Source organism: Microbacterium panaciterrae, assembly GCF_039541635.1.
Classification (GTDB): Bacteria; Actinomycetota; Actinomycetes; order Actinomycetales; family Microbacteriaceae; genus Microbacterium; species Microbacterium panaciterrae.
On the sequence record NZ_BAABGP010000008.1, the window covers coordinates 1 to 55,976 of the forward strand.

Below are 55,976 nucleotides of genomic sequence, written 5' to 3' on the forward strand. Positions count from 1 at the left end.
GCAGCCCCGATCGTCACAGGAATCCCTGTCCCGATCGTCACCGCCGACGCTGCCTTCGACACCACAGGAGCCACCGGAGCTGTGTCATCGATCGTGAAATAGCACGGCGCCGAGAAGCCGCTGGAAACGAACTGGTAGTCCGAGCCTTGTGCCCGCCACGAATACTCATGTCCGTTAGTCAGCGACGAAGTGCTGTATGACCACGAAATCACGGGTCCGGCTTGCCTCGGTGTCGTGTACTTAAGAACCTGAGTATTCGTCGTGACGTCTTGCAGGTAGAAGTCGTCCGCGACGTTGCCGCCGTCAGGATCGGTCTCGCTCACCTGAACGGTCATCGTCTGGTTGCCGTTGAACTTCACAGGAGTCGACGACGATGTCGAGCACAAGCGCGTGGGCGTCACGAACTGCGGGCTCGTAGGGGTGTTCGGTGGCGTGTCGTAATTGACGTACAGCGTGGCCGCGCGATCGAAGTGCCGACGGGTGTAGTCCGTCGGCCCGAAGAGGAGGAACTGCACCACGCTCTCCCCGATCTTGGATTGAAGTGCAGCTCCGACATCCCAACCCACGGGGACCGCGGCGCCCGGGTTGTCGCATGTGCCAGGATTCTGCGAAGCGAACGCGGGATTCCACGGGCCCGATTGCTGATTCCACGTGAAGCCCGCGGCCTGCGGACCGTACACCTCGATGGAAATCGGGTTCGTCGGGCAAGCGTCGATGGAGAGTTGCGTAGTTGCGAGCGAAGCATTGACGACTTTCTTGCCAGCAAGTGCGCTGATAGGAAACTCGAAGATCATGTACGAGTTCCACTGCGCATAGGCTCCAACTCTCAATACGTCTGAGTTCGCCGGGTCGAGATAGGACTGATCGGGGTATGCGGCATCGGTATACCAGGAAGCGGCGATTCCGGACGACCAATCCGGATCGACATAAATCGGGTACTTGACGTCGGTGTGTGCGATCGTCTGCCCGATGTCCAGGGTGAGACCGCTCGTGTCGGTCGCGTGTGTGACGGGCCTGTCCGGCTCGTTCCCGCCCGGCCCGTCCGCGGTTCCACCTTGGGTAGAGTCCCACCAGAGAGGTGAGCCTGCAGCCGCAGTCGCTCCGTCGGGGGTGGTCGCCAGCATCCGATCGGCCGTCATGGGGGCAAGGGCCACGCCCGTTTCCGAGAGGCGGAACGCTCGCAGGCGCGGGTCGGACGCCGCAGTCGCATTCTTTACCACGAGCACGGTCGACATCCCAGAGGCGGTTGCCTTCAGGCGAATGTCGATGCCCGGGAGAGCCTCCACATAGGTTGCGGTACTGCCCGACACTGTCGGCGTCGGCAGGGTCCCGAAAGGCCAGGTTTCCGTAATCCAGGCCCCGCCCCTTGTCTGGACTTCGTCGAGCACGTTCGAACCGCCCGTCGCGAAACGGACCGGTAAGGCAGCGACCTGTGGCGCGAGCATGCCACTTTCATCCACGCTCAATGTTTCGTCGAGGTCGGCCCATGCGCCGCGCTGGTTCGCCCGAACTGGGACTGTATCCACTCGAAGCTGGAGGGTCCCATCGGGATTCGCTGACACCTCCGTGGTGCTTGTGGTCTCGCTTTCCACTCGTACGGCATGTCCGGTGGCACCCGCGAGTGAAATCGCCGCCGGCTCATCCGGTGCCGATTGGGGGCTGGTCTCGGATGCGGTTGGTACGGCACTCGCGTGTGCGTCAGGTTGTGGAGCTGCAAGCCATGCGGCGAGCGCACCCACGGAAGCTGCCAGAACGAACGCTGCGAGGGCTCGTCGAGATAGGGCCATGGCCCAGAGAATAGATAGCGGACGGGTGTCAGAACATAGGACCTAGGGTCCCGACTTTGCACGACCTCTCGCGCGTTCGACCTTTGTCCCCTATTCTCGGGCCTTGGGGGGACGACGGTTGGAGCGGAGGGGCTCTCGAATGGCCGCTGAGCATGGCACACGGGCGCTGAGCGGTGATTTACGTGGACGCATTGCTCCTGTCGCACTGGCTGAACTGATCGGCACAGTCATCGCCACTTACGATCGAGAGCTCACGGAACACCGGATCCGGGCGGGTGTCGCCGACTCAGGAGTCGCCAGGCGGGATGCGCGGATCGCTGGCATCGTGACTGACATCGTTGACCGATTCCGTGTGGTGCCACCCGAAGCGGGCCGGCGTCAAGATCTCGGCGCTAGCGCGGACGCAGAAGATTCCCCCGCGGGTGCCGAGGCGGCGATGTTGCTGTTCCGGATCTTGGCCCGCGAGATTACGGCGGCGCTGAACGAGGACCCGATCGAAGTGTCGGTCGTCGTGATGGCGCGATTCATGGACGAGGTCGTGCGCTCGCTCGAAGCGGATTCTTCCGAGGCTGTTCGGATCTTGGAATACCGCGAGGAATTGGACGCAGTGGCGTTGCACGCGCACGTGACTCCGCGGGAGGCGGCCATCTTCCAGCATCTCGTCTCGGGCGCGCCTCGCCTGCAGATCGCGGCGGAGTTGCACCTCTCGCCGCGGACGGTGAAGAACTACGTCAATACGATCGGCAAGAAGCTCGGCGCGCAGGGCAGATCGGCGCTCCTCCAGCGCGCCCGGGAGCTGCAGATCCTCGTGCTGATCCCGGTTGTTGCCGTCACAACGACGATCAGCGACGTCATCGCTGCGGCCTCGACGCTGACCTGATCGCTGGCGCCCGGTACGGGCGCCAGCGGCCGAGGGTGGGTGGGACACTCCTACCCTGCCCGAGGGTAAACTCGGGCGCATGCAGGCGGTGCCCCTTCTCCTTAGCAGCCGCGGCGAGACCTCGATCTAGGCCTTTCTCGCCGCGGAGTTGCACCCTGCTCTTCAGGGGAACGGCCGCACCACTACCCGGGAGAAGCAACGCATGACCATCGACGCATCCATTCGTCCTCGCACGCTGGCGGAGAAGGTGTGGGACGACCATCTCGTCGTGAAGGGCGAGAACGGCGAGCCCGACCTCATCTACATCGACCTGCACCTCGTGCACGAGGTCACCAGCCCGCAGGCCTTCGACGGCCTGCGCGCGGAGGGCCGGCCGCTGCGCCGGCTCGACCTGACGATCGCCACCGAGGATCACAACACCCCGACCCTGGCGATCGACAAGCCGATCGCCGACCTCACCAGCCGCACCCAGATCGAGACGCTGCGTCGCAACGCCGAGGAGTTCGGCGTGCGCCTGCACTCGCTGGGCGACGCAGAGCAGGGCATCGTGCACGTGGTCGGCCCGCAACTGGGCCTGACCATGCCGGGTATCACCGTGGTCTGCGGTGACTCGCACACCTCGACGCACGGCGCGTTCGGTGCCATGGCGTTCGGCATCGGCACGAGCGAGGTCGAGCACGTGATGGCGACGCAGACGCTGCCGCTCAAGCCGTTCAAGACCATGGCGATCACCGTCGACGGCACGCTGCGCCCTGGCGTCACGGCGAAGGACATCATCCTCGCCGTGATCGCGAAGATCGGCACCGGCGGCGGCCAGGGCTACGTGCTCGAGTTCCGCGGCAGCGCGATCCGCGCCCTCTCCATGGAGGGTCGCATGACGATCTGCAACATGTCGATCGAGGCCGGCGCCCGCGCGGGCATGGTCGCCCCCGACGAGACCACGTTCGCGTACGTCAAGGACAAGCCTCACGCGCCGCAGGGACAGGACTGGGATGACGCGGTCGCCTACTGGCGCACCCTGCTGACCGACGAAGGCGCGACGTTCGACGCCGAGGTGCTCATCGACGCCGCCGCGCTCGAGCCGTTCGTCACCTGGGGCACGAACCCCGGCCAGGGCGTCTCCCTGTCCGCCGAGGTTCCGAACCCCGCCGACATCGCCGACCCGAACGAGCGCTCCGCCGCCGAGCGGGCCCTCGAGTACATGGATCTTTTGCCCGGCACCCCGCTGAAGGACGTGAAGGTCGACGCCGTGTTCATGGGATCCTGCACGAACAGCCGGATCGAAGACCTGCGGGCGTTCGCGTCCGTCATCAAGGGCAAGACCAAGGCCGAGGGCGTGCGCGTCATGGTCGTCCCCGGATCCGCCCGGGTGCGGCTGGAGGCCGAGGCCGAGGGGCTCGACAAGGTCTTCACCGACTTCGGTGCCGAGTGGCGCTTCGCGGGCTGCTCCATGTGCCTGGGCATGAATCCCGACCAGCTGGCACCGGGGGAGCGATGCGCGTCGACCTCGAACCGCAACTTCGAGGGCCGGCAGGGCAAGGGCGGACGCACGCACCTCGTCTCGCCCCTCGTCGCCGCCGCCACCGCCGTGCGCGGCACGCTGTCCAGCCCGAGCGACCTGGAGGCGGGCGTTTCGTCTCGCTCCGCTCGCTCAACGACCGAGACGACGGAGGTCTGATCATGGAGAAGTTCACCACCCACACCGGGGTCGCGGCCCCGCTGAAGCGATCCAACGTCGACACCGACCAGATCATCCCTGCGGTGTTCCTGAAGCGCGTCACCAAGACCGGCTTCGAGGACGCGCTCTTCCACGCCTGGCGGCAGGATCCCGAGTTCGTGCTCAACCAGGATCCGTTCCGGAACGCGTCGGTGCTCGTCGCCGGCCCCGACTTCGGCACCGGATCCAGCCGCGAGCACGCGGTCTGGGCGCTGCGCGACTACGGCTTCCAGGTGGTGTTGAGCTCCCGGTTTGGCGACATCTTCCGCGGCAACTCGGGCAAGCAGGGCCTGCTCGCGGCGACCGTCGACGAGGCGGACATCGAGCGGATCTGGGCCCTGATCGACGAGGATCCTGGGCGGGAGATCACGGTTGACCTCGAGGCGCGGACAGCCACCATGGGCGACTTCCAAGCCGCGATCGAGATCGACGATTACACTAGATGGCGGCTCCTCGAAGGGCTCGATGACATCGGGCTCACGCTGCGCAACGAAGACAAGATCGCGCAGTTCGAGGCCCGTCGCGAGTCGTGGCGGCCACGCACGCTTCCTGTTCGCTGAACCGGGTGCGGCCGTGGGCCTAGGGCAACCGCCCGGCGGCTCCGGCTGCACTCGTTCCACAAGAAGAGGCCCTGAATGACGACACCGCTGCACGAATCCACGATCGCTTCGAAGCTCTCCGGTGATGTCCTGGCGATCCGCGGCGGGCGGCCGTTGCACGGCCGCGTGGATGTGAAGGGTGCGAAGAACCTCGCCACCAAGGCGATGGTCGCAACTCTCCTCGGTGAGACGGCGAGCACTCTGCGCGACGTCCCCGACCTGAGCGACGTCGCCGTGGTGCGCTCGCTGCTCGAGGTGCACGGCGTGCGGGTGACCGAGGGCGATGAGCCCGGGGCCCTCGTGTTCGACCCGAGCGACGTCGAATCGGCGCACTTCGAGGAGATCGACGCGCACGCCGGTGCCTCCCGCATCCCGATCCTGTTCTGCGGTCCGCTGCTGCACCGCCTCGGTCAGGCCTTCATCCCCGACCTCGGCGGCTGCCGCATCGGCGACCGCCCGATCGACTTCCACCTCGACGCGCTGCGCAAGTTCGGCGCCGTCGTCGAGAAGCTGCCCAGCGGCATCCGCCTCTCCGCCCCGAACGGACTCAAGGGCGCGAGCATCCACCTGCCGTACCCGAGCGTCGGCGCGACCGAGCAGGTGCTGCTCACCGCCGTGCGCGCGCAGGGCCAGACCGAGCTGCGCAACGCCGCCATCGAGCCCGAGATCATGGATCTGATCGCGGTGCTGCAGAAGATGGGCGCCATCATCTCCTACGAGCCGAACCGGGTGATCCTCATCGAGGGCGTCGAGACGCTCCGCGGCTACGACCACCGCTCGATCTTCGATCGCAACGAGGCCGCCTCGTGGGCGTGCGCGGCCCTCGCGACCGACGGCGAGATCTTCGTCGGCGGCGCGAAGCAGCAGGAGATGCTGACGTTCCTCAACGTGTTCCGCAAGGCGGGCGGCTGGTTCGACGTCCGCGAAGACGGGATCCTGTTCCGCCGCGACGGCCAGCTCAAGCCCGTCATCGTCGAGACCGACGTACACCCCGGCTTCATGACCGACTGGCAGCAGCCGCTCGTGGTCGCGCTGACCCAGGCGCCGGGCCGCTCGGTCGTGCACGAGACCGTGTACGAGAACCGCATGGGCTTCACCGAGGCGCTGGTCAAGATGGGTGCGGACATCGTCGTGCACCCGCACGGCCTGCAGGACGGTCCGCGTCGCGTCGCCCGCCGCGAGCTCGAGCAGGCCGCGGTCATCACCGGCCCGACCCCGCTGCACGGTGCCGAGATCGTCGTGCCCGACCTCCGCGGCGGGTACAGCCACGTGATCGCCGCACTGACCGCCACCGGCGAGTCGACGGTGTCCGGCGTCGACATCCTCAGCCGTGGCTACGAGAAGTTCCTCGACAAGCTCACCGCGCTGGGCGCCGACTTCGACGTGATCGGCTGAGATGCGCGCGACCGCCGAGAAGAGCCGCCCGAGCCTGTTCTGGTTTCTGGCGATCTTCGTGGTCCCGTTCGTCGGCATCGTCGCGAAGATCCGGATCCGCGAGCCGCAGAAGCTGCCGCACTCTGGCGCGTTCGTGCTCGCCCCGAACCACTATTCGGAGTTCGACCCGCTGATCGTCGCGACCGCGGTCTGGCGGCTGGGCAGGGCTCCGCGCTTCATGGCGAAGGAGAGCCTGTTCCGGGTTCCCGTGCTCGGCTGGGCGCTGCGCGGGACGGGCATGATCCCGGTCGCCCGGTCGTCGTCGGCGGCCGCCGCGAAGCACACGCTGCAGCAGTCCAAGGAGCTCGTGGAGCACGGTCGCGGGGTCATCGTGTACCCGGAGGGAACCCTCACGCGCGATCCGGAGCTGTGGCCCATGCGCGGCAAGTCGGGTGCGGTGCGCCTGGCCCTCGCCGGCGAGATCCCGCTGATCCCGATGGCGCAGTGGGGCACCCAGAACATCATGGGCCGTTACCAGAAGGGACTGAGCCTGTGGCCGCCGCGCAAGCGGGTCGATGTGCTGATCGGGGATCCGGTCGACCTCTCCGACCTGTACGGTCGCGGCAGCGAGCGCGCTGCGCTCGTCGAAGCGAACGACCGGCTGATGGCCGCGGTCACCGCCCTTCTGGAAGAGCTGCGCCACGAGAAGGCGCCTGCCGAGCGCTGGAACCCGGCCGACCACGGCCAGAAGGAGACGGGACGCCTTGACTCCTAGGAACCCGCCGCGCACCGCCTCCCTCCCGCTGGGTCCTCGGGTCACCGTGATCGGTGCCGGCAGCTGGGGCACGACCTTCGGCAAGATCCTCGCCGACGGCGGCGCCCAGGTCACGATGTGGGCCCGGCGGCAGGATCTGGCACACGAGATCGATGAGGCGAAGCGCAACTCGAAGTACCTCGCCGGGATCAACCTGCCGCGCACCATGAGTGCGACGCATCATCTCTCCGAGGCCCTCGAGGGCGCGGAGCAGGTGTACCTCTCGGTTCCCAGCCAGACGCTGCGCGAGAACCTGAAGGCGCTGCGGCCGTTGCTGCAGAATTCGGATGCGCCGGTCGTCAGCCTGATGAAGGGCGTCGAGCAGCGCACCGGTCTGCGGATGAGTCAGGTCATCGAGCAGGAGCTGCGCTGCGACCCGGATCTCATCGCCGTCGCCAGCGGCCCGAACCTGGCGCTGGAGATCGCGAAGGAGCAGCCCACCGCCGCCGTGATCGCCTCGAACAGCCAGGAGACGGCGGAGATCGTGGCCCGTACGGCCCGCAACCGCTACTTCCGCAGCTTCGTGAACACCGATGTGATCGGCACGGAGTTCGGCGGCGTGCTGAAGAACCTGATCGCGGTGGCGATCGGCATCGTCGACGGGGTCGGCTACGGCGAGAACACCAAGGCGTCGATCATCACCCGAGGCCTGGTGGAGATGACCGACTTCGCGGTCGCGAACGGCGCACAGCCGGGCACGCTGCAGGGTCTCGCGGGGCTCGGAGACCTGATCGCGACCTGCCAGTCTCCGCTCAGCCGCAACAACACCGCCGGGCGCCTGCTCGGTCAGGGATACAGCTTTCAAGACGTGGTCAAGCAGATGCAGCAGACGGCCGAGGGACTCGCGTCCGTCGATCCGATCCTGCAGCTGGCCCGCGCCGCCGGCGTGGAGATGCCGATCGTCGCGCAGGTGAAGATGGTGCTGGACGGCGCCATGGATCCGCGCGACATCGCCCCGCATCTGACCACCGACGACGACACCCCGCAGGGGGAAGGGACGGGCAATGGACAAGCAGACGGTGGTGGTGCTCTTCGGAGGGCGCTCCAGCGAGCATTCGATCAGCTCCGCCACGGCGGGAGGGGTGCTCCGCGCGCTTGACCGCGTGCGCTACGACGTCATCCCCGTCGGCATCACGCGCGAAGGCGCGTTCGTGCTCGAAGAGGATGACCCGGACAAGTTCCCGCTCGACGCGGCGCACCTGCCCGAGGTCGCCGACAACGGCACCCGGGTGCAGTGGCCGGAGCCGGGCGGGACCCGCACGCTGCGCGTGACGCGCTCCGACGGCTCGGTGCACGATCTCGGCGGCATCGACGTGGTGCTTCCCCTGCTGCACGGTCCGCACGGCGAGGACGGCACGCTGCAGGGCTATTTCGACACGCTCGAGGTGCCCTACGCCGGCGGCGGCGTGCTCGACTCCGCGCTCTGCATGGACAAGCACTTCATGAAGATCGCTCTCCAGGCCGCGGGCATCACGGTCGCGCCGTGGATCACCGTGCGCGCCCGGCAGTGGGAGCAGGACGCCGAGGGCGTGCGGTCTGCGGCAGCGCGCCTCGGGCTGCCGCTATTCGTGAAGCCGGCCCGGGCCGGGTCCAGCGTCGGCGTCTCGAAGGTGACGGATCCTGCCGAGCTCGACGAGGCCCTGCGGATCGCATTCGCCGAAGATGACAAGGTGCTGGTGGAGACCGGCGTCGCCGGCCGCGAGATCGAGGTCGCGATCCTCGAGGGCGAGACGGGGCCACGCGCGTCCCTGCCGGGCGAGATCGTGCTGACCTCGCGCGGCTTCTACGACTTCGAAGGCAAGTACCTCGGCGGCGACGGTGTGGACGTCGTCTGCCCCGCCGTGCTGACCGACGCCGAGATCGCCGCCATCCAGGATGCCGGGGTGCGCGCGTTCGAGGCCGTGGACGGCCGGGGGCTGGCGCGTGTGGACATGTTCCTGACGCCGGACGGCGGGCTCGTCGTGAACGAGCTGAACACGATGCCCGGCTTCACGCCGATCTCGATGTTCCCGAAGTGCTGGATCGCCTCCGGGCTGAGCTACCGCGACCTCATCACCGAGCTCATCGAGGCGGGTCTGCGCCGCTGACCCGACGCCTTGCGCGTTCCTGTCCGGAAGAGGATCCTGGCTCTGCGAGTGGGCCTGTGCCGAGGAGGATGAGCTGGACATCATCGCGTTGACCGCCTTCCTCACGGTCGTGCGCCATCGGCACTTCGGCCATGCCGCGGCCGAGCTCGGCGTGTCGATCTCCGCGGTCACCAAGCGGGTGCAGCGGTTGGAGGCGGAGCTCGGGATCCCGCTCATCGAGCGCGATTCCGGGGGCGTCATCGGTCTCACCCCCGCCGGGCGCCGCTTCCTGCAGTTCGCGCCGCGGGTGCTGGAAGCCGCGCAGGCCGCCCAGCTCGCGGCCGTCGCGGAGCCGGCCACGCGGCTGCGGGTCGCGGTCCCCGCAGGCGTGGACGCCGTCGCCCCGCTCATGCCGGCCGCACTCGCGACGCTGGAGCTCGCCCTCTCGCACGCCTATCCCGGCGTGGGCGTGGTCCTCGCTCCCACCCTGTTCGAGCGGCTCGATCCGGATCTGGTCTCCGGCGCCGTGGATGCGGTGCTCACCTTCGGCGTCTCGGACGTCACGGGCGTGACCTCGACCCGGCTCGGGGAGCTGAGGCGCGTCGGCCTGGTCCCGACCGGGCACCCGTACACCTATCGACGCAGCGTGCCGGTGGCCGAGTTCGCCCGGCAGCCGCTGTTGTACACCCCGGAACTGCCGCCGAGCTACATGGATCCGTTCGTCCTCGCCGATGTGCGACCGCTCGCCGAAGCCGTGCTGGTGCGCCTCCCCGCCTCGCGGACCTCGGACGTCGCCGGGCAGCTGCTCACCGGACCGGGGATCACCGTGATTCCCGCCGCTCTCGCCGCGGCGCTCCCGTCCGCGCTGAAGCGGGTCGAGCTCGACGGCGTTCCGGCGTGCTGGTACTACATGCATCACCGCTCGGCGGATGCGAGGCCGGAGCTGCTCGCGATGGTCGCGCTGTTCGCCGACTTCACGGAGACCATCACCCGCGCCGCGCACTCCGAGCGTCACTGATTCCGCCTCGCCCCGTTTCCGCCGCGGAAACGATCCCGCGTGCGGAGCCCCTCGCTGATAGACCTTCTGCATGCCGCACGATGCGGCGTGCAGAAGGGAGCAGGCGTCATGAGCTCACATCGGGGGATCGGTCCGCCGATCGTCATCGGCGGTGTCGGCGGCCTCGCCTGGGCGACGTCGCTGCGCGGCATGATGGCGCAGTTCGCGGGCGTCGATTCGACGTTCCACTGGTTCGCCACGTTCGGATTCATCCTGGTGCCCGGCACGGCAATGGGTGCGCTGCTGGGGTGGGCGTTCGCGCGTCGTCGCGACGGCAGGCGTCGAGGGGCGGCGGTGCTCGCGCTCGCGCCGTTCGTGATGGCCGCGGATCCGTCGACCCTCCCGCTGCTGGCGGCGTTCATCGGCGCCGGATTCCTGTTCTCCGGTCGCAGCAGGCGGTGGGTGCGGCTGCTGGCGGGGATCTCCTCCCTCGTCTTCCTGGCCGCCGTTCCCGTCGGGGCCGCGGTGTTCTTCGCCGACATCACCACGCCGCACGGAGCGTGGCTCATCCTGCAGCTGGCATCCCTGATCGCCGTACCGGCGATCGCCGAGATCGTGCTGCAGTACGCACCGACGCACACCGGCGAGGCTGCCACGAGCGACGACGAGGCCGTTCACCCGATGGCGGATCGACCGCGCGCGGCGGGCTGAACCCCCGGGAGGATCTCTTAGCCTGCCGTGCTCGGGGCGGGCGTCGGCGTCGCCGTGTCCGCCCCCGGGCGGGCGGTGCAGGCGTGGGTGGCGGGGATCGTGGCGATCGCTGCGGCGAGGCTCTTGTTGCCGATCACGTCGTTCGCGCTCACGCCCTTGTCCGGCTCGCCGGGCTTGCTGTTGATGTACAGCTGCACGGCGGGCTTGCGGCCGTAGGTCGTGAGGGTGAGGAACGGGCTCTTGGAGTCGTCCACGAGCCAGTCGATGCCCTGCAGCGAGATGCACTGCAGCGTGCTCGTCGGCTCGGCCTCGGGAAGGCCGCAGGTGAGCAGGACCACGGCGGGATCGCCCCAGGCGGCGGTCGCCTGCGCGTCGGTCCAGCGCCGGTCGTGGCCGTCGATGCTGGGTATGTTCTGCAGTCGTACGGAGACGTCGGCGCAGCGCGGATTGTTCGCATCGTCTGCGGCATTCAGATGCACGGTCGAGCTGCAGCCGGCCAGGATCCCCGCCGCGAGCACGACGAGGCAGGCGGCAGCGAGACGGCGGGGCATCGCTCCAGGCTACCGTTGACACCATGGCCGACCTCCCAGCTTCCGGTGCCGACGACCGTGGCCCCGACGTGGCGCACACTGCGGCGCCCGCCGACGATCCGATGATCGGTGAGGTCGGTGAAGGGCGCGTCCTGCAGACGATCCTGGCCCGCACGCCGGCAGGCGCCTACGCGCTGCTCGGCCCGGGCGACGACGCCGCTGTGGTCGCCGCGCCCTCGGGGTCGGTCGTGGTCACGACCGACACGCTCGTCGAGGGCCCCGACTTCCGTGCCGCGTGGTCAGGCGGCTACGACCTCGGCTGGAAGGCGGCCGCCGTGAACCTGGCCGATGTGGCCGCGATGGGCGCGCGCCCGACCGCGCTGCTGGTGGCTCTGGCGGTGCCGAAGGATCGCCGTCTGTCCTTCATCGCCGCGCTGGCCGACGGATTCCGCGACGCGTGTGCGGGGCTCGCCCCGGGATGCGCGGTCGTCGGCGGCGACCTGACGGTCTCGGCGACCCTGACGATCGCCGTCACCGCTCTCGGGGATCTGGAGGGCCGGGCACCCGTGACCCGTTCCGGCGCGGGTGTCGGCGATGATGTCGCGATCGCCGGGGAGATGGGGGCGGCGGGGCACGGGCTGTCGGTGTTGTTCCGGCGTTTCCATCAGGACGGCGTCGCCGTGCCCGTCGACCCGGCCGCGCTGGCCGAGGGGGAGAGCGAGGCCATCGCCGCGCAGCTCAGACCCGCCCCGCCGATCGGCCTGGGGCCGGTCGCGGCGATCTCGGGCGCGACCGCGATGATGGACGTCTCCGACGGCCTCGCCCTGGACGCCGGCCGGATGGCGGAGGCGTCCGGGGTGACGATCGCCCTGGACAGTTCTGCGCTCGGGGCGCATCCGCACCGTGCCCTGGCCGGCGGCGAGGATCACGCACTTCTTGCGACGTTCCCCGCGGGGCCGCTGCCGCCGGGCTTCCGCCGGATCGGATCCGTGCAGGCCGTGGTCCCGGGTGCGCCGGTGCTGTGCGACGGGGAGCCCGTGGGGCCGCTGGGCTGGGATCCGTATCGCGACGGAGGCACGGACGCGCGCTGAGACGCGGGCGCTCAGGGGTGGGCGGGTTCCGCCCACCAGAGCATCGTGTCGCCGTAGGCGCGCTCGCGGATGAGCTGCAGGCCCGCCGCGGCGAGATCGGGCGGGGTGGACCGGCTCGCCCGCTCGATCACCACCACCGCGTCGGCGGACAGCAGCGGGGCCAGCGCCGCCAGATCCGCGGTCATGTCGGCGTCGGGCAGATCGTAGGGCGGATCGGTGAAGACGAGATCGAACGGTCCCGCCGCGCGAGCGAGGTAGGCGCGCACCGCGGCCTCCTGCACCCGCGCATCGGCGGCCCCGCCCCGGGCCTTCTGCACGGCGGCGATGTTGCGGCGGACGACCGTGGCGGCCGGGCGTCCGCGCTCGACGAGAACCGCGCTGCGGGCGCCGCGGCTGAGCGCCTCCAGCCCCAGCGCCCCGGATCCCGCATACAGATCGAGCACCCGCGCATCGGCGATCGCGTCCATGGACTCCAGCGCGGCGAACAGCGACTCGCGCACCCGGTCGCTCGTGGGCCGAGTCCCCGATCCGGGAACGTCCAGGCGCGTACCGCCGGCCGCTCCCGCGATGATTCTCGTCACCCGTTCACCCTATGCGCCGCGCGCACGCCGGAGTGGCACCCCCAAGGACGTGCCGTCCCGGCCGAAGAGGAGGATGATGGGAGAGTGCCCGAGAGCCTCGCCGAACTGACCCGCATGCCGAATCCGCAGCTCATCGAGGTCGGCGAGGGCGTGAGTCTCGCGACCTACACCTGGGGCGACCCCGAAGCCCCCGTCGTCCTGCTCGTGCACGGGTTCGCCTCCAGCACCCGCGACAACTGGGTGCTCACCGGCTGGGCGCGGATGCTCGAGCAGGAGGGGTATCGCGTGCTCTCGGTCGATCAGCGCGGGCACGGCGCCAGCGAGAAGCCGCACCAGAGCGACGATTACACGATGCGCACGCTGGCGTCCGACATCGAGCAGGTGCTCGACACCTACCTCGTCGACGACGCGCTCTACGTAGGCTATTCGCTGGGCGCACGTGTCGGCTGGGACGTGCTGCGCGACCTCGGCGACCGGATCCCGCGGGCCGTGCTCGGCGGGATCCCGGACGGGCGGCCGCTGGAACGGCTGGACGTCGCCGAGGTGCGCGGCTACATCGACCACGGGACCCCGGTGACGGACCCCGCGACGAAGGACTACATCGCCCTCACCGAGCGCGTGGCCGACAACGACCTCGAGGTGATGCTGGCGCTGGCGCTCGGCATGCGCGGCGAGTCGCGGACGATCGACCCGGACCCGGCGACCGCGCCCGGGCAGCCGATCCTGTTCGCGACCGGATCCGATGACGCGATCATCGAGGGCTCGCGGCGCCTCGCCGAGGCCTCCCCGAACGGCACGTTCTTCGAGATCCCGGGGCGGCACCACTTCAACGCCCCCGGCTCGAAGGCGTTCCGGCTGGCGGCCCTGGAGTACCTGCGCGGCTGAGCGGGTTTCTGCGCGTCGCACCGGCGGGTGCGCCGCTCCACAGGTGCGCCGGTGGTGTCGGGGGCGCGTTCTAGACTCGGATCATGCCGCTCCGCCTCGAAACGCCGCTGAGCGTCGCGGTCGGCGACGGGAACGCGAAGGCGCTGCTGAAGGCGTTCGGGATGACGACGGTCACCGATCTGCTGTCGCACTATCCGCGCCGCTACGCGAATCGCGGCGAGCTCACGCCCATCATCGAACTGCCGCCCGGCGAGACCGTCACGATCGTCGCCGAGGTCATGTCGGTGAGCGTCCGCGACATGAAGAACCGTCGCGGCGCGATGATGGAGGTGCACATCGGCGACGGCATCGGCCGCATGGTGCTCACCTTCTTCGCCAAGCACCGTGGCCAGCTGGCGTGGCGCGAGAATGAGCTGCGCGTCGGGCGTCGCGGCGTGTTCACCGGCAAGGTCGGCGAGTACCGCGGCGTCACCCAGTTCGCGCATCCGCAGTACGAGCTGTTCGATGACGAGCTGCAGGCCAGGGCGCAGGCCGACACGCTGGTGACCACGCCGCTGCCGATCTATCCCGCGACGGCTGCGCTGACGACCTGGCAGATCGAGAAGATGATCGGCACGGTGCTCGACGACCTCGGGCCCGTCCCCGAGCCGCTGCCCGACGAGGTGCGCCGCGAGGAGCGGCTGCTCGGCGCCGGGGCTGCGCTGGAGCAGGTGCACCGACCGCGCACGAAGGACGACATCGGCCCGGCGATCCGCACCCTCCGCATGCACGAGGCGCTCACGCTGCAGACGGCGCTGGTGCAGCAGCGCCACTTCGTGCGGATGCTCGATGCCACCGCGAGGCCCGCTCGGCCCGGCGGTCTGCTGGAGCGCTTCGACGCGGCCCTCCCGTTCACGCTGACCCCCGACCAGGAGAGCGTCGGTGCGACCATCGCGGCGGATCTCGTGGCGGGCGCGCCGATGAACCGGCTGGTGCAGGGCGAGGTCGGATCCGGCAAGACGCTGGTCGCCCTGCGCGCGATGCTGCAGGTCGCCGAGTCCGGGGGACAGGCGGCGCTCATCGCCCCCACCGAGGTGCTCGCGGGCCAGCATCTGCGCTCGATCACGAAGATGCTCGGCCCTGCGCTCGCGCCGCTGGTGATCCCGACGCTGCTGACCGGGCAGATGTCGGTGCCCGAACGCCGCAAGGCCGCGTTGCGGGTCGCGGCGGGCCAGGCGCTGATCGTCATCGGCACGCACGCCTTGCTGGGGGAGAAGACGACCTTCGCCGACCTGGGCCTCGTCGTCGTCGACGAGCAGCACCGCTTCGGTGTGGAGCAGCGCGAGGCGCTGCGCGCGAAGGGCACCAGCCCGCACGCCCTGGTGCTCACGGCGACCCCCATCCCGCGCACGGTCGCGATGACCGTGTTCGGCGACCTGGACACCTCGGTCATCCGCAGCATGCCGAGCGGGCGCGCCGGAATCCAGACGTTCGTCGCCCCGCTCGCCGATCATCCCGGCTGGTTCACGCGGGTCTGGGAGCGGGCCGCGGAGGAGATCGGGCAGGGACGGCAGGTGTTCGCCGTGTGCGCCGCGATCGACACGGAGAAGGACACGGCGGAGGCCGATCAGGAGCGCTTCGCCGATGAGGAGGGCGAAGAGGCGAAGGGTCCGCGCTGGGGCGTCGTGCAGCTGCTCGCCGCGCTGTCCACGCATCCGACACTCGGATCCCTGCGCATCGCCGGCCTGCACGGGCGCATGCCCGCCGACGAGAAGGACGCGATCATGCAGGCGTTCGCGCGCGGCGAGATCGATCTGCTCGTCGCCACGACCGTGATCGAGGTCGGTGTCGACGTGCCGAACGCGTCCACCATGATCGTGCTCGAAGCCGACCGGTTCGGCGTCTCGCAGCTGCACCAGCTCCGCGGACGTATCGGCCGGGGCGGCGTGCCGGGGCTCTGCCTGCTCGTCACGGAGGCGGAGCAGGGGACTCCGTCCCGAGATCGCGTCGATGCGGTGGCAGCGACCCTGGACGGCTTCGCCCTCGCCGAGGTCGACCTCGAACTGCGCGGGGAAGGCGATGTGCTCGGCGCCCGCCAGTCCGGCGTGAAGTCGTCGCTGAAGCTGCTGCGCGTCATCAAGGACGCCGATCTGATCGGACGAGCGCGCGAGATCGCCGAGGAGATCATCGAGGCCGATCCCGCGCTGGCAGAGCATGATGGTCTGCGCGAGGCGATCGCGCGCCGGCTCAGCATCGAGGACCGCGCCGCCCTCGCCAAGAACTGAGCGCGTGGCGCGTGGGCGGCTCAGCCCGCACAGGGATCCGCGCCGATAGTGTGGTGCCATGCGATGCACTGAGCGACCGAAGGAGACGAAGTGAGCGCACGGATCGCCGTCGTCCCCGGTTCCTTCGATCCGCCGACCCTCGGCCACCTGGATGTCATCCGACGAGCCGCCGCTCTGTACGACGAGCTGCACGTGCTCGTGGTGCACAACCCGGACAAGCAGGCGATGCTCCCGGTCGCGCAGCGGCTGGCGCTGCTGGACGAGTCGATCGCTGAAGCGGGTGTCTCCGGCAAGGTCATCGTCGGATCCTGGAGCATGGGCCTGCTGGTCGACTACGCGCGCGACGTGAACGCGGGGGTGCTCGTGAAGGGGCTCCGCTCCCAGGTGGATGTCGCCTACGAGTCGCCGATGGCGATCGTGAACCGCCATCTCGCCGGCATCGAGACGGTGTTCCTGCTGCCCGACCCCGCGCACGCACTCGTGTCCAGCTCGCTGGTGCGTCAGGTCGCGGCGCTCGGCGGCGATGTCACGCCGTTCGTGCCGCCGGCGGTCGCACGGTTCCTCGACACCGGCGCGCGCGGCATCTGATCCCGGCACTGGTCCCCGGTCCCTGAGCCGAGCCCCGGTCCCTGAGCCTGTCGAAGGGCCCGGCCCCCGTCCAGGTGCGCCCAGTTAGACTCGACGGGTGAAGACCCGACTCAATGGACCATTCGTGCTGTCCGCGCACGACATCGTTCGTCACCCCGGTGAGATGCGGGAGCACCAGTTGACGATCCCCCTGGCAGAGCAATGGGGTGAAGGCCTGGTCTCTGTCGAAAAGGGCGAGGAAATCGCTCTGGACGTCCGGCTGGAGTCCGTGCACGAGGGCATTCTCGTCACCGGTGAACTGGATTCCACGTACCGCGGAGAGTGCGGTCGGTGCCTGAATCCGATCGCTCAGCCTGTCGAAGTCGAGTTTCAGGAGCTTTTCGCCTATCCTGGAGAGGAAGCGAACGACTTCGAGGTTCAAGACGACCACGTGGATCTTGAAACTCTGGTCAGGGATGCGGTCGTACTCTCGCTCCCGTTTCAGCCGGTGTGTCAGCCGGATTGCCCTGGACTCGACCCCGAGACCGGTGAGCGGCTGACCGAAAGCGCCGGGAAAGAGCAAGGCGCTCCTGTCGATCCTCGATGGGCCGCGCTGCAGCAGATCACAGACCAGACAAACGCAGCCGAATAGCTGCGCGCCCAGAACACAGAAGGTAAGCAACCATGGCCGGTAACCCCCCGAAGCGCAAGGTCTCCCGTTCCAACACCCGCTCGCGTCGCGCGCAGTGGAAGGCGGAGGCGCCCGCGCTCGTCAAGACCATCGAGAACGGCAAGGTCGTCTACAGCCGCCCGCACCAGGCGAAGGTCGTCACCGACTCGCAGGGCACCGAGCTGTTCCTCGAGTACAAGGGCCGCAAGGTCGCCGACGTCTGATCGATCCGTCGATCATGGCAGAAGTCCCCACCTCGTCTTCGGACGGATCCCGGGAACGGACGCACCCTCTTTCTGAGCAGCTCGGAGTCGACATCGACCCCGAGCTGCTTCAGCTTGCGCTCACGCACCGCTCGTACGCGTACGAGAACGGCGGCATCCCGCACAACGAGCGCCTCGAGTTCCTCGGCGACTCCGTGCTCGGGCAGGCCGTCACGGTCATGCTCTACACCACGCTTCCCGACCTCGATGAGGGCGCCCTGGCGAAGCGTCGGGCGAGCGTGGTCTCCACGGTCGCTCTCGCCGAGGTCGCACGCGGCATCGGCCTCGGCGCGCACATCCTGCTCGGCCGGGGCGAGGAGCGCACCGGGGGCCGCGACAAGGACTCGATCCTCGCGGACACGATGGAGGCCGTCTTCGGCGCCACCTTCCTGTCCACCGGATTCGGAGCGGCGTCCGAGCTGGTGCTGCGCCTCATCGAGCCGCTCCTCGCCGATCCCGAGCGCTACGGTGCGGCGATGGACCCGAAGACCGCGCTGCAGGAGCTCGCCGCCCGTCGGGATCTCACCGCGCCGGTGTACGACGTCGTCTCGGCCGGCCCCGATCACGACCGGCGCTTCACCGCGACCGTGACGACCGGCGAGTTCGCGTCGACCGGCACCGGCACCAGCAAGAAGACGGCCGAGATGGCTGCCGCGCTGGCGGCGTGGCAGATCCTCAGCACCCAGGTCTGAGCAGCACCGTGCCCGAACTGCCCGAGGTCGAGGTCGTCCGCTCCGGTCTCGCGCCCGCGATGACCGGGGCGCGGATCGTGTCGGTGGCTGTGCACGACGAGCGCGCCCTCACCCGGCACGCCGCGGGCGCCGCCGACTTCGTCGCGAGGCTCGAAGGCGCGGAGGTCACGTCCGTGGCGCGCCGGGGCAAGTTCCTCTGGATGCCGCTGGCGGCAGGATCCTCCGACGGTCGCGCGGCGATCGTGGGGCATCTCGGCATGTCCGGGCAGCTGCTGCTGCGCCGTCCCGACGCCGAGCCCGAACGGCACGAGCGGATCCGGATCTTCCTCGAGCATCCGGAACACGGCGAGCTCGCCGTCGTCTTCGCGGATCAGCGCACCTTCGGCTCGCTCGCCGTCGACACGCTGGTGCCGACCGCCGACGCCCGCGCTGCCGGGTGGGGGAGCAGCGATCCGCTCATCCCCTCGCAGGTCGCGCACATCGCGCGCGACCCGATGGACGAGGCGTTCCAGGATCGGGCGTTCCGCGAGGCGCTGCGCACGCGGTCGAGCGCCATCAAGCGGGTGCTCCTGGATCAGAACCTGATCAGCGGCGTCGGCAACATCTACGCGGACGAGTCGCTCTGGGCCGCGCGGATCCATCCCGAGACCCCCGCATCAGCCCTGTCCACGACGGCCGTGAACCGGCTGCTCGCCGAGGTGCGCGCGGTGCTGGAGAAGGCCCTGGCCGAAGGCGGTACGAGCTTCGACGCCCAGTACGTCAACGTGAACGGCGAGGCCGGCTACTTCGCGCACTCCCTCAACGCCTACGGTCGCACCGGCCAGCCGTGCACGCGCTGCGGCGGTCCGATCCGTCGCGACGCGTTCATGAATCGCTCCAGTCACTTCTGCCCGAGGTGCCAGCGGCGGCGGCGCTGAGCCGGCGCGATCACCGCAGCTCTTTCTTCCAGGCGCCCTCGTACGCGATCGGCGCGAAGCCGAGCGCCTCGTTGATCGACAGCATCGGACGGTTCTCCTCGGCGTTGTAGGTGATGACGTTCGCCGACAGCGGGAAGCGCTCGTGCCAGGACAGCAGCCCCGCGGCCTTCATGAGCAGCCCGAGGCGGTGCCCGCGATGGGCCGCCAGCACGAGCGTGTCCTCCTGATGCGTGACGCTGTCCGGCGCCCCCTTGATCGAGAGCTCGTTGAAGGCGCAGAGCTCGCCCGTCGCGATGTGCTCGGCGGCGGTCACCTGCACCGCAGCGCCCAGTTCGTCCCACACGGTCGTGCACGGCCACGCGATCGGCGTCCCAGATCTCCTCGGGCGCGTCGAACGCGGCGCTGGGCGCGTCGGTCGACATCCGCGACTTCATCCACGCGTATCCGTCGACGTGAGAGCCCGGCGTGGGCAGCATCCAGCGGACGAGGCGATAGCCGGCCGCGTGCTGTTCGGCGTCGGCGACCGCTCGGTGGAGCAGCGGGGTCGACCCGGCTGCCCAGCGAAACTCGCTGACCCGGTACACCTGCTCCAGCGAGCAGCCGTTCCGCAGCAGGAACCGGGTGATCCTGTCTTCGGGGACGCCGCCGAAACCGGTCGGTGCGGACAGCATCTCCCCGCCCGTGTTCTCGTGCTGGGCCCACGTCTGCAGCTCGCGCACCCCGTCCGCACGGGCGACACGTTCCACGTGCGCTGCGACGGCGGAGCCGATGCCACGGCCCTGCACTTCTCGCCGGATCCCGATGTGGCTGTGCGCGGTCCGGCCGCCGCCGTCCTTCCCGATGTTGAGCACGGCCGTGCCGACGGTGCGGCCGTCGCGAAGCACGCGCCACTGGGAGCGGCGGGTGTAGTCGTCCGAGGTGAGCAGCGGAAGCAGCTCCCCGGGGGTGAAGTGGTCGTCGTCGCGCCCTGTCGCCTCGGTGAGACTTGTGTTGCGCGCCTCGGCGTAGGCGCGGAAAGCCAGGGACGACCCCGCATCCGCAGGTGCGGGAAGCACGAGCGGATGCAGGGTCGCACCGGCGGGGAGCGGAATCGTCACGCCGTCCATGATGTTCGGCGCTCCGGATCAGAGCATCTGACGCGGGACGTAGTGACGGAGCAGCTGCGCCACATGCTCTGCGCGGACGCGAGCGCATTCTGCGGCGCGCTGGGCCCTCTCGGCGGGGTTGGCCGCAGAGCCGGCCCGCACGATGAGACGCAGGGCGATGCGCAGCGCCACGCGCTCGACGAGCGACAGGTGACGCAGCTCCTCCTCGCGGGGGAGCCGGATGGACAGTTCGCGCTCGGGGTGAGCGCTGTGCTTCGACTCTGTGGGAGGCGAAGCGTGCAAAGCGGTGTTCACGATGGTTCGCTTTCGTTGGGTCGCGCCGAATGGCGGTTTCGCTCGACATCGCCGCGCCCGGTGGGCGCAGACGCGTGTCGCGGTGGAGAGGGATCCGGTGTCGGATCGTGCAGGTGATCGGTCGATCGACATGGGAGAGTCCCGCGGATCGGATCGTGGACGCGCGAAGCGTCAGGCCGGCATCAGGCCGGGACGGAGGGAGATGCGCCCGCCCGAAGCAGTCGTCCTCAGACGGCTAGGCGGTGCAACGCGCGCCGACGGAAGTCGCCGAAGACGCATCGATCCCACGGAATGGGGTGAATGCAATGCGGATGTTCATCATGTCGGCAACCTCCTCTCTCGGTTCGGTGTGCCACGCTAGCCCAGCTTCACAGGAAGCGTCAAGCCGACACCCAGAAATCCCTGAACCCCGGGCGTTTCCCGCTCGAGAGCGGGAGTGACCGCGATAGCGTAGGGGCCGTGATCTCCGTCGACCGTCGTGCGTGCCCATGCATCTGAAGAGCCTGACCCTCAAGGGGTTCAAGTCCTTCGCGCAGCCGACGACGTTCGCCTTCGAACCGGGCGTGACCTGCATCGTCGGCCCGAACGGATCCGGAAAGTCCAACGTCGTCGACGGACTCGCCTGGGTGATGGGGGAGCAGGGAGCCAAGACCCTCCGCGGCGGCAAGATGGAGGACGTCATCTTCGCCGGCACCTCGACACGAGGGCCGCTCGGCCGCGCCGAGGTGCAGCTCACGATCGACAACAGCGACGGCGCGCTGCCGATCGAGTACGCCGAGGTGACGATCAGCCGCACGCTGTTCCGCAACGGCTCCAGCGAGTACGCGATCAACGGCGAGGGGTGCCGCCTGCTCGATGTGCAGGAGCTGCTCAGCGACTCCGGCCTCGGCCGCGAAATGCACGTGATCGTCGGACAGGGGCGCCTCGACACCGTCCTGCAGGCGTCGCCGGAGGACCGCCGCGGGTTCATCGAGGAGGCCGCAGGGATCCTGAAGCATCGACGCCGCAAGGAGAAGACGCTCCGCAAGCTCGACGCGATGGAGACCAACCTGACCCGGCTGAGCGATCTGGCGGGGGAGATCCGCCGGCAGCTGAAGCCGCTCGGACGGCAGGCCGAGATCGCGCGCGAGGCGCAGACCATCGCCGCCGTCGTGCGCGACGCCAAGGCGCGGATCTTCGCCGACGACGTGGTGGCCATGCGCACGGCGCTCGCCGACCACACACGCAACGAACATGAGCGGCACGCCGAGCGGGTCGTGCTGAGCGAGCAGGCCGACGGGATCCGCCTCGAGATCACCCGGCTGGAAAGTGCGCAGAACTCGGCGGCGGTGGATGAGGCGCGGCGGGTGGCGTTCGGTCTCGAGCAGGTGCAGGAGCGGATGCGCGGCCTGTTCACCCTGGCCAACCAGCGCCTCGCGCTGCTGGGCTCGGACGAGGACGACGCCGCCGTCACCGCTTCGACGGTCACGCAGGCGACCATCGACGAGGCCAAGGACGAGGTCGAGGAGATCTCGTCCGGGATCGGACGAGCGCAGGATGCGGCGCAGGAGGCGACCCGCGAGGTCGGGCACGCTCGCGCAGAGCTGGACGCCCTCGACGTCGACATCGCCGAGCAGAGCGCCCTCGTGTCGGCTCACGACATGCGTCTCAGCACGCTGCGAGGTCAGGCGGAAGCAGCCGCATCGGCCCTCGCCGCGGTCCGGGGCGCCGTGCTGCGCCAGGAGAACGCGCTGGAGGCCGCGCACGAGCGCCGTCGTCAGGCCGCGGAGGCCAGGGAGCGGATCGACGAGGGCGATGCGCCGGAAGGCACCGCCGCCGAGCACGCGGAGGCGTACGAGCGTGCGCAGGCGCGCGCCGTGTCGGCGGAGGCCAAGCTGGAGGGCCTGCGGGAGCGGCTGCATGCCGCCGAGCGCGAGGCCGAGGCGCTCACCGCCACCTCCGCGGCGCTCGGCAGCGCGATCGCGGTGACGGGCGGCGCGGCCGAGATCGTGGCATCGGGACGCGCCGGAGTGCGCGGGCTCGTCGGCGACGCGGTGCAGGTCACTCCCGGCTACGAGGCGGCGATCGCGGCCGTGCTCGGTCCGCTCACCGAAGGCGTGCTCGTCGACGACGTCGACGCCGCCTTCGGCCTGGCGTCCGCAGGCATCGCCGGCGCGTACGACATCGTGATCGCGGACGGCGTCGCCGCCGCGGTGTCGGACGCGGGGATCGCCGGAGCGACTCCCGCATCGAGCGTCGTCACCGCGCCCCCCGGGCTGCTCGGGATCCTCGCACATGTCGTGATCGTGGACGACCTGAATGCGGCGCGCTCCGCGCATGCCGCCGCGTCCGCGGTGAGCACCGGGCCGCTCACGATCGTCACCCGCGCCGGCGAGGTGCTCACCGCGCACACGCTGCACACCGGTTCGGGCGGGGAGCGGTCGCGCCTGGAGCTCGTCGCCGAGCGCGATGCCGCCCTGGAGCGGCTCGCCGAGGTGCGGGTCGTGGTCGATTCGCTGCGTGAGGCCCGCGAGGACGGCGCCGAGACGCTGGAGGTGGTCCGCCGCGCGTCCCGCGACGCCCTGCGCACCCTGCGCGAGCACGACGCGGCGCTGGCCGCCCACACCGAACAGGTGAACCGGGTGACCGTGCAGCACGAATCGGCGATCGCCGAATGCGAGCGCCTCGAATCGGGTCTCGCCCAGGCGCAGCCCGCCGTCGCGGACGCCGAAGCGAAGGCCGACGCAGCCAAGGCCGCCCTCGCGACCGCCGAGGACGCACCCCGTCCGGTGCTGGACGCCTCCGCACGCGACGGGCTGCTCGAGGCGCTGGAGACGGCGCGCGAGGCCGAGATGGAAGCACGTCTGGGCGTAGAGACGCTGCGCGAGCGCGTGCGTGCGGCCGAGATGCGGGTGGGCTCGCTCGAGCGTCAACGAGAGCGCGAGCGCGAGGCCGCCGCCGAGGCCGCACGTCGCGCCGTGATCCGCCGGGCACAGCGGGCGACCGCGTCCGGTGTGACCGCCGAGCTGCCCCGCATCCTCGACTCGCTCGATCGCTCGGTCGCAGAGGCACGCGTGGCGCTGGCCGCGGCGGAGGCGGCACGCTCGGCGCAGAACGAGGAGCTCACGGCGCTGCGCCGCCAGGACGCGTCCATCAGAGAGCGGCTGGCCGGGCTCACCGAGAGCGTGCACGGGCTCGAGCTGCAGATCCACGAGAAGAAGCTGCATCTGACCAGCCTGCTGGAGCGCGTGCAGTCGGAACTGGCGCTCGACGAAGATATTCTCATTGCGGAATATGGTCCGGACCAGCTCGTTCCCCGCGATGCGGGGGAGCGGGAGACCGAGGCGCCCGACCCGCAGGAGGACGGATCCGGGAGCGGGATCCCGTTCGACCGGCGGGTGCAGCAGCGGCGTCTGCAGGAGGCGGAACGCAAGCTCGCTCAGCTCGGCCGGGTGAACCCGCTCGCGCTCGAGGAGTTCGCCGCGCTCGAGCAGCGGCACGCCTTCCTCACCGAGCAGCTCTCCGACCTCACCAAGACCCGCCAGGATCTGCTCACGATCATCACCGAGCTCGACGAGCGGATGCAGACGATCTTCGCCGCGGCCTTCGAGGACACCCGTCAGGCATTCGGCGAGGTGTTCCCGCTGCTGTTCCCGGGAGGTGCGGGCAGCATCTCGCTCACCGATCCGGACGATCTGCTGAACACCGGCATCGAGGTTGCGGTGCGGCCGGTCGGCAAGAAGATCGAGCGGCTCTCGCTGCTGTCCGGTGGCGAGCGATCGCTCGCGGCCGTCGCCCTGCTCGTGGCGATCTTCAAGGCGCGCCCCAGCCCGTTCTACATCCTGGACGAGGTCGAGGCCGCGCTCGACGACGCCAACCTGGGTCGCCTGCTCACGGTGTTCGAGCAGCTCAGGGCCAGCTCGCAGCTGCTCGTCATCACGCACCAGAAGCGCACCATGGAGATCGCCGACGCGCTCTACGGCGTCTCCATGCGCCAGGACGGGGTGTCCGCCGTCGTCGGCCAGCGCGTGGGCGATCGCGTCGCTGCCGCGGTCTGACCACCCGGCGCGCGCCGTCGGCGAACACACCGGAAGCGGCGGGACGATCCCCGTAGTCTGGACGCATGGCGGAGAAGTCCTGGTCCCTCGGTCGCGCACTGCGCGGCATGTTCGTCAAGCCCACGATCGACGAGGAGACCTGGGACGACCTCGAGACGGCACTGCTCACCGCCGACTTCGGGCCGGACATCACCGAGCGGCTCGTGGACGAGCTGCGCGAGAAGGTCGACCGCTACCGCACCACGGACCCCAAGGACCTGCAGCGGATGCTCCGCGAGACGCTCGAGGAGCATTTCGCGAAGTTCGACACGACCCTCAAGCTCACCGAGCGTCCCGCGGTCGTGCTCGTGGTGGGCGTGAACGGCGTCGGCAAGACCACGACGATCGGCAAGTTCACCAAGTTCCTGCGCGGATACCAGCGTTCGGTCGTCGTCGGCGCGGCGGACACCTTCCGCGCGGCCGCGGTGGACCAGCTCGCGACCTGGGCGCAGCGTGCGGGCGCCGCGATCGTGCGCCCGCAGCAGCACGGACAGGATCCGGCATCCGTCGCCTTCCAGACCGTCGAGTACGCGAAGAACCAGGGCACCGAGATCGTCATCATCGACACTGCGGGCCGGCTGCACACCAAGGGCGGCCTCATGGACGAGCTGACCAAGATCCGCCGGGTCGTCGAGAAGCAGGCGCCGATCAGCGAAGTGCTGCTGGTGCTCGACGCGACCACCGGCCAGAACGGCGTGATGCAGGCCGAGGCGTTCCTCGAGCACGCCGGCGTCACAGGTCTCGTGCTGACGAAGCTGGACGGCTCCGCCAAGGGCGGATTCGTCCTCGCGGTGCAGGAGCGCACGGGCATCCCGGTGAAGCTCCTTGGCCAGGGCGAAGGCATCGACGACCTCACGGGCTTCACTCCGCACGTGTTCGTGCAGGCCCTTGTCGGCGGCTGATCGCATGTCTGTGCGACAGCGTTGTGCGGCACACGCCGGACGGACTACCGTCTTGCGCGCAAGGCTGGTTCTATAGGCCTATGGCGATCGAACACGACTTCTTCGGATTGCTCTCCTCGGGACCCGACGGATCGATCTTCTGGTCCGAGACCGTGGAGTTCGGCGACCACGCCCTGACGGTGGATCTGACTGCTCCGGATCAGGAGGATGTGTCGTCCGACTCGCTCGACATCGCGGCCGCGTTCGTCTCGGGCCTTGAGGCGATCGACGCGAAGGCCCGCCGGGGTATGCTCTCCGAGGTCGATGATCGTGCGAGCGAGGTCACCGAGTACATCCTGCAGCAGCAGGAGGGCTACGGCGACGAGCTGGAGGAGCACCTGGTCGACGTGAGCGGCGACGCCGCGGTCGACATCATCCGCTCGCTGCGGCTGATGAGCATGACCCTGCTCGTCGACGAGCACGGCGGCAGTGAGCCCTTCGCGGTGCTCGAGTACGCCCTGGACGTCGAGGGCAACGAGGACGTGCTGCTGGTGAACTTCGGATCCGACGGCTCCGTGCTGTCGGTCATGAGCGCGGACTGAGGGCGGTTCCCCCTCTCGAGGAGGGGGCTCAGACGGCCTGGGCGAAGCCGAGGTCGGCGCTCTCGGCGCTCTCGGCGATGTGCGCGAGGTGCGGCGGGATCTCACGGCCCTGGGAGATCATCGACTGCGCCCACAGGCGCCCCGCGCGGTAGGAGGACCGCACCAGCGGGCCGGCCAGCACGCCGAGGAACCCGATCCGCTCGGCCTCCTCCTTGAAGCCGACGAACTCGTCCGGCTTCACCCAGCGCGACACCGGCAGATGCCGCGGGGTGGGACGCAGGTACTGCGTGATCGTGATGATGTCGCAGCCGGCGTCGTGCAGGTCCTGGAGCGCCTGGATGACCTCCTCCGGCTCCTCGCCCATGCCGAGGATGAGGTTCGACTTCGTGATCAGCCCGGCCTCGTGGCCCTGCGTGATCACGTTGAGGGAGCGCTCGTATTGGAATGCGGGCCGGATCCGCTTGAAGATCCGCGGGACCGTCTCCACGTTGTGCGCGAACACCTCGGGGCGCGCGTCGAAGATCTGGCCGAGGAAGGCCGGATCCGCGTTGTGCTCGTTCGCGAGCAGCTCGACGCCGGTGTTCGGGTTCAGCTCGTGGATCCTGCGCACGGTCTCCGCGTTCAGCCACGCTCCGGTGTCGGGGAGGTCGTCGCGCGCGACGCTCGTGACCGTGGCGTAGCGCAGGCCCATCTGCTGCACGCTCTCGGCAACGCGACGCGGCTCGTCGGTGTCGTAGGCATCGGGCTTGCCGGTGTCGATCTGGCAGAAGTCGCAGCGACGGGTGCACTGCGATCCGCCGATCAGGAACGTCGCCTCCTTGTCCTCCCAGCATTCGAAGATGTTGGGGCACCCTGCCTCCTGGCAGACGGTGTGCAGGCCCTCGTCCTTCACGAGCGCGTGCAGGGCCTGGTACTCCGGCCCCATCTTCGCCTTGGTCTTGATCCACTCCGGCTTGCGTTCGATGGGCGTCTCGGCGTTGCGGATCTCCAGACGCAGCAGCCTGCGCCCCTCGGGTGCGGCGCTCACGCGGCCACCTCGCTCGCGTACTCGGCGGTGAAGGCCTCGGCGACCCGGTCCACGATGTCTCGGGGGGAGACGTCCCGCCCGATCACCTCGCTCACCGTGGTCACACCGGCATCGGTGATCCCGCACGGGATGATGCCGCGGAACCCGGCGAGGGTGTTGTCGCAGTTGATCGCGAAACCGTGCATCGTCGCCCCCTGCTGCACCCGGACGCCGATCGCGGCGATCTTGTCCTCGCTCAGCGGCCGGCGCACCCACACGCCGCTGCGTCCCTCGACCTGGTATCCGTCGACGCCGAGCGGGCGCAGCACCTCGATCAGGAGCCGCTCCAGCCGCCGCACGTGCGCGACCACGTCCATCGGCTCGGGCAGGCGCACGATCGGGTAGCCGACGAGCTGTCCCGGACCGTGCCAGGTGATCTTGCCACCGCGGTCGACATCGACCACGGGTGTTCCGTCGTGCGGCCGCTCCTGCGGCTCGGTGCGTTTGCCGGCCGTGTAGACCGCCTCATGCTCCAGCAGCAGCAGGGTGTCGGGGCGGCTTCGGGCGACGACGTCGGCATGGATCCGGCGCTGCAGCTCCCATCCGTCGAGATAGGGGACGAAGTCAGGGGCGAGCCCCACCGTCTGGATGTCGAGCATGACCGATCCTTCTGATCGTGTTGTTGAATGCAGTACAACAATACGCCGTCAACGGGAGAAGGTGCAGCGCGATACGGTGGCGGGGTGATCAGACCAGCCCGCGGTGTCGGCCGCCCCCGGGTCTCGTCCCGCGAGACCATCGCCGAGGCGGCGTGCGAGCTCTTCCTCGAGCAGGGCTACGAGCGCACCTCGATCGCCGAGATCGCGCAGCGCGCCGGTGTGAGCCGCTCCAGCTTTTTCAACTACTTCTCCTCCAAGGGCGACGTGCTCTGGTCCGGACTGGATGAGCGCATCGCCGTCGCCGTGGGCGTGCTGGGCGAGCCGGGCGCAGGGGAGTGGCCGGAGCAGATCCAGGCCGTGCTCGCCACGATCCTGGAGGGGCTGGAGCCCGATCCTCTCGCCCTGGCGTTCGGCAATGCCGCCGCGATGGGGCTGGAGGACGAACTGCAGCGCGAGTCCGCGCTCCGGCAGGGGCGGCTCGCCACCGCACTCTCCGAGGCGGCGCGCGCCGCGGGGGTGGAGCGGATCCGGGCCGATGTGCTCGGCGCCGCCTACGCCGTCGCGGTGCTGTCGTCGCTGCGGGTGTGGGCCGAGGGCGGCGCCGGCCACGGCTCCCCGCTGGCGCAGCTGCAGCACGCCCTCCCGCGGATCACCGACCTGCACTGGGGCTGATCACGCGCCACGGGTGGCGTCCATGCTCGCGTAGAATTGCAGCACCATGGCTACTTTTGGCACGCTCTCCGATCGGCTCACCGAGACCTTCCGCAACCTGCGCGCGAAGGGCAAGCTGACCGCGTCCGACGTCGACGGGGCCGTCCGGGAGATCCGTCGCGCCCTGCTGGATGCGGACGTCGCGCTGAGCGTCGTCAAGGAGTTCACCGCGAAGGTGCGAGAACGCGCCCTCGGCGACGAGGTCAACAAGGCGCTGAACCCGGCGCAGCAGGTCGTGCAGATCGTGAACGAGGAGCTCATCGCGATCCTCGGCGGCGAGCAGCGCCGTCTCGAGTTCGCGAAGAACCCGCCGACCGTGATCATGCTCGCGGGTCTGCAGGGATCCGGAAAGACGACCTTCGCCGGCAAGCTCGCCAAGCAGCTGCAGGGCGAGGGCCACACCCCGCTGCTGGTCGCCGCCGACCTGCAGCGTCCGAACGCCGTGAACCAGCTCCAGGTCGTTGCCGAACAGGCCGGGGCGACGATCTACGCCCCCGAGCCCGGCAACGGCGTCGGCGATCCGGTGCGCGTCTCGCGCGACGGCGTCGCGCACGCCCGCCGCCAGCAGCACGACGTGGTCATCATCGACACGGCCGGCCGCCTCGGCGTCGACGCCGAGCTCATGAAGCAGGCCGCCGACATCCGCAAGGCCGTCGAGCCCGACGAGGTGCTGTTCGTCATCGACGCGATGATCGGCCAGGACGCGGTGAACACCGCCAAGGCGTTCCAGGACGGAGTCGACTTCACCGGCGTCGTGCTGTCCAAGCTCGACGGCGACGCCCGCGGCGGTGCCGCGCTGTCCGTCGCGTCGATCACGGGCCGGCCGATCATGTTCGCGTCGACGGGTGAGGGCCTCGACGACCTCGAGCCGTTCCACCCCGACCGGATGGCGAGCCGGATCCTCGACCTCGGCGACATCCTCACCCTGATCGAGCAGGCGCAGCAGGCCTTCGATGAGGACGAGGCCATGAAGATGGCCGAGAAGCTCGCGACCGAGACCTTCACGCTCGAGGACTTCCTCGACCAGATGCAGCAGCTCAAGAAGATGGGCTCGATGAAGAAGATGCTCGGGATGCTCCCGGGCATGGGCCAGATGAAGCAGCAGCTGGACGACTTCGACGAGCGCGAGATCGACCGCACCGAGGCCATCATCCGCTCGATGACGCCGGGGGAACGGCGCAACCCGAAGGTGCTGAACGGCTCGCGGCGGCTGCGCATCGCGCGCGGTTCCGGGATGACCGTGACCGACGTGAACCAGCTCGTGCAGCGCTTCGACCAGGCCGCGAAGATGATGAAGACGGTCGCCCGCGGCGGCACCCCGAACATCCCCGGCATGGGACCGGTGCCCGGCATGGGCCGCCCCGGCGCGTCCGCGAAGCGCGGCAAGAAGGGCAAGGGCGGCGGATCCCGGTCGGGCAACCCCGCCAAGCGCGCCGCAGAGAACGCGGGGCTGCCCGCCACCCAGAGCGCGACAGGATCCGGCTTCGGGCTCGGCGGCGGAACGAAGGCGCCCAGCGAGACCGACCTGGCGGAGATCCAGAAGCTGTTCGGCAAGAACTGAGCACGACGACGAAGGGCGGGCCCGGAGCATTGCTCCGGGCCCGCCCTCGTCTCGGGTCAGATCACTTCACGTCGTCGTCGACCCAGTCCATCGACTTCGTGACGGCCTTGCGCCACAGCCGCAGCTGACGGTCGCGCTCGGCGCCCTCCATGCTCGGCTCCCAGCGCTTGTCCTCCTGCCAGTTGGCGGACAGGTCGTCCAGACCGTTCCAGAAACCGACCGCGAGGCCGGCCGCGTACGCGGCGCCGAGCGCCGTCGTCTCGGCGACCACCGGACGCACCACCGGCACGCCGAGGACGTCGGCCTGGAACTGCATGAGCGCGTCGTTCGCGACCATTCCGCCGTCGACCTTGAGCTCGGTGAGGTCGACACCGGCATCGGCGTTGACCGCGTCGAGCACATCGCGGGTCTGGAAGGCCACGGCCTCCAGGGCCGCCCGCGCGATGTGGTTCTTGTTCGCGTAGCGGGTGAGGCCGACGATCGCACCGCGGGCGTCCGGACGCCAGTACGGGGCGAACAGTCCGGAGAACGCCGGCACGATGTACACGCCGCCGTTGTCGTCGACCTGACGGGCCAGCTCCTCGACCTCGGGGGCCGAGTCGATGATGCCGAGCTGGTCGCGCAGCCACTGGATCAGGGATCCGGTGACGGCGATCGAGCCCTCCAGCGCGTAGTGCGTCGGTCCGTCGCCGAGCTTGTAGCCGACGGTGGTGAGCAGCCCGTTCTTCGAGTGGACGATCTCTTCGCCCGTGTTGAAGATCAGGAAGCAGCCCGTGCCGTAGGTGTTCTTGCTCTCGCCGGTGTTGAACGCCGCCTGGCCGAACGTCGCCGCCTGCTGGTCGCCGAGGATGCCCGCGATCGGGGTCTCGCGCAGCAGCGAGGAGTCCTCCGCCGCGCCGTAGACCTCGGACGAGGAGCGGATCGACGGCATCATGGACTTCGGTACGCCGAAGGCCTCGAGGATGTCGTCGCGCCACTGCAGCGTCTCCAGGTCCATGAACATGGTCCGGGAGGCGTTCGTGACGTCGGTCGCGTGCACGCCGCCGTTGACACCGCCGGTGAGGTTCCACAGCACCCACGAGTCGGTCGTGCCGAAGAGCAGGTCTCCGGCCTCGGCCTTGGCGCGCGCGCCGTCGACGTTCTCGAGGATCCAGGCGATCTTGGTGCCGGAGAAGTAGGTCGCCAGCGGCAGGCCGACGATCTGCTTGAACCGCTCGACGCCGCCGTCGGCCGCGAGACGGTCGACGATGGGCTGAGTGCGGGTGTCCTGCCAGACGATCGCGTTGTACACCGGCGTGCCGGTGGTCTTGTCCCAGACCACCGCGGTCTCGCGCTGGTTGGTGATGCCGACCGCGGCGATGTCGTGGCGGGTGAGGTGCGCGCGGGTGAGTGCGAGGCCGATGACCTCCTGGACGTTGGCCCAGATCTCGCTCGCGTCATGCTCGACCCAGCCTGCCTGCGGCAGGATCTGCTCGTGCTCCTTCTGACCGGTCGCGATGATGCTGCCCTTGCGGTCGAAGATGATGGCGCGGCTCGAGGTCGTGCCCTGATCGATGGCGATCACGTAGTCAGCCATGTGATGTTCTCCTTTGAATCGCGGTTCGGGTTACTTTGCGAGGTGCAGCAGCACCGGCGCGAGGAGGGCGGCGATGGAGCCGCCGAGGAGCGGGCCGACGACGGGGACCCACGAGTAGGCCCAGTCGCTGGAGCCCTTGCCCTTGATCGGCAGGATCGCGTGTGCGATGCGCGGGCCGAGGTCACGGGCGGGGTTGATCGCGTACCCGGTCGGGCCACCGAGGGAGGCGCCGATCGCGACGACGATCAGGGCGACCGGAAGGGCCGTCAGCGGGCCGAGGCCCCCGGGCGTTCCGACCTTGATGTCGCCGAAGTCGGCGAACGCCAGCACCGTGAACACCAGGACGAACGTGCCGATGATCTCCGTCACGAGGTTCCACCCGTAGGAGCGGATCGCCGGACCGGTCGAGAACACGCCCAGCTTGTTGGCCGGATCGGGCTCGTCGTCGAAGTGCTGCTTGTAGGCGAGCCAGCACAGCGTGGCGCCGATGATCGCGCCGAGCAGTTCGGCCGCCGCGGCGACGAGGAACTGCACGAAGGTGATCTTGCCCGCGATGAGCAGGCCGATGCCGACGGCGGGGTTCAGGATCGCCCCCGAGTAGCTGGCGACGAGGACACCGGCGAAGACCGCCAGACCCCATCCCCAGTTGACCATCAGGAATCCGCCGTTGAAGCCCTTGTTCTTCGCGAGGGCGACGTTGGCGACGACACCGCAGCCCATGAGGAGCAGCATTGCGGTGCCGACGAGTTCGGACAGGAAGTAGAGTCCGAGATTGACCTCAGTCATGTCTCCATTGACCTTTCGCAGAGCATCGGCCCCTCTGCCGATGCGGTGTTCGAGTTGACGCCGATGAGGGCGGCGGTGAACCTGTTACCCGTGGGTGCGGGCGACGAGGGACAGTCCGTGTCGCGTGTTGAGCAGTCCTCTGGTGAGTTCGATCTCCGTGGCGGCGCGTGCGCGATCCCAGCCGAGCAGCGGCGCCAGGGCGTTCGCGAGCTCCTCCAGGATCTCCTCGGTGACCGAGCCGGTGAACGCCAGGCTGGTGCGGCGCAGCACGACATCCTCGAGGCGGACGATCATCTCGTGCTCGACCATCCAGGCCAGCTCACGGGTGGACAGCGCGCCTCCGGCGAGCGGCGCGTCCTCGCCCTGCTCGACGTACTGCCAGACCTCCGTGGCACGGGTGCCGTACCGCACCAGCAGCGCCTCGGCGCGGTCGCCGGCCCCGGCGAGATTCTGCGAGATCCACGCGGCGCGTGCGGCATCGCCCTGCGGATACCCCTTGCCACCGCCGATCGCCCGGCCGGCCGTGGAGACCACGCGGGTGCGCCCGAGGATCTCCAGGATCTTGTCCGAGAGCGTCTCGCCGAGTGCGCGGAACGTGGTCCACTTGCCGCCGACGAGGCTGAGGTGCGGCACGGCGCGGCTGGTGTCGACCTCGACGCGGTAGTCGCGGGAGACGAAGCCGGGAGCGGTGTCCTCGTGGCGCGGGAGCGGGCGGATCCCGCTGAACCGGTACACGATCTGGTCCCGGTTCACGTCGATCGTGGGGAAGACGTGGTGCACGAGGGCGAAGAAGTAGTCGATCTCCTCCTCGGTGCACAGCGGCACCTCGCGCGGGTCGGCGTCGATGTCGGTGGTGCCGACCATGACCTTGCCCTTGAGCGGGTAGATGAGCACGATCCGGCCGTCGGAGTGCTCGAAGAAGATCTCGCGCCCCTTCGTGGCCGACAGCAGCTCCGGGTTGTCCAGCACGATGTGCGAGCCCTTGGTGCCGCCCATGAAGCGGGTCAGCTCGCCCATCGCCTCGTTGGTGAGGTCGGTCCAGGGGCCGGAGGTGTTGACCACGACGTCTGCGGCGATCGAGAACTCGGTGCCGCTCTCGCGGTCGCGCACGCGCACGGCCTCGCCGTCGTGGCCGATCGCTTCGACGTAGTTCAGGGCGCGCGCTCCGGGGTGCGCCGCGCGTCCGTCCTGCAGCACGTCCAGCGCGAGACGCTCCGGGTCGTGCATGGAGGCGTCGTAGTAGGTCGCCGTGTACTTGATCTTCGGATCCATCGCCGGCAGTTCCGCGAGCGACTTCTTGCGTCCGAGGAACCGGTGCCGGGGAACGCTTCCCCCGTCGCGGGAGAACGTGTCGTAGATGGTCAGGCCGACCTTGATGAGGAACGCGCCGCGTTCCTGCGGCTTGCCCGAGCGGTGCGTGAGGAAGCGCAGCGGCGCCGACAGGATGCCGGAGAACGTCGAGTAGATCGGGATCGTGGTCTCGAGCGGCTTGACGTAGTGCGGGGCGATCCTGATCAGCCCGTTGCGCTCGGTGACGGACTCCCGCACCAGACGGAACTCGCCGTTCTCGAGGTAGCGGATACCGCCGTGGATCATGTGGCTGGAAGCGGAGGAGGCGCCCGAGGCGAAATCGCCGCGTTCGATGAGGACGACGTCGACGCCCTGCAGGGCGAGATCACGGAAGGTGGAGATGCCGTTGATCCCACCGCCGATCACGAGAACCGTGGTGCGTCCGGCTTCGCGGACCTCTGTCACCTCGGGACGTTCTGGGGCGTGGTGTGTGGTTTCGGTCATCGTCTTCTCCTTCCCGATTTCTCACAGCATTCCCTCAGCCTCCAGTATGCGCAAGCACCCTGCACGAATGTGCAAGAATCAGGCGGATCGATCCGGAGAGGCCGCGGAATGGATGAACGGAAGCGCCAGTCGAAGGTCGTGACGGCCCTCACGGCCGCGCGGCTCTATTACCTGCAGGACAAGACGATGGACGTCATCGCCCGTGAGCTGGACGTCTCGCGATCCTCGGTGTCACGGCTGCTGAGCTACGCCAGGGAGGTGGGGCTGGTCGACATCCGGATCACCTCGCCGCTCGAACATGCGGGGGAGCTGGAACAGGAGCTGCACGATCGTCTGCACGTGGTCGCGCACGTCGTCCCCATGCCGGAGAGCGTCACCGAGGTGGAGCGGCTCGAGCGGGTCGCACTCACCGCGGGGCGGCTGCTCACCCAGATCATCGAGTCGAACATGGTGGTGGGGCTGGCCTGGGGGTCGACGATCAGCGCGGTGAGTCGGGAGCTGGGCCAGAAGGAGACGCGGGGCACGACGATCGTGCAGCTGAACGGCGCGGGCAACACGCTCACCAGCGGGGTGGAGTACTCCAGCGAGATCCTGCAGCGCTTCGGCAGCGCCTTCGGCGCGCAGGTGCAGCAGTTCCCGGTGCCCGCGTTCTTCGACGACCCGCGGACCCGCGAGGCGATGTGGCGGGAGCGCAGCACCCTGCGCGTGCTGGATCTGCAGGCGAAGATGGACCTCGCCGTGTTCAGCGTGGGCTCGCCGAGCGCGGAGGTGCCCAGCCGGGTCTACGTGGGCGGCTACCTGGGCCGGGACGACTATCGCAGCCTGCGGGACGACCACGCGATCGGGGACGTCGCCACGGTCTTCTTCCGTGTGGACGGCAGCTGGAAGGACATCGCGGTGAACGCGCGCGCGACGGGGCCGGGGCTGGATCGGCTGCGACGCGTCGCTCGGCGCTTCTGCATCGTCGCCGGAGCGCAGAAGCTGCCCTCGCTGCGCGCGGCGATCGGTGCGGGCCTCGTCACCGACGTCGTGCTCGACGAGGGGCTCGCGCGCCAGCTCGCCGAGGGGTGATCCGGGATCCGCCGCATCGCAGTCCAGGGTGACGGCGGTCGGATCGTCAGGGAGCGAGCGTCTCCGGCCCGGAGCGGAACTCCCGGATCAGGTGCTGGACGACCTCGTGCAGATCGCCCTCGTGCGCGTCGGCCGCCGCGACCTGCCGTTCGTAGCTGGCGCCGTCGCGGAGGATCCTGCCCACTCCGGCGAACTCGGATCCGCAGCGCAGCTCGCGGGCGACCGGCGACAGCCGCTCGAGGGTCTCGGCGAGATGATCGCGGAGCGGGCGCTGCACGCCGTCCGCGGAGACGATCACCTCGGCGTCGAGCCCGTAGCGGGCCGCACGCCACTTGTTCTCCCGGTGGAACCAGGGCGGCAGCACCTCGAGCGGGCGCCCCTGATCGAGATCGCGGGAGAAGGACTCGACCAGCACCTGTGCCAGTGCGGCGACGGCGGCAAGCTCCGAGAGGGTCGACATACCGTCGCAGGCGCGGACCTCGATCGTGCCCCAGCGCGGGGCGGGGCGGATGTCCCAGCGCACCTCCGTGGCGTCGGTCATGACGCCCGTGCCCACCATGTCGTCGAGATAGGACTCGAACGCGGACCAGTCCCGGAGGGCCCACGGCAGGCCCGCCGTCGGAAGCTGCTGGAAGACGAGCGCCCGATTGGACGCGTACCCGGTGCGCTCCCCGGCCCAGAACGGGCTGGAGGCGGCGAGCCCCTGCAGGTGCGGCAGGTACGAGGTGAGCGCGCCGATGATCGGAAGCACCTTGTCCCTGTCCTCGACGCCGACGTGCACATGGATCCCCCAGATCATCATGTTCCGTCCCCACCACTGCGTCTTCTCGATGAGGGAGTGGTAGCGCGTCTTGTCGGTGACCTGCTGGTCGTACCACTGCGCGAACGGGTGGCTGCCCGCCGAGAGCAGCTCGATCCCGGCCGGATCGGTCGCCGCGCGCACCGAGGCGATGGCGGTCGCGATGTCGCCGACGGCGTCTGCGACGGTCGCCCCGATGCCGCTGGTGACCTCGATCGTGTTGGTGAGCAGCTCGCCGGTGACGGTGTGCCGCTCGGGCGCGCTCGCGTGCTCGAGATCCTGCAGCAGCTCGGGCGCGCGGCCGACGAGGTCGCCGCTGTGCGGGTCGGCGAGCATGAGCTCCCACTCCAGGCCCACGGTGGATCGTGGGGACGACGCGAACTCGACAGGCATGAGGCCTCGTTTCGGTGCGGGGAACCGGATGGCCAATGATCGCACGGGCACGGCTAGCATGTGCCGTATGACGCTTTACGACGGACGCATCGCATGAGCGCGGGCGAGTCCATTCTCGTTCCCGCGGAAAGTCTGCGCGAGCAGGTGGAGCGGATGATCGCCGCACGGATCGTGTCGGGGGAGACGCCCCCCGGCGACGTGCTGACCGTGCCCACCCTCGCCGGCGACTTCGGCGTGAGCGCGACCCCGGTGCGAGAGGCCATGCTGAATCTCGCGCGGCGGGGCTTCCTGCGCCCGATCCGCAATCGCGGGTTCCAGGTCACGGAGGTGTCGGCGGAGGAGCTGAACCAGCTCACCGATGTGCGGCTGCTGCTCGAGGCTCCGCCCATGCGCCGCGTCGCCGGGGCCATCGACGCCGACCTGGAGAAGGAACTCCGTGCGCTCGCCGACCGCATCGTCGTCGCCGGCACGGAGCGCCGATTCGAGGAGTACCTCGAGGCCGACACCGCCTTCCATCTGCGCATCCTCGCGGTCACGGGCAACGAGAAGCTCGTCGACACCGTGCGGGAGCTCCGGCAGCAGACGCGGCTCGTGGGTCTCGTCCGCCTCGCGGACTCCGACACGCTGGTGCCGACCTCGCTCGAGCACGCGGAGCTGGTGGATCTCCTGGTCGCCGGCGACGGCGCGGGCGCGGAAGCCCTCATGCGCCGGCACATCGGGCACGTCGGCGGCGTGTGGAGCGGACGCCAGGAGGACTGATCCGGATCGGGGGGTTACTCTCCGACGGAAGATGTGAGTAATGTGTCACATGGTATTCACCGCGAATGCAAAGACGCATCCTGGAGGTCCTCACATGCAGATCCGTACCCGTCGCGCAACGCGCATCCTCACCGCAGCCCTGGCCGCGGGTGTGCTCATCCTCACCGCCGGCTGTTCCGGCGGACTCGCCTCAGGCGGGGGAGGAGCCTCTGCCGACTCCGGTCCGATCAAGCTGGGCATGCTCGCACCGTTCTCCGGCAGCGAGTCCGCATTCGGCAACTACATGAAGTTCGGGGCGCAGCTCGCCATCGACGAGATCAACGCGAAGGGCGGGATCGACGGCCGCAAGCTCTCGCTGGAGGTGCAGGACGACGCCTGCGACGCGACCACGGCGGTCGCCGCCGCCAACAAGCTGGTCACAGACGGCGTCGTCGCCTCGGTGGGCGGGTACTGCTCGGGGGCGACCCTGCCCACGCTGCCGATCTTCAACGAGGCGAAGATCCCGATGGTGATCCCCGCCGCGAACTCGAACGAGCTGGTCAAGCAGAAGCTGCCTGGCGTCTTCCTCATCAACGGCACCGGCACGCAGCAGGCCGCGGCCGCGGTGAAGTACGCGCAGAAGTCGGGCGCCAAGACCGTCGGCGCGATCAACGACGCCACCGCGTACTCGAAGGATCTCGCCACGTCGTTCACGGAGCAGGCGAAGGCCGCCGGACTCACCGTCTCGCTCGACGCGGTCATCACGCCGGGGGAGAACGACTACTCCGCGGTCGCGACGCAGCTCGCGAACGCCAAGCCCGACCTCGTCTACTGGACCGGCTACTACCAGGAGGGCGGCCTGATCGACCGGCAGTCCGCCGACGCCGGCTTCACAGGCACGTTCCTCGTCGGCGACGGATCCGTGGACGCCAAGTTCGCCGAGATCGCGGGCAAGGGGTACACCGCTCACGTGCTCGGCACCTTCACCCAGACGCCGGACATGCTCAAGGGCGCGGACAAGTGGATCGCCGACTACAAGAAGCTCGCCGGCGCCGACCCCGGTCCGTACTCCACCCAGTCCTATGACGCCGTGAACGTGGTCGCGGCCGCGATGACCAGCGCCAAGGGCACCGCGTTCGACGGGGTGGTCAAGGCGCTGGAGGGTCTGAAGGACTTCAAGACCCTCGCCGGCCCGCTCACCTTCATGCCCGATCACACCCGCTCCGGCGGCGGTTTCGTGATCGTCTCGATCGACGGGGCCACGGGCAAGTTCGTCCTCAAGGACGACCTGCAGGGCTGAGCCGCCATCGGGGGCGGCCACAGTGCCGCCCCCGATCCGGACTCCCTCGTCGACGGAAGGACACCTCCGCAGTGATGCAACTCATCTGGAACGGCCTCATCGTGGGATCGTTCTACGCCCTCGTCGCGCTCGGGTACAGCATGGTCTACGGGATCATCAAGCTGCTCAACTTCGCGCACGGCGACATCTACATGCTCGGCGCGTTCGCGGGCTTCGCCACGCTCTCGGCCTTCGGGATCTCGAACGAGTCGTCGATCCCGCTGCTGCTGGTCATCCTGCTGCTGTCGATGGTCACGACCGGGCTGTTCGGCGTCGGCATCGAGCGGATCGCCTATCGGCCGCTGCGGCGCAGCCCTCGGCTCGCCGTGCTGATCACCGCGATCGGCGTCTCGTTCACGCTCGAGTACACCGTGCGGCAGATCTTCGGCCCCAACCCCGAGGCCTTCCCCGTGCGACTGGAGTCGGCGGGCTTCGACTTCGCCGGGATGCGGATCACCCCGGCCCAGATCGTGCTGGTCATCATCGCCGCGGTGCTCATGCTGGTGCTCGCGCACGTCGTCGAACGCACCCGGCAGGGCAGGGCGATGCGTGCCATCGCTCTCGATCCGACGGGCGCGCAGCTGATGGGGATCAACGTCAACCGCGTGATCGCGACCGTGTTCTTCATCGGGTCGGCCCTGGCGGGCGCGGCCGGTGTGATGGCCGGCGCGTACTACGGCTCGATCGACTTCCTGATGGGCTTCATCATCGGCCTGAAGGCGTTCACCGCCGCCGTGATCGGCGGCATCGGGAGTCTGTACGGCGCCATGCTCGGCGGGCTGCTGCTGGGACTGCTCGAGTCCTTCGGATCCGCCTGGTTCGGTGGCGAATGGCGCGACGTGTTCTCCTTCGGCTTCCTCATCCTGTTCCTCACCTTCAAACCGACGGGGCTGCTCGGGGCCCGCGTCGTCGAGAGGATGTGACATGTCCGGTTCACCGACGTCGGGACTGCGCGCCGTGAAGCTGCGCGCCCCTTCCGCGCTGTTCGACCGGCCCGCGCCGCCGCGGGGGGTGCTCACCTCGCAGCAGGGATTCCTGCGCGCTCTCGGCGGCCTCTGCGTGGTCCTGCTCGCCGTGCTGCCGTTCATCGACGCGTCCCGCTACACGATGTCGATCGCCACCAGCGCGCTCATCTACGTGATGCTCTGCATGGGACTGAACGTGGTGGTCGGCTACGCGGGACTCCTCGACCTCGGCTACATCGCCTTCTTCGCAGTCGGCGCCTACGTGTCCGGGATCCTGACCACCGTGGTCGGACTGCCGATGTGGGCGGCCCTGCCTGCGACCATCGTGTGCTGCATCGTCGCCGGCATCATCATCGGAGCGCCCACGCTGCGCCTGCGCAGCGACTATCTCGCCATTGTCACGCTGGGCTTCGGGGAGATCATCCGGATCACGGCCAACAACCTGCAGATCACGGGCGGCCCCTCGGGTATCCATGGCATCCCCACCTGGTCGTTCGGCGGCTGGAGCTTCGCCGACGGGCTGACGATCGGCGGCCTCGAGTTCCCGCAGCGCGTGCTGTTCTACTACTTCGTGGCGGCGATCGTGGTGCTGGTCGGCGTGATCGGCGCCGGCCGGCTCGCCAAGGGCAAGATGGGCCGGGCCTGGAAGGCGGTCCGGGACGACGAGGACGCGGCGGAGGCGATGGGGATCAACACCTACTTCGCGAAGATCTCCGCGTACATCATCGGCGCGGTCTGGGCGGGAGTGGCGGGTCAGCTCATGGCCACGCACCTGTCCGCGATCAGCCCGAACAGCTTCCAGTTCCTGTACTCCGCGCTGATCCTGATGGCCGTTGTTCTGGGCGGGATGGGATCCACGCCCGGCGTGATCATCGGGGCGCTGTTCGTCTCGCTCGCCCCCGAGCTGCTGCGGGACTTCTCCGAGTGGCGCTTCCTCATCTTCGGCGTGCTGCTGATCGTGGTCATGCTGTTCCGCCCGTCCGGGCTGTGGCCGGCCACGGCGATCCTGCCCTGGCTCAAGAAGCAGCGGCCCGCGCTGCCGCCGACAGCCGGATTCGCGACACCGGTGCCGGTGGACGAGCCCGGCGGCGAGGCGGACGCTCGCGGCGAGGAAGGGGTGTCCCGATGAGCGCTCTGCTCGAGGTGCGCGACCTGCGACTGCAGTTCGGCGGGGTCAAGGCCGTCGACGGACTGAGCTTCTCGGTGCAGGAGGGTGAGATCCTCGCCGTGATCGGGCCGAACGGGGCAGGCAAGACCAGCGCCTTCAACTGCATCTCCGGCTTCTATCTGCCCACGTCCGGCTCCGTCGTGTTCGATGGGAAGGACATCGTGCGCGAGGCGCCGAGCTTCTGGCGGAAGCTGCGCCTGGTCGATCTGCTGCAGAGCTTCGGGTTCTACCGGGTGCTGCCGTCCCGGGTGACGAAGTGGGGGATGGCGCGCACGTTCCAGAACCTCCGGCTGTTCCGCGAGCTCAGCGTGCTCGACAACGTGAAGACGGCCATGCACGCCAACCTGCGCGAGGGGTTCTGGGCGACGCTGCTGCACACGCCCGGCTACCGGCGCGCCGAGCTCGGCTGTGCGGAAGAGGCCAGGGGGTGGCTCGATTTCGTGGGCTTCGCCGGCGACGAGAACCTCTACGTGACGCAGCTTCCGTACGGCGAGCAGCGCCGCGTCGAGATCGCCCGCGCCCTTGCCACGAGCCCGAAGCTGCTGCTCCTGGACGAGCCCGCGGCCGGCCTGAACTTCAGCGAGAAGCAGGCGCTCATGCAGCTCATCCGCCGGATCCGCGATCTCGGTGTCGCTGTCGTGCTGATCGAACACGACATGGGGCTGATCATGCAGCTCGCCGAGCGCATCGTCGTCCTCAACTACGGCAAGGAGATCGCGGTCGGCTCGCCCGAGCAGATCAAGCGGGATCCCGTGGTGATCGAGGCGTATCTCGGTGTCGAGGACGAGGCGCTGGATACGACGAAGCTGCAGACCGGCACGGTGGACCTGTCGCTGCTCGAGGGCAGGGGAAAGCACGGGAACACGAAGGGGAAGCGCTCATGAGCTCGCTCACGGTCTCGGCCGCCGACGTGTACTACGGCAGGGTGCATGCACTGCGCGGACTGAGCTTCGAGGTGCACGAGGGCGAGATCGTGTGCCTGCTCGGCAACAACGGCGCGGGCAAGTCGACCACCATGAACATGCTGTCGGGCCTGGTGCGGCCGAAGTCCGGAACGGTGCGATGGGGAGACCTGGATCTTGCGATCGCCAAGCCCTGGGACATCGTCGCCGCGGGCCTCGTGCACGTCCCCGAGGGCAGACGGATCTTCTCCACGATGACCGTGCACGAGAACCTGCTGCTCGGCGGCTACACCGTGCGCGACGCCAAGCTCGTGGCGCAGCGCGTCGACCAGGTGTACGCGCTCATGCCGCGCCTCGCCGAACGGCGCAGGCAGCAGGGCGGAACGCTCTCGGGCGGCGAGCAGCAGATGGTCGCGATCGGTCGGGCGATCATCGGCGGGCCGAAGCTGCTGCTGCTGGACGAGCCCTCGATGGGGCTCGCGCCGCTGGTCGTGAAGCAGGTGATGGAGACCGTCCAGGCGGTGAACGCCCAGGGCACGACGGTGCTGCTCGTCGAGCAGAATGCGCGTGCCGCGCTCAAGATCGCCGATCGCGCCTACGTCGTGGAGACCGGGAGCGCGACGTTGTCGGGAACCGCAGCGGAGCTCGCCGCGGACGCCAGGGTCGTCGACGCCTACCTCGGCGGCTGAACCGCGGCTCACCCTCGGTCGATCCGGCGGGCCGGATCTTGTAATATGTCACACGGCACCAGGAGGTGAAGGATGCGGATCATCGTGATCGGCGCGGGCGCGATCGGCGCGGCGTGCGCGCTCGCCCTCGCCGAGGCCGGCGCCGAGGTCATCGTGATCGACCGCGTCGGCGTGGCGGGGGAGACCTCGAGCCGCTGCGAGGGCAACATCCTCGTCTCCGACAAGGAACCCGGCCCCGAGGCGCTCCTCGCGATCGAGGCGAATCGCGCCTGGCGCGCCCTCGCCGGGCGGCTCGACGGCGACCGCGTCCCCGGCCAGCCCGCGACCGAGTTCGAGGCGAAGGGCGGCATCGTCGTGGCCCTCGGCGCCGGCGCAGGAGCCCTCGGATCCTTCGCGGACTCGCAGGCCGGGATCGGCATCCGCACCGAGCGGCTCGATGCGAGCACCTTGCGTGCCGCCGAGCCGCACCTGAGCCCGGAGATCGCCTTCGGGGTGCACTATCCGGACGATGCCCAGGTGCAGCCGAGCCTCGCCGCACAGGCGATGCTGGCCCGCGCGCGACACCTCGGAGCCGAGCTGCGGATCGACGAGGTCGTGGCGGGTCTGGTCGACGGCGATCGCATCGCCGGAGTGCAGACGCGGGCCGGACGCATGGAGGCGGACGCGGTGATCAACTGCGCCGGTCCCTGGGCCGGCGCGACCGCGGCGCTGTTCGGGAGCGAGCTCGACATCCGCCCGCGCCGCGGCACGATCCTCGTCACGGCGGCGATGCCGCAGCGGGTCTTCCACAAGGTGTACGACGCCGATTACGTGAGCGCGGTCGGGTCCGGCGATGCGGCGCTGCAGACGTCCACCGTCGTGGAATCCACCCCGTCCGGGACGGTGCTGATCGGATCCAGCAGGGAGCGGGTGGGCTTCTCCGAGGAGGGTCTGCTCGATCCGCTCGCGGAGATCGCGGCGAAGGCCACGCGGATCTTCCCGTTCCTGCGCGACACGATGCTCTTGCGCACCTACTTCGGGTTCCGCCCGTACGCCCCCGATCATCTGCCGGCGATCGGCGCCGACGCCCGCATCCGGGGGCTCTTCCACGCCGCGGGGCACGAGGGGGCGGGGATCGGCCTCGCGCCGACGACCGGCGAGCTGATCGCGCACGCCGTCCTCGGCACCGCCGCGCCCCTGGATCCGACGCCGTTCCTGCCCTCCCGGGCCACACTGCAAGGGGTGTCGGCATGAGCGTGCACATCACGGTCGACGGCGAGCCGGTCGCGGGGCGCGAGGGGCAGACGATCGCCGGCGTGCTGCTGGAAGCCGGGCAGCGCACCTGGCGCACCGCAGCGGGCGAGGAGCGCGGCATCTTCTGCGGCATGGGCATCTGCCAGGACTGCGTGCTCACGGTGAACGGCGTGGAGGGCGTGCGCGCCTGCCAGCGCACCGCGTGCGAGGGCGATGTCGTGAATCGGGAGGTGCGCGCATGAGCGCGACGCGCGTGGTCATCATCGGCGCCGGACCCGCGGGACTCGCGGCGGCGGCCGCGGCGGTGTCCGCGGGCGCGGACGTGACCGTCCTGGACGAGGGTGAACGCGTCGGCGGGCAGTTCTGGCGGCACCACCCCGAACTCACGGATCGGCATCTTCAGCATCAGGTCGGTCGCTTCGACCGGCTGCGCGAACAGCTCGCCGGAGCCCGCGTCGTCACATCCGCCTCGGTGTGGCGCATCGAGCCAGGGCGGCCGCTACGCGTGCATGCCCTGGTGGGACCCGCCGACGCCGCACAGCGCCGTGGCGAGACGATCGACGCCGACGCGCTGGTGATCGCGACGGGCGCGCACGACCGGGTGCTCCCGGTGCCGGGCTGGACGCTGCCCGGCGTCACCTCGGCCGGCGCGGCGCAGGCGCTCGCCAAGCGCGACGGGGTGCGCCTCGGCGCGCGCACGGTGGTCGCCGGTGCCGGCCCGTTCCTGCTGCCTGTCGCGCAGAGCATCGGCCGGGTGGGCGGCGAGGTCGTCGAGATCGTCGAGGCCGCGAGCGTCGCGACCATGGTGCGTGGCTGGGGGCGGCGCCCCTGGGAACTCGGCGCGGCGGCCGGCAAGGCGGGCGAGCTGGCGTCGTATCTGGGATCGCTCGTCGCGCGGCGCACCCCGTACCGCTTCGGCGCCGCCGTCACCCGCATTCACGGCGGCTCGTCCGTCGAGGCGGTGACCGTGCAGCGCGTGGACGCGGCCTGGCGTCCGATCTCCGGGACCGCGCGTACGGTCCAATGCGACTCCGTCGCGCTCGGCCACGGTTTCACCCCGCGGCTCGAAGCCGCGATCCAGGCTGGCTGCGAGATCGGATCCGATCGCTTCGTGCGCGTCGGCGCGCAGCAGGACACGAGCGTTCCCGGCGTGTTCGCGGCGGGGGAGATCACCGGCATCGGCGGAGCGGACGCCGCACTCGCGGAGGGCGGCGTCGCCGGGCTCGCCGCGGCCGGCGTCGCCCCGGCGGATCTCCGGTACCGCGCCCCGCTCGCCGCGCGTCGGCGGATGCGCGCCTTCGCCGCGCGGCTGGAGACTCACCGGATCGGATCCGGATGGACCGGGTGGCTGGATCCGCAGACAATCGTGTGCCGGTGCGAGTCCGTGCGCACGCACGTGCTCGAAGAGTTCGCCGTCGCGTCCTCCCGAGCGATGCGCCTCGCGACCAGGGCCGGACTCGGTGCATGTCAGGGACGCACCTGCGGCCGCAGCGTCGAGGACATCCTCGGCGCCCCGATCGGCTACGATCGCCGCCCCGTGCTGTCGTCGGTGCGCATCGGCGAGCTCGCCGCGACGACGGCGGATCCTGCACAGTGACAGGCGTGGCAGGGATTCACACGGCCAGGGGTAGTGTGTAATATGTTACGTAGTACTTCGAGAGAATGGGCATCGCAATGACTGAGCTGAGCATGGACCTGGGCGGCGTCGTCGTCGCGACGACCCTCGCCTTCAAGGAGGACGCCTCGGCTCCGGCCGGGCTCGCCGTCGACTACGACAGGTTCGGCGCGCACGTCGACTTCCTGATGTCCAACGGCTGCCGCGGCGTGGGCCCGAACGGCTCGCTCGGCGAGTACTCCTCGCTCACCGACGAGGAGCGCCGCAAGGTCATCCAGGTCGCCGTCGAGGCCGTCGACGGCCGCGGCATCGTCATCGCCGGCGTGCACGGCGTGGGCAGCCACCAGGCCCGGACGTGGGCGGAGCTGGCCCGCGAGGACGGAGCGGACGGCGTGCTGCTGCTCCCGCCGACGCTCTACCGCGCCAACGAGGGCGAGGTCATCGCGCACTTCGAGGAGGTCGCGAAGGCGGGCCTGCCGATCATGGCGTACAACAACCCGTTCGACACCAAGGTCGACCTGGTGCCGTCCCTGGTGGCGAAGCTCGCCCAGATCCCCGAGGTCGTCGCGATCAAGGAGTTCTCCGGCGACGTGCGCCGCGTCTACGAGATCAAGGAGCTCTGCGACATCGACATCATCGCCGGCGCCGACGACGTGCTCTTCGAGCTCATGGTCAACGGCGCGGTCGGATGGTTCGCGGGCTATCCGAACGCGTTCCCGCGCGAGGCGGTCGAACTCTACAACCTGTGCCGCAACGGCGACTGGCACGAGGCGAAGGCGCTCTACGAGCAGCTCGTCACCGTGTTCCGCTGGGACTCGCGCACGGAGTTCGTGCAGGCGATCAAGCTCTCCATGGACATCTGCGGCAACTCCTACGGCGGCCCCACCCGCCCGCCGCGCGGCCCGCTCTCCGCCGAGCAGCACGCACAGGTCACCGCCGACACCGAGCGCGCCCTCGCGGCGCTGGCGGCACGGCGCGTGGCGGTCGCCTGATGCGCGGGCGCCGGGTGATCTCGGCCGTCGACTCCCACACCGAGGGGATGCCGACCCGGGTCGTCACGGGCGGTGTCGGCCGGATCCCCGGCGCGACCATGAACGATCGCCGGCTGTACGCGATGGAGCATCTGGACGGGCTGCGCGGGTTCCTCATGAACGAGCCGCGCGGCCACGCCGCGATGTCGGGTGCGCTGCTGCAGCCGCCCGCCAGGGACGACGCCGACTGGGGCGTGGTGTTCATCGAGGCGTCCGGCTTCCTGCCCATGTGCGGGCACGGCACGATCGGCGTCGCCACGGTCCTGGTGGAGACCGGAATGGTCGAGGTGACCGAGCCGATCACGGAGATCCGCCTGGACGTCCCCGCGGGCCTCGTCATCGCGCGGGTCGCCGTCGAGGACGGCCGCGCCATGAACGTCACGATCGAGAACGTGCCCAGCTTCGTCGACCGGCTGGATCAGCGGATCCAGGTCCCCGGGATCGGCGAGATCACCTACTCGGTCGCGTTCGGCGGCAACTACTACGCCCTCGTCGACCTGGACGAGGTGGGTCTGCCGTTCGACCGTTCCCGCCAGGACGACATCATCCGTGCCGGACTCGCGATCATGGACGCGATCAACACCCAGGCGCCGCCGGCGCACCCCACGCTGGAGGGCGCGAACCACGTGCACCACGTCGAGTTCATCGCTCCGGGATCGGACGCCGTCCGCTCCCGGCACGCGATGGCGATCCACCCCGGCTGGTTCGACCGCTCGCCGTGCGGGACGGGCACGAGCGCGCGGATGGCCGAGCTGCACGCGCGCGGCGAGCTCGCGCTCGACACGCCGTTCGTGAACGAGTCTTTCATCGGGACCGAGTTCATCGGGCGTGTCATCGGCAAGACCACGGTGGGGGACAGGCCGGCCGTGATCCCCACCATCACCGGACGCGCCTGGGTCACCGGGCTCGGCCAGTACATCCTCGACGGGGACGACCCGTTCCCCGAGGGTTTCGTCTTCTAGGAGCAGAGATGACCGACACCACGACCGTCGTATCCGAGGTCGCGGCGCACGCGGCTGCGGCCGCCCGCCCGTTCGCCGCCACCTCGCCGTCCGCGCGGGGCGCAGCCCTCGTCGCGGTCGCCGACGCGCTGGACGCGCATGCCGCCGAGCTCATCACGGTCGCGATGCGCGAGACGGGGCTCAGCGAGCCGCGCCTCACCGGCGAGCTGAAGCGCACCTCCTGGCAGCTGCGGCTGTTCGCGGACGCGATCGTCGACGGCTCCTACCTGGACGCCCGGATCGACGCCGCCGACCCCGCCTACGTGATCGGGCCGCGCCCGGACCTGCGGCGCGTGCTGGAGCCGGTCGGGCCGGTGCTGAACTTCGCCGCGTCCAACTTCCCGTTCGCCTTCTCCGTCGCGGGCGGCGACACGGCCGCCGCCCTGGCCGCCGGCTGCCCGGTCGTGGTCAAGGCGCATTCGGGACACCCGGAGCTGTCCCGCCGCACCGCGGAGATCGTGGCAGGGGCCCTCGACGCTGCCGGCATGCCGGCGGGTGTGTTCCAGCTCATCGAAGGGCAGCAGAACGGCGTCGAACTGCTGCAGGACGAGCGGATCCGCGCGGGGGCGTTCACGGGCTCCACCCACGTCGGCCGGCTGCTCGCCGACATCGCGGCGGCCCGCCCGCGTCCGATCCCTTTCTACGGCGAGCTCGGCAGCGTCAACCCGGTGTACGCGACGTATGCCGACGCCGGGCTGCTGCAGGACTTCGTCGCCTCGATGTCCGGATCCGCCGGTCAGCTGTGCACCAAGCCCGGCTTCCTGTTCGTGCCGGCCGACGCGGATCTGTCTCCGATCGCGACCGCCGCCGAGGCCGTCGCGGAGCACCGCCTGCTGAACCCCGGCATCGGCCGCGCGTTCGAGGGGCGCCGCGCCGCCGTGCTCGGCGCGGAGGGCGCGACCGTTCTGGCTGAGGGCGCGCTCCGCGAGGACGAGGACGGGCAGCGTTACGCCACGCCGACCGTCGTCGCCGTCGATCTGCAGACCCTGCGTGCGCACCGCGAGGAACTGCTCGAGGAGTCGTTCGGACCGCTGTCGGTGATCGTGCGCTACCACGACGCGGCGGAGCTTCCGGCCGCGCACGAGGAGCTGTTCCCCGGCAATCTCACCTCGACCGTGCATGCCCGCGCCGCGGAGCTCGCGGACGGATCCCTGCACCAGCTGGTCGGGGCCCTCGCCGCCACCAGCGGCCGAGTGCTCTTCGGCGGCTGGCCGACCGGGGTCTCGGTGACGCCGGCGATGCAGCACGGGGGGCCCTATCCTGCGACGACGACCGACGCGACCAGTGTGGGCACGGCCGGGATCACCCGGTTCCTGCGCGGCGTCGCATATCAGAACGCGCCGCAGGAGCTGCTGCCGGCGTCGCTGCGCGACGACAACCCGTGGGGTGTGCCGCAGTCGTTCAGCGCGGCGGGCAGCTCCACCGAGTGGGGTTCGTTCGCCCGCTGAACGGCTCAGGGGGCGACGGCGATCCCGCCGCGCACGACGAGCGCGCGCGCATCCTGCTCCCACAGCGCTGCGGGCTCGGCGATCGGATCCGCGGTGAGCAGCACCGCGTCGCCGTACGCGCCGGATCCGAGGTGACCTGCCCGCTCGTCGCGGATGAGGGCGGCGTTGACCGTGGTCATGGCGTGGAGAGTGGCCGCTGCCCCGCTCGCCTCGACCTGAAGTCGCACGCCGCACAGCTGGTCGTCCTCGAGCTCGCCCATGAGATCCGTGCCGAACCCGACGCGCACCCCCGCGGCGAGTGCGAGGCGCACGGCCTCCCGCCCCTGCGAGAGCACCTCGGCGTTCTTCGCGAGCGACGTCGCGTTGAGCCCGATCGCCGCGCCACGACGATCCATCGCGTCGTAGGCGGCGAGCGTGGGCACCAGATAGGCGCCGGCGTCGGCGATGCGGCCGGCCGTGGCGGCATCGATGAGGTTGCCGTGCTCGATCGAGCGCACGCCGTTGGAGATCGCGTGCTGCACCGCCTCGGAGGAGTAGGCGTGCGCGGCGACATACGACCCCCGCCGGGTGGCCTCCGCGACGACGACCTGGAGCTCCTCGTCGGAGTACTGCGGGACCCGGATCGGATCCGTGAGCGAGAAGACGCCGCCGGAGGCCATGACCTTGATCGCGTGCGCGCCGGTGCGCAGGCGGTTGCGCACCGCGATGCGCAGCGGTTCCACCCCGTCGATGATCTCGCACATGTGCCCGTGCGTGAAGCAGATGTCGACGTGTGCGGAACGAGGATCGCCGTGACCGCCGGTCTGGCTGAGGGCCGGGCCGGTGAACAGGTAGCGGGGAGAGGGGAAGAGGTCGGCGTCGATCGCGCGGGAGAGTCCGATGTCGCCGCCCGCGACGTCGCGCACCGTGGTGAAGCCACGCTGCAGGGCCGCGTGCAGGCGCCGCGTGCCGTTGATGGCGGCATAGCTGAGCGGCCCTCTCTCGTCCTCGAGGCCGTCCTGGCTGGTCGCGTAGGCGTGGAAGTGCGCGTCGATGAGACCGGGGATGAGCCACCGCCCGCGGCCGTTGACCGTCGTGGTGTCCGCGGCGGGGCGATCGGACACGGTGCCTTCCACGATGTGCAGATCGCGCTTGGTGAAGCGGTCGCCGTCCCAGACGGCCGCTCCGAGGATACTGAGGGATCCGGTGCGCATGGGTGTGCTCCTTCGTGAGAGGTTCAGGGAGAGTATGCCGGTAGCCCGGCGATGCGGGCCCGTCAGCGCAGGCTGAAGCCCTCGGGCAGGGGATCGCCCTCGTCGAGCGCGAAGGTGCACGAGCCGACCCGGTGCGCCATTCCGCGTACCTCGGGGATCACGCCCGACGCGGTGCGCTCGGCGACTGCGGCGTGGAAGCGCGTGCCGATGATCGAGTCGTGCGTGAGCACCTCGCCGTCGGCGAGCTCGCCGGTCGCGGCGAGCAGCGCGACGCGTGCGGACGTGCCGGATCCGCAAGGGCTCCGGTCGACCTCGCCGTCCGCGAACACGGTGACGTTGCGCTGCCACGGCCCCTGCGCGGTGCGGCCGAGATCGTCGAAGAGGATCGTGCCGTAGACCCCGCTCAGTCGTTCGTCGTCGAGCTGCGCTGCCGGGTGCTCGTTGAGCGCCCATTTGATCTCGCGGCCGATGCGGATGAGGTCGGCGGTGTGTTCCGGAACCACTGAGAGGCCCACGGCGGACGCGGGCAGGGTCGCATACACCGCCCCGCCGAAGACGAGGTCGACCTCGACCGCGCCGAGGGAGGTGTCCAGTGCGATGCCGCGCGCGAGGACCCGCGATTCGACGTTGCGGAACACCACATCGCTGATCCGGCCGCCCTGCTGGCGGACGCGCGCCTGCACGCGCCCGCTGGGCACGTCGATCGTGACGGTGGTCTCTCCGTCCGGATCCGACGGGACGATCCCGGTACGCACGGCCCAGGCGCCGAGCGCGATCGTGCCGTGCCCGCAGGCGGTCGAGAAGCCGTCCTTGTGCCAGAACAGCACGCCGAAGTCGGCGCCGTCGTCATCCGGCGGCGCGACGAACCCGCCGTACATGTCGTCATGGCCGCGAGGCTCGAGGCAGAGGAAGCGCCGCACGCCGTCCGCCTCACCGCTGATGGCCTCGATCCGGCGTTCCGCGACCGTGGCGCCATGCGTGGGGATCCCGGCGACGATGCGGAACGGCTCTCCCGCGGTGTGCCAGTCCTCGGTGGTGAGTGCGGTGCCGGGAGTCCAGGTCATGGAACGCTCCTTTCGAGCGCGGTCGGATCGGGCGGGCGAAGCTCAGACGGCCAGGCGGGCGATGATCAGATCCTGCCAGCCCATGCCGCAGGTCTTGAAGACCCGCGGACGAGTCCTGTCCGCAGGCACCAGGCCGGTGAACAGTTCGTGCATGCTCACGACGTCCTGCTCACGCAGCTCACCTGCCGCGACGGCGCGCATCACGTCGCCCGCCTCGGTCCGGGCGACCCGACGACTCTCCACGACGACCTGCGACCGGCCGAGCAGCGCCGGATCCAGTTCGCTCTTGTCCGATTCGTGCGAGCCGATGGCGACGACGACGGCATCGTCGCGGACCGATCCGGAGGCGAAGAGCGGGTCTGTCGCGGTCGTCGCGCACACGATGAGGTCGGCCGCCGCGACGTCCGATACGGATCCCGCGGTGACCACGGCCTGCGGGGCGAAGGCGCGCGCCGCGTCCACGGCGGCTGCGCATCGACGCTCGTCCCGCCCGATCAGTCGCACGGTGCGCAGCGGACGGATCGCAGCGATCGCCTCGACATGGCGCACCGCCTGCGGTCCCGTGCCGAACACGACGAGGTCGCCGGCGTCGGGTTCCGCGAGCAGGTCGAGGCCCGCGGCCGAGACCGCGGGGGTGCGCAGCGCGGTGAGGGCGGTGCCGTCGAGAATCGCGGTCGGTGCGAGGGTCTCGCCGTCCAGGAGCATGTACAGGGCCTGGATGCGCTCGAGCCCTCGGGAGGGATTGCCCGGCGCGACGGTCGCGAACTTCTGCCCGGCGGCGCCTCCGGCCGCGGCCGGCATGAGCAGCAGCTGGCCGTTCGGCACGTCCAGCACGGCGCGCGGCAGATCCTCTTCCGGATCGAAGCCGCCGCGGAGCACCTGCGCGATCGCGGCGATCGCGGAGGTCATGCTGACGCGGTCGGCGATCGCCGACGCGGGGACGAGAGTGAGGTCGGCGATCACATCGGGCATGGCTCCCATGCTAGCGCGTCACGTGTGCTATGTCATATACCAGTCGTGCGAACGCGGCCGCGGAGGGATCCCGACCGAGACGTCCCGCGTCGTTTCGCGCCCGCGCCGAGGATCTGGCAGAATGGACAGCTGGATCACCGCTCGACCCTCTATCCGGCCGTGATCCACCCTCAGAGCTTCCACCGGATGTGCACCCCACGCGGTCGGTGATCAGTTCGTCTTCCCTCCACAACATTCAGGAGAATCGTGGCTGTCAAGATCCGTCTCAAGCGCTTGGGCAAGATCCGTGCGCCGTACTACCGCATCGTCGTCGCCGACTCGCGCACCAAGCGCGATGGTCGTGTGATCGAGGAGATCGGCAAGTACCACCCCACCGAGGAGCCCTCGTTCATCGAGGTCGACTCCGAGCGCGCCCAGTACTGGCTCTCCGTCGGCGCGCAGCCGACCGAGCAGGTCACCGCGATCCTCAAGATCACGGGCGACTGGGGCATCTTCAAGGGCGACAAGAACGCCAAGAGCACCCTCAAGGTCGCCGAGCCGAAGGCGCCGTTCGAGATCGACTCCGCCAAGAAGTCGGTCGTCAAGCCCAAGGTCGAGAAGAAGGCCGAGGCTCCGGCCGAGGCCGCTGACGCAGCCGACGCTGCGGCAGACGCGGAGTAATCCGTCGTGCTGGCTGCCGCGCTCGAGCACATCGTCTCGGGGATCGTCGATCACCCGGACGATGTCACCGTCACCGCCTCCACGTCGCCTCGCGGTGACGTCCTCGAGGTGCGTGTGCACCCCGACGACCGGGGGCGCGTGATCGGGCGCGGCGGCCGCACCGCCAAGGCGCTGCGCACGCTGATCACCGCCCTCGCGGACGGGCGTCGCGTGCGCGTCGACGTCGCGGACGACTGAGCGTGGTCGCCAGCGAGCGCGCAGGAGGCCGCAACCAGCTGCGCGTGGGCCGTCTCGTCAAGGCGCACGGCCTCAAGGGCGCGCTGAAGGTCGAGCTCTACACCGACGATCCCGCCGGACGGTTCTTCGTCGGCGCCGCGTTCACGTTGCAGGTGCCGGAGGCATCTCCGTGGCACGGCAAGACGCTCGTCGTGCGTGAGTACCGCGTGATGAACGGCAGCTCCGTCGTCTTCTTCGACGACGTCGAGGACCGCACCGCGGCAGAGGGGCTCGTCAAGGCGATCCTGTGGATCGATCAGGACGACGCCGAGGAACCCGAGGACGACGCCTGGTACGACCACCAGCTGACCGGGCTCGAGGTCGTGCGCGACGGGGTCGTGGTCGGTCGCGTGGTGCGCGTCGAGCACCTTCCCGCACAGGATCTGCTGATCGTGCGCCCGTCGGCCGGTGACGGCGAGATCATGGTGCCGTTCGTCTCCGCGATCGTCCCGACGGTGGACATCGCCGCAGGGCGCGTCGTCGTGACGCCGCCTGCCGGGCTGTTCGAGGACCTCGCGGACGAGGCGCCCGCCGCGGCCGCACCCCAGGCCGCCGATCAGGACGCACCCGGTGCGGATTGACGTCGTCTCGATCTTCCCGTCGTACTTCGACGGACTGACGCTCTCCCTTCTCGGCAAGGCGAGGGACAGCGGCATCCTGGACCTGGACGTGCACGATCTGCGCGACTGGACCGGCGACCGCCATCGCACCGTCGACGACACTCCGTACGGCGGCGGCGCCGGCATGGTCATGAAGCCGGAGCCGTGGGGGCTCGCGCTCGACGCACTGGCAGGATCCCCCCACGCGGGCGCTCGGGAGCGTCCGACCATCATCTTCCCGTCGCCCGCCGGCGAGGTGTTCCGCCAGTCCACCGCGCGCGAGCTGGCGACCCGCGATCACCTCATCTTCGGCTGCGGTCGCTACGAGGGCATCGACGAGCGCGTCTTCGAGGAGGCGGCCGAACTCGGCGAGGTGCGCCTGATCAGCCTCGGCGACTACGTGCTGAACGGGGGAGAGGTCGCCGTCATGGCGATGGTCGAGGCGATCGGCCGGCTCATCCCTGGCGTCGTGGGCAATCCCGAGAGCCTCGTCGAGGAGTCGCACGAGGACGGGCTGCTGGAGTACCCGTCGTACACGAAGCCCGCCGTCTGGCGCGACCGCGCGGTGCCGCCGATCCTGCTCAGCGGCAACCACGGCGCGATCGCGACCTGGCGACGCGAGCAACAGCTCGAGCGGACGCGCCTGCGCCGCCCCGACCTGCTGGCCGGCGACGCCTGAGCCGAGCTCATGGTCGCTGCGGTGCGTTCGCGCGCTGATCGCGCTGCCGTCGCATCGTGAGATGGCGATGCATGAGCCAGTACGGGGGAGGCGCGTCGGTGGGGTTGCGGGGCGTGTACGTGCGCCACACCCCGAGGAAGCGGTACGCGACGTACCAGAAGGCGGCTCCCGTCACGCACAGCCCGACGACGATCCCGATGACGATCGGCCCGCCGGAACGCAGCCCGAGCACCGCGCTCAGTCCGCCGAAGAAGAGGCCCGCCACCGACCCGTTGACGAGCATGCTCAGGACGGCGGAGGAACCGAGCAGCTGCTCCGCGGCGCCACGTTCACGCATGAACGAGTAGGTGACACGCATCCCGAGCTCGTCATCGTGCGTCGAGGCGAGGAAGTAGGACGCCGCGGTCGGATCGATCTCGGCGTAGGCGCCGCGGATCCGGTTCATCGCCACGACGAACATGAAGTCCTCTTCCGAGACGGCGAGCACACGCATCAGGGTGAGAATCCCCACCATCGACAGGAATCCGAGGATCGCCAGCGCCGCGAGCGGGAACCAGACCGTGAAATGCGTCGCCTGACCGAGCACGCCGATCGTCAGCAGCCCGGCGGAGACGAGCGTGAGATGGATCGTGATGCGTGTCAGCACCTCGCTCTGCGCGGTGCTGCGCGCCGCGAGAAGTCCCCAGTGCTCGGTCGCGAGAATCTGCAGCCTACGGGCGAGCTCCGCATCCGAGCCGCCCGCTTCGGCGTCCGTCCCCATGGCACATTGTCCCACCGGCAACCTCCCCGCGGAAGTGCCGGCCGAACGGCCGGAGGCGTCAGTCGACGCCGAGGAAGGAGCGGTCGGTGAGGATGATCGGACCGTCCTCGGTGATCGCAACGGTGTGCTCGGAATGGGATCCGCGGGACCCGTCGGCGCTGCGCAGCGTCCAGCCGTCCGGGTCGGTGACGAGCTCGTCCGTGGCGGCGAGGAACCACGGCTCCAGGGCCATCACCAGCCCGGCGCGCAGCGGGAAGCCGCGGCCCGGGCGGCCGTCGTTCGGCACGTGCGGGTCGCCGTGCATGATCCGGCCCACGCCGTGGCCGCCGAAGTCGGTGTTGATCGAGTAGCCCTCGCCGTGCGCGACGCCCGCGATCGAGGCGGAGATGTCGCCGATGCGGTTGCCCACCACGGCCGCCGCGATCGCGGCAGCCAGCGCGCGCTCGGTGGTGTCGATGAGGCGGAGATCCTCGTCGCGGGGCGTGCCGACGACGAACGAGACGGCGGAGTCCGCGACCCAGCCGTTCACGGACACGGCGAAGTCCAGCGAGACCAGGTCGCCGTCGCGCAGCGTGTAGTCGTGCGGCAGACCGTGCAGCACCGCATCGTTGACCGAGGTGCAGATCACCTTGCCGAACGGGCTCGCCCCGAACGACGGGTGGTAGTCGATGTAGCAGGACTCGGCACCCTCTTTGCGGATCATGTCGTGCGCGCGACGGTCGATCGACAGCAGGTTCGTGCCGACCTTGGTCTCATCGCGCAGGGTCGCCAGCGTCTGCGCCACGAACCGGCCGGCCGCGCGCATCTCGTCGATCTCGGCGGGGGTGCGCAGTTCGATCATCGGAAGTCCTCTCGTCGGATCCATTCTCCCGCACCCGGACCGGCCCGACGCTCACAGCGAACTCCGGGCACCGGGCCGGCGGC

At 69.8% G+C, this 55,976-nt stretch carries 55 protein-coding genes and 1 pseudogene; 39 read left to right on the forward strand and 17 right to left on the reverse strand.

The annotated features are described in order from the left end of the window. The coding region (locus ABD882_RS04870) for a hypothetical protein (protein WP_345184937.1) at positions 1-1,445 on the reverse strand (1,445 nt) is incomplete at its 3' end. 481 nt (positions 1,446-1,926) lie between these two features. On the opposite strand from ABD882_RS04870, the gene ABD882_RS04875 reads away from it, so the two are divergent. The 9 genes from ABD882_RS04875 (at position 1,927) to ABD882_RS04915 (ending at position 10,945) form a co-directional block, all read left to right on the forward strand. Then, positions 1,927-2,667, forward strand: coding sequence for a response regulator transcription factor (locus tag ABD882_RS04875; RefSeq protein ID WP_345184939.1), 741 nt, complete (start codon positions 1,927-1,929; stop codon positions 2,665-2,667). Between the two features lie 202 nt (positions 2,668-2,869). Next, positions 2,870-4,345, forward strand: a complete 1,476-nt coding sequence (leuC, locus tag ABD882_RS04880) for a 3-isopropylmalate dehydratase large subunit (RefSeq protein WP_345184941.1) — start codon at positions 2,870-2,872, stop codon at positions 4,343-4,345. Between the two features lie 2 nt (positions 4,346-4,347). After that, positions 4,348-4,944: a 3-isopropylmalate dehydratase small subunit gene (leuD, locus tag ABD882_RS04885; protein ID WP_345184942.1), complete on the forward strand. Its 597-nt coding sequence runs from the start codon at positions 4,348-4,350 to the stop codon at positions 4,942-4,944. A 75-nt stretch (positions 4,945-5,019) separates the two neighbouring features. Next, a complete protein-coding gene (gene murA / locus ABD882_RS04890; RefSeq protein WP_345184944.1) occupies positions 5,020-6,378 on the forward strand; it encodes a UDP-N-acetylglucosamine 1-carboxyvinyltransferase in 1,359 nt (452 codons plus the stop codon). Position 6,379: 1 nt separating this feature from the next. Continuing rightward, complete coding sequence (locus tag ABD882_RS04895) at positions 6,380-7,132, forward strand: lysophospholipid acyltransferase family protein (protein WP_345184946.1); 753 nt, start codon at positions 6,380-6,382, stop codon at positions 7,130-7,132. Further along, a complete protein-coding gene (locus ABD882_RS04900; protein ID WP_345184949.1) occupies positions 7,122-8,270 on the forward strand; it encodes an NAD(P)H-dependent glycerol-3-phosphate dehydrogenase in 1,149 nt (382 codons plus the stop codon). The genes ABD882_RS04895 and ABD882_RS04900 overlap by 11 nt, the downstream gene beginning before the upstream one ends. Then, entirely contained in the window at positions 8,176-9,258 is a 1,083-nt protein-coding gene (locus ABD882_RS04905; protein ID WP_345184950.1) for a D-alanine--D-alanine ligase family protein, read from the forward strand. Before ABD882_RS04900 ends, ABD882_RS04905 begins: the two co-directional genes overlap by 95 nt. Positions 9,259-9,346: 88 nt before the next feature. Beyond that, positions 9,347-10,255, forward strand: coding sequence for a LysR family transcriptional regulator (locus tag ABD882_RS04910; RefSeq protein ID WP_345184951.1), 909 nt, complete (start codon positions 9,347-9,349; stop codon positions 10,253-10,255). A 108-nt stretch (positions 10,256-10,363) separates the two neighbouring features. Continuing rightward, the gene (locus ABD882_RS04915; protein WP_345184952.1) at positions 10,364-10,945 is read left to right on the forward strand and encodes a hypothetical protein; all 582 of its coding nucleotides are present in this window, start codon (positions 10,364-10,366) and stop codon (positions 10,943-10,945) included. 17 nt (positions 10,946-10,962) lie between these two features. Here the strand turns inward: ABD882_RS04915 and ABD882_RS04920 are convergent, their stop codons facing one another. Further along, positions 10,963-11,496, reverse strand: coding sequence for a DUF3515 domain-containing protein (locus ABD882_RS04920; RefSeq protein WP_345184953.1), 534 nt, complete (start codon positions 11,494-11,496; stop codon positions 10,963-10,965). A gap of 101 nt (positions 11,497-11,597) precedes the next feature. Here ABD882_RS04920 and thiL point away from each other — a divergent pair, with 101 nt between their 5' ends. Continuing rightward, the gene (gene thiL / locus ABD882_RS04925; protein WP_345185826.1) at positions 11,598-12,566 is read left to right on the forward strand and encodes a thiamine-phosphate kinase; all 969 of its coding nucleotides are present in this window, start codon (positions 11,598-11,600) and stop codon (positions 12,564-12,566) included. A gap of 11 nt (positions 12,567-12,577) precedes the next feature. Here thiL and rsmD read toward each other — a convergent pair whose 3' ends face one another. Then, positions 12,578-13,147, reverse strand: coding sequence for a 16S rRNA (guanine(966)-N(2))-methyltransferase RsmD (rsmD, locus tag ABD882_RS04930; protein ID WP_345184956.1), 570 nt, complete (start codon positions 13,145-13,147; stop codon positions 12,578-12,580). 114 nt (positions 13,148-13,261) lie between these two features. Here rsmD and ABD882_RS04935 point away from each other — a divergent pair, with 114 nt between their 5' ends. The 7 genes from ABD882_RS04935 to mutM all read left to right on the forward strand — a co-directional run bounded on the left by ABD882_RS04935 (position 13,262) and on the right by mutM (position 19,405). After that, entirely contained in the window at positions 13,262-14,032 is a 771-nt protein-coding gene (locus ABD882_RS04935; protein ID WP_345185827.1) for an alpha/beta fold hydrolase, read from the forward strand. Between the two features lie 83 nt (positions 14,033-14,115). Further along, the gene (locus tag ABD882_RS04940; RefSeq protein ID WP_345184958.1) at positions 14,116-16,296 is read left to right on the forward strand and encodes an ATP-dependent DNA helicase RecG; all 2,181 of its coding nucleotides are present in this window, start codon (positions 14,116-14,118) and stop codon (positions 16,294-16,296) included. Between the two features lie 90 nt (positions 16,297-16,386). Beyond that, entirely contained in the window at positions 16,387-16,884 is a 498-nt protein-coding gene (gene coaD / locus ABD882_RS04945) for a pantetheine-phosphate adenylyltransferase (protein ID WP_345184960.1), read from the forward strand. A 163-nt stretch (positions 16,885-17,047) separates the two neighbouring features. Next, positions 17,048-17,515, forward strand: coding sequence for a YceD family protein (locus tag ABD882_RS04950; protein WP_345185829.1), 468 nt, complete (start codon positions 17,048-17,050; stop codon positions 17,513-17,515). Between the two features lie 32 nt (positions 17,516-17,547). After that, a complete protein-coding gene (rpmF, locus tag ABD882_RS04955; RefSeq protein ID WP_013586329.1) occupies positions 17,548-17,757 on the forward strand; it encodes a 50S ribosomal protein L32 in 210 nt (69 codons plus the stop codon). 14 nt (positions 17,758-17,771) lie between these two features. Then, positions 17,772-18,488 (forward strand): ribonuclease III, encoded by a 717-nt coding sequence (rnc, locus tag ABD882_RS04960; RefSeq protein WP_345184962.1) that lies wholly within the window; start codon positions 17,772-17,774, stop codon positions 18,486-18,488. An 8-nt stretch (positions 18,489-18,496) separates the two neighbouring features. Continuing rightward, positions 18,497-19,405 carry a bifunctional DNA-formamidopyrimidine glycosylase/DNA-(apurinic or apyrimidinic site) lyase gene (mutM, locus tag ABD882_RS04965; RefSeq protein ID WP_345184964.1) on the forward strand — a complete coding sequence of 303 codons (909 nt, stop codon included), beginning with the start codon at positions 18,497-18,499 and terminating at the stop codon, positions 19,403-19,405. Between the two features lie 10 nt (positions 19,406-19,415). Here mutM and ABD882_RS04970 read toward each other — a convergent pair whose 3' ends face one another. The 3 genes and pseudogenes from ABD882_RS04970 to ABD882_RS04975 form a co-directional block, all read right to left on the reverse strand. After that, a complete protein-coding gene (locus ABD882_RS04970; protein ID WP_345184966.1) occupies positions 19,416-19,724 on the reverse strand; it encodes a hypothetical protein in 309 nt (102 codons plus the stop codon). 421 nt (positions 19,725-20,145) lie between these two features. Continuing rightward, positions 20,146-20,511: pseudogene (locus ABD882_RS19085) on the reverse strand (GNAT family N-acetyltransferase); the annotation flags it as partial. A gap of 18 nt (positions 20,512-20,529) precedes the next feature. Beyond that, positions 20,530-20,805, reverse strand: coding sequence for a hypothetical protein (locus tag ABD882_RS04975; protein WP_345184969.1), 276 nt, complete (start codon positions 20,803-20,805; stop codon positions 20,530-20,532). A gap of 488 nt (positions 20,806-21,293) precedes the next feature. Here ABD882_RS04975 and smc point away from each other — a divergent pair, with 488 nt between their 5' ends. From smc to ABD882_RS04990, 3 genes are all read left to right on the forward strand, one after another. Beyond that, positions 21,294-24,842 carry a chromosome segregation protein SMC gene (gene smc, locus ABD882_RS04980; RefSeq protein WP_345185830.1) on the forward strand — a complete coding sequence of 1,183 codons (3,549 nt, stop codon included), beginning with the start codon at positions 21,294-21,296 and terminating at the stop codon, positions 24,840-24,842. A gap of 65 nt (positions 24,843-24,907) precedes the next feature. Continuing rightward, a complete protein-coding gene (gene ftsY / locus ABD882_RS04985; RefSeq protein ID WP_345184971.1) occupies positions 24,908-25,783 on the forward strand; it encodes a signal recognition particle-docking protein FtsY in 876 nt (291 codons plus the stop codon). An 80-nt stretch (positions 25,784-25,863) separates the two neighbouring features. Next, positions 25,864-26,364 (forward strand): DUF2004 domain-containing protein, encoded by a 501-nt coding sequence (locus tag ABD882_RS04990; protein WP_345184973.1) that lies wholly within the window; start codon positions 25,864-25,866, stop codon positions 26,362-26,364. Between the two features lie 28 nt (positions 26,365-26,392). On the opposite strand, the gene lipA is transcribed toward ABD882_RS04990, so the two are convergent. Beyond that, positions 26,393-27,391, reverse strand: a complete 999-nt coding sequence (gene lipA / locus ABD882_RS04995; protein WP_345184975.1) for a lipoyl synthase — start codon at positions 27,389-27,391, stop codon at positions 26,393-26,395. Beyond that, positions 27,388-28,029 carry a lipoyl(octanoyl) transferase LipB gene (lipB, locus tag ABD882_RS05000; protein ID WP_345184977.1) on the reverse strand — a complete coding sequence of 214 codons (642 nt, stop codon included), beginning with the start codon at positions 28,027-28,029 and terminating at the stop codon, positions 27,388-27,390. Before lipB ends, lipA begins: the two co-directional genes overlap by 4 nt. Before the next feature lie 84 nt (positions 28,030-28,113). Here lipB and ABD882_RS05005 point away from each other — a divergent pair, with 84 nt between their 5' ends. After that, positions 28,114-28,701, forward strand: coding sequence for a TetR/AcrR family transcriptional regulator (locus ABD882_RS05005; protein WP_345184979.1), 588 nt, complete (start codon positions 28,114-28,116; stop codon positions 28,699-28,701). A gap of 46 nt (positions 28,702-28,747) precedes the next feature. Continuing rightward, positions 28,748-30,301, forward strand: coding sequence for a signal recognition particle protein (gene ffh, locus ABD882_RS05010; protein ID WP_345184981.1), 1,554 nt, complete (start codon positions 28,748-28,750; stop codon positions 30,299-30,301). A 61-nt stretch (positions 30,302-30,362) separates the two neighbouring features. Here ffh and glpK read toward each other — a convergent pair whose 3' ends face one another. From glpK to ABD882_RS05025, 3 genes are all read right to left on the reverse strand, one after another. Then, entirely contained in the window at positions 30,363-31,877 is a 1,515-nt protein-coding gene (gene glpK, locus ABD882_RS05015; RefSeq protein WP_345184983.1) for a glycerol kinase GlpK, read from the reverse strand. A gap of 30 nt (positions 31,878-31,907) precedes the next feature. Beyond that, complete coding sequence (locus tag ABD882_RS05020) at positions 31,908-32,663, reverse strand: MIP/aquaporin family protein (RefSeq protein ID WP_345184985.1); 756 nt, start codon at positions 32,661-32,663, stop codon at positions 31,908-31,910. 84 nt (positions 32,664-32,747) lie between these two features. After that, a complete protein-coding gene (locus tag ABD882_RS05025; protein ID WP_345184987.1) occupies positions 32,748-34,457 on the reverse strand; it encodes a glycerol-3-phosphate dehydrogenase/oxidase in 1,710 nt (569 codons plus the stop codon). Positions 34,458-34,565: 108 nt separating this feature from the next. On the opposite strand from ABD882_RS05025, the gene ABD882_RS05030 reads away from it, so the two are divergent. Next, positions 34,566-35,528: a sugar-binding transcriptional regulator gene (locus tag ABD882_RS05030; RefSeq protein ID WP_345184989.1), complete on the forward strand. Its 963-nt coding sequence runs from the start codon at positions 34,566-34,568 to the stop codon at positions 35,526-35,528. 46 nt (positions 35,529-35,574) lie between these two features. On the opposite strand, the gene ABD882_RS05035 is transcribed toward ABD882_RS05030, so the two are convergent. Next, positions 35,575-36,720, reverse strand: coding sequence for a glutamate--cysteine ligase (locus tag ABD882_RS05035; RefSeq protein WP_345184992.1), 1,146 nt, complete (start codon positions 36,718-36,720; stop codon positions 35,575-35,577). A gap of 93 nt (positions 36,721-36,813) precedes the next feature. Here ABD882_RS05035 and ABD882_RS05040 point away from each other — a divergent pair, with 93 nt between their 5' ends. From ABD882_RS05040 to ABD882_RS05095, 12 genes are all read left to right on the forward strand, one after another. Beyond that, positions 36,814-37,479 (forward strand): GntR family transcriptional regulator, encoded by a 666-nt coding sequence (locus ABD882_RS05040; RefSeq protein ID WP_345184994.1) that lies wholly within the window; start codon positions 36,814-36,816, stop codon positions 37,477-37,479. A 94-nt stretch (positions 37,480-37,573) separates the two neighbouring features. Further along, positions 37,574-38,758, forward strand: coding sequence for a branched-chain amino acid ABC transporter substrate-binding protein (locus ABD882_RS05045; RefSeq protein WP_345184996.1), 1,185 nt, complete (start codon positions 37,574-37,576; stop codon positions 38,756-38,758). 74 nt (positions 38,759-38,832) lie between these two features. After that, on the forward strand, positions 38,833-39,720 hold the full coding sequence (locus ABD882_RS05050) for a branched-chain amino acid ABC transporter permease (protein WP_345185832.1): 888 nt from the start codon (positions 38,833-38,835) through the stop codon (positions 39,718-39,720). A gap of 1 nt (position 39,721) precedes the next feature. After that, positions 39,722-40,891, forward strand: coding sequence for a branched-chain amino acid ABC transporter permease (locus tag ABD882_RS05055; protein WP_345184999.1), 1,170 nt, complete (start codon positions 39,722-39,724; stop codon positions 40,889-40,891). Continuing rightward, the gene (locus tag ABD882_RS05060; RefSeq protein WP_345185001.1) at positions 40,888-41,814 is read left to right on the forward strand and encodes an ABC transporter ATP-binding protein; all 927 of its coding nucleotides are present in this window, start codon (positions 40,888-40,890) and stop codon (positions 41,812-41,814) included. The genes ABD882_RS05055 and ABD882_RS05060 overlap by 4 nt, the downstream gene beginning before the upstream one ends. Beyond that, positions 41,811-42,521, forward strand: coding sequence for an ABC transporter ATP-binding protein (locus ABD882_RS05065; protein ID WP_345185003.1), 711 nt, complete (start codon positions 41,811-41,813; stop codon positions 42,519-42,521). The genes ABD882_RS05060 and ABD882_RS05065 overlap by 4 nt, the downstream gene beginning before the upstream one ends. A 72-nt stretch (positions 42,522-42,593) precedes the next feature. Further along, positions 42,594-43,754 (forward strand): NAD(P)/FAD-dependent oxidoreductase, encoded by a 1,161-nt coding sequence (locus ABD882_RS05070; RefSeq protein ID WP_345185005.1) that lies wholly within the window; start codon positions 42,594-42,596, stop codon positions 43,752-43,754. Then, entirely contained in the window at positions 43,751-43,996 is a 246-nt protein-coding gene (locus tag ABD882_RS05075; RefSeq protein ID WP_345185007.1) for a (2Fe-2S)-binding protein, read from the forward strand. Before ABD882_RS05070 ends, ABD882_RS05075 begins: the two co-directional genes overlap by 4 nt. Beyond that, positions 43,993-45,351, forward strand: coding sequence for an FAD-dependent oxidoreductase (locus ABD882_RS05080; RefSeq protein ID WP_345185008.1), 1,359 nt, complete (start codon positions 43,993-43,995; stop codon positions 45,349-45,351). Before ABD882_RS05075 ends, ABD882_RS05080 begins: the two co-directional genes overlap by 4 nt. 77 nt (positions 45,352-45,428) lie before the next feature. Further along, a complete protein-coding gene (locus ABD882_RS05085) occupies positions 45,429-46,361 on the forward strand; it encodes a dihydrodipicolinate synthase family protein (RefSeq protein ID WP_345185010.1) in 933 nt (310 codons plus the stop codon). Then, on the forward strand, positions 46,361-47,362 hold the full coding sequence (locus ABD882_RS05090; protein ID WP_345185012.1) for a proline racemase family protein: 1,002 nt from the start codon (positions 46,361-46,363) through the stop codon (positions 47,360-47,362). The genes ABD882_RS05085 and ABD882_RS05090 overlap by 1 nt, the downstream gene beginning before the upstream one ends. An 8-nt stretch (positions 47,363-47,370) precedes the next feature. Next, a complete protein-coding gene (locus tag ABD882_RS05095; protein ID WP_345185014.1) occupies positions 47,371-48,849 on the forward strand; it encodes an aldehyde dehydrogenase (NADP(+)) in 1,479 nt (492 codons plus the stop codon). Positions 48,850-48,854: 5 nt separating this feature from the next. On the opposite strand, the gene ABD882_RS05100 is transcribed toward ABD882_RS05095, so the two are convergent. The 3 genes from ABD882_RS05100 to ABD882_RS05110 all read right to left on the reverse strand — a co-directional run bounded on the left by ABD882_RS05100 (position 48,855) and on the right by ABD882_RS05110 (position 52,078). After that, on the reverse strand, positions 48,855-50,042 hold the full coding sequence (locus ABD882_RS05100) for a metal-dependent hydrolase family protein (protein WP_345185016.1): 1,188 nt from the start codon (positions 50,040-50,042) through the stop codon (positions 48,855-48,857). Between the two features lie 62 nt (positions 50,043-50,104). Then, positions 50,105-51,106 (reverse strand): proline racemase family protein, encoded by a 1,002-nt coding sequence (locus ABD882_RS05105; protein WP_345185017.1) that lies wholly within the window; start codon positions 51,104-51,106, stop codon positions 50,105-50,107. A gap of 42 nt (positions 51,107-51,148) precedes the next feature. Continuing rightward, positions 51,149-52,078, reverse strand: a complete 930-nt coding sequence (locus tag ABD882_RS05110; RefSeq protein WP_345185018.1) for an ornithine cyclodeaminase family protein — start codon at positions 52,076-52,078, stop codon at positions 51,149-51,151. Positions 52,079-52,324: 246 nt separating this feature from the next. On the opposite strand from ABD882_RS05110, the gene rpsP reads away from it, so the two are divergent. The 4 genes from rpsP to trmD are packed head-to-tail and all read left to right on the forward strand — an operon-like array spanning position 52,325 to position 54,292. Next, positions 52,325-52,738 (forward strand): 30S ribosomal protein S16, encoded by a 414-nt coding sequence (rpsP, locus tag ABD882_RS05115; protein WP_345185020.1) that lies wholly within the window; start codon positions 52,325-52,327, stop codon positions 52,736-52,738. Between the two features lie 6 nt (positions 52,739-52,744). Continuing rightward, a complete protein-coding gene (locus ABD882_RS05120) occupies positions 52,745-52,975 on the forward strand; it encodes an RNA-binding protein (protein ID WP_345185021.1) in 231 nt (76 codons plus the stop codon). Between the two features lie 2 nt (positions 52,976-52,977). After that, on the forward strand, positions 52,978-53,595 hold the full coding sequence (rimM, locus tag ABD882_RS05125) for a ribosome maturation factor RimM (RefSeq protein ID WP_345185024.1): 618 nt from the start codon (positions 52,978-52,980) through the stop codon (positions 53,593-53,595). Continuing rightward, complete coding sequence (trmD, locus tag ABD882_RS05130; protein WP_345185026.1) at positions 53,585-54,292, forward strand: tRNA (guanosine(37)-N1)-methyltransferase TrmD; 708 nt, start codon at positions 53,585-53,587, stop codon at positions 54,290-54,292. The genes rimM and trmD overlap by 11 nt, the downstream gene beginning before the upstream one ends. A gap of 7 nt (positions 54,293-54,299) precedes the next feature. Here the strand turns inward: trmD and ABD882_RS05135 are convergent, their stop codons facing one another. Together ABD882_RS05135 and map are read right to left on the reverse strand one after the other, a co-directional pair. Beyond that, positions 54,300-55,052 (reverse strand): hypothetical protein, encoded by a 753-nt coding sequence (locus ABD882_RS05135; RefSeq protein WP_345185027.1) that lies wholly within the window; start codon positions 55,050-55,052, stop codon positions 54,300-54,302. Positions 55,053-55,110: 58 nt separating this feature from the next. Next, positions 55,111-55,893, reverse strand: a complete 783-nt coding sequence (map, locus tag ABD882_RS05140; protein ID WP_345185029.1) for a type I methionyl aminopeptidase — start codon at positions 55,891-55,893, stop codon at positions 55,111-55,113. Positions 55,894-55,976 lie beyond the last annotated feature (83 nt).

What these genes read in the sequence shown, in the direction of transcription:
- rnc (WP_345184962.1), top strand. Translation starts at nt 17,772, where the DNA reads ATGGCAGAAGTCCCCACCTCGTCTTCGGACGGATCCCGGGAACGGACG.
- ABD882_RS04940 (WP_345184958.1), top strand. Translation starts at nt 14,116, where the DNA reads ATGCCGCTCCGCCTCGAAACGCCGCTGAGCGTCGCGGTCGGCGACGGG.
- ABD882_RS04950 (WP_345185829.1), top strand. Translation starts at nt 17,048, where the DNA reads ATGCGGGAGCACCAGTTGACGATCCCCCTGGCAGAGCAATGGGGTGAA.
- ABD882_RS05055 (WP_345184999.1), top strand. Translation starts at nt 39,722, where the DNA reads ATGTCCGGTTCACCGACGTCGGGACTGCGCGCCGTGAAGCTGCGCGCC.
- ABD882_RS05075 (WP_345185007.1), top strand. Translation starts at nt 43,751, where the DNA reads ATGAGCGTGCACATCACGGTCGACGGCGAGCCGGTCGCGGGGCGCGAG.
- ABD882_RS05045 (WP_345184996.1), top strand. Translation starts at nt 37,574, where the DNA reads ATGCAGATCCGTACCCGTCGCGCAACGCGCATCCTCACCGCAGCCCTG.
- glpK (WP_345184983.1), bottom strand. Translation starts at nt 31,877, where the DNA reads ATGGCTGACTACGTGATCGCCATCGATCAGGGCACGACCTCGAGCCGC.
- ABD882_RS05070 (WP_345185005.1), top strand. Translation starts at nt 42,594, where the DNA reads ATGCGGATCATCGTGATCGGCGCGGGCGCGATCGGCGCGGCGTGCGCG.
- ABD882_RS05040 (WP_345184994.1), top strand. Translation starts at nt 36,814, where the DNA reads ATGAGCGCGGGCGAGTCCATTCTCGTTCCCGCGGAAAGTCTGCGCGAG.
- ABD882_RS04895 (WP_345184946.1), top strand. Translation starts at nt 6,380, where the DNA reads ATGCGCGCGACCGCCGAGAAGAGCCGCCCGAGCCTGTTCTGGTTTCTG.
- ABD882_RS04875 (WP_345184939.1), top strand. Translation starts at nt 1,927, where the DNA reads ATGGCCGCTGAGCATGGCACACGGGCGCTGAGCGGTGATTTACGTGGA.
- ABD882_RS04915 (WP_345184952.1), top strand. Translation starts at nt 10,364, where the DNA reads ATGAGCTCACATCGGGGGATCGGTCCGCCGATCGTCATCGGCGGTGTC.
- ABD882_RS05095 (WP_345185014.1), top strand. Translation starts at nt 47,371, where the DNA reads ATGACCGACACCACGACCGTCGTATCCGAGGTCGCGGCGCACGCGGCT.
- ABD882_RS04905 (WP_345184950.1), top strand. Translation starts at nt 8,176, where the DNA reads ATGGACAAGCAGACGGTGGTGGTGCTCTTCGGAGGGCGCTCCAGCGAG.
- ffh (WP_345184981.1), top strand. Translation starts at nt 28,748, where the DNA reads ATGGCTACTTTTGGCACGCTCTCCGATCGGCTCACCGAGACCTTCCGC.
- thiL (WP_345185826.1), top strand. Translation starts at nt 11,598, where the DNA reads ATGATCGGTGAGGTCGGTGAAGGGCGCGTCCTGCAGACGATCCTGGCC.
- ABD882_RS05065 (WP_345185003.1), top strand. Translation starts at nt 41,811, where the DNA reads ATGAGCTCGCTCACGGTCTCGGCCGCCGACGTGTACTACGGCAGGGTG.
- leuD (WP_345184942.1), top strand. Translation starts at nt 4,348, where the DNA reads ATGGAGAAGTTCACCACCCACACCGGGGTCGCGGCCCCGCTGAAGCGA.
- ABD882_RS05030 (WP_345184989.1), top strand. Translation starts at nt 34,566, where the DNA reads ATGGATGAACGGAAGCGCCAGTCGAAGGTCGTGACGGCCCTCACGGCC.
- ABD882_RS04990 (WP_345184973.1), top strand. Translation starts at nt 25,864, where the DNA reads ATGGCGATCGAACACGACTTCTTCGGATTGCTCTCCTCGGGACCCGAC.
- lipB (WP_345184977.1), bottom strand. Translation starts at nt 28,029, where the DNA reads ATGCTCGACATCCAGACGGTGGGGCTCGCCCCTGACTTCGTCCCCTAT.
- murA (WP_345184944.1), top strand. Translation starts at nt 5,020, where the DNA reads ATGACGACACCGCTGCACGAATCCACGATCGCTTCGAAGCTCTCCGGT.
- rpmF (WP_013586329.1), top strand. Translation starts at nt 17,548, where the DNA reads ATGGCCGGTAACCCCCCGAAGCGCAAGGTCTCCCGTTCCAACACCCGC.
- ABD882_RS05135 (WP_345185027.1), bottom strand. Translation starts at nt 55,052, where the DNA reads ATGGGGACGGACGCCGAAGCGGGCGGCTCGGATGCGGAGCTCGCCCGT.
- ABD882_RS05050 (WP_345185832.1), top strand. Translation starts at nt 38,833, where the DNA reads ATGCAACTCATCTGGAACGGCCTCATCGTGGGATCGTTCTACGCCCTC.
- ABD882_RS05100 (WP_345185016.1), bottom strand. Translation starts at nt 50,042, where the DNA reads ATGCGCACCGGATCCCTCAGTATCCTCGGAGCGGCCGTCTGGGACGGC.
- ABD882_RS05035 (WP_345184992.1), bottom strand. Translation starts at nt 36,720, where the DNA reads ATGCCTGTCGAGTTCGCGTCGTCCCCACGATCCACCGTGGGCCTGGAG.
- smc (WP_345185830.1), top strand. Translation starts at nt 21,294, where the DNA reads ATGCATCTGAAGAGCCTGACCCTCAAGGGGTTCAAGTCCTTCGCGCAG.
- ABD882_RS05085 (WP_345185010.1), top strand. Translation starts at nt 45,429, where the DNA reads ATGACTGAGCTGAGCATGGACCTGGGCGGCGTCGTCGTCGCGACGACC.
- ABD882_RS04935 (WP_345185827.1), top strand. Translation starts at nt 13,262, where the DNA reads ATGCCGAATCCGCAGCTCATCGAGGTCGGCGAGGGCGTGAGTCTCGCG.
- ftsY (WP_345184971.1), top strand. Translation starts at nt 24,908, where the DNA reads ATGGCGGAGAAGTCCTGGTCCCTCGGTCGCGCACTGCGCGGCATGTTC.
- ABD882_RS05080 (WP_345185008.1), top strand. Translation starts at nt 43,993, where the DNA reads ATGAGCGCGACGCGCGTGGTCATCATCGGCGCCGGACCCGCGGGACTC.
- leuC (WP_345184941.1), top strand. Translation starts at nt 2,870, where the DNA reads ATGACCATCGACGCATCCATTCGTCCTCGCACGCTGGCGGAGAAGGTG.
- ABD882_RS05105 (WP_345185017.1), bottom strand. Translation starts at nt 51,106, where the DNA reads ATGACCTGGACTCCCGGCACCGCACTCACCACCGAGGACTGGCACACC.
- ABD882_RS05110 (WP_345185018.1), bottom strand. Translation starts at nt 52,078, where the DNA reads ATGCCCGATGTGATCGCCGACCTCACTCTCGTCCCCGCGTCGGCGATC.
- map (WP_345185029.1), bottom strand. Translation starts at nt 55,893, where the DNA reads ATGATCGAACTGCGCACCCCCGCCGAGATCGACGAGATGCGCGCGGCC.
- ABD882_RS04920 (WP_345184953.1), bottom strand. Translation starts at nt 11,496, where the DNA reads ATGCCCCGCCGTCTCGCTGCCGCCTGCCTCGTCGTGCTCGCGGCGGGG.
- ABD882_RS05025 (WP_345184987.1), bottom strand. Translation starts at nt 34,457, where the DNA reads ATGACCGAAACCACACACCACGCCCCAGAACGTCCCGAGGTGACAGAG.
- ABD882_RS05020 (WP_345184985.1), bottom strand. Translation starts at nt 32,663, where the DNA reads ATGACTGAGGTCAATCTCGGACTCTACTTCCTGTCCGAACTCGTCGGC.
- ABD882_RS05090 (WP_345185012.1), top strand. Translation starts at nt 46,361, where the DNA reads ATGCGCGGGCGCCGGGTGATCTCGGCCGTCGACTCCCACACCGAGGGG.
- ABD882_RS05060 (WP_345185001.1), top strand. Translation starts at nt 40,888, where the DNA reads ATGAGCGCTCTGCTCGAGGTGCGCGACCTGCGACTGCAGTTCGGCGGG.